The organism is Curvibacter sp. EU05-FHT14A10, assembly GCF_058791075.1.
Genome location: NZ_JBYTDE010000020.1, coordinates 1 through 56,297, shown reverse-complemented (window position 1 = coordinate 56,297; position 56,297 = coordinate 1). Strand labels below are relative to the sequence as shown.

The 56,297-nt window shown below is 64.9% G+C and carries 50 protein-coding genes (1 of these 50 running past the window's edge); 33 read left to right on the top strand and 17 right to left on the bottom strand.

The window, feature by feature from the left end:
* From AC3WUT_RS26280 to AC3WUT_RS26270, 3 genes are all read left to right on the top strand, one after another.
* Positions 1–879: the 3' portion of an LLM class flavin-dependent oxidoreductase gene (locus AC3WUT_RS26280; protein ID WP_492350018.1), read on the top strand. 186 nt of this gene lie to the left of the window's left edge; 879 of the gene's 1,065 nt are visible here — the last part of the coding sequence; its start codon lies off the left edge, out of view; its stop codon occupies positions 877–879.
* A gap of 18 nt (positions 880–897) precedes the next feature.
* Positions 898–1,689 carry a flavin reductase family protein gene (locus AC3WUT_RS26275; protein WP_492350017.1) on the top strand — a complete coding sequence of 264 codons (792 nt, stop codon included), beginning with the start codon at positions 898–900 and terminating at the stop codon, positions 1,687–1,689.
* A gap of 141 nt (positions 1,690–1,830) precedes the next feature.
* The gene (locus AC3WUT_RS26270; protein WP_492350016.1) at positions 1,831–2,175 is read left to right on the top strand and encodes a HigA family addiction module antitoxin; all 345 of its coding nucleotides are present in this window, start codon (positions 1,831–1,833) and stop codon (positions 2,173–2,175) included.
* 39 nt (positions 2,176–2,214) lie between these two features.
* Here AC3WUT_RS26270 and AC3WUT_RS26265 read toward each other — a convergent pair whose 3' ends face one another.
* Positions 2,215–3,516: a M20/M25/M40 family metallo-hydrolase gene (locus tag AC3WUT_RS26265; RefSeq protein WP_492350043.1), complete on the bottom strand. Its 1,302-nt coding sequence runs from the start codon at positions 3,514–3,516 to the stop codon at positions 2,215–2,217.
* Positions 3,517–3,526: 10 nt separating this feature from the next.
* Positions 3,527–4,705, bottom strand: a complete 1,179-nt coding sequence (locus tag AC3WUT_RS26260) for an MBL fold metallo-hydrolase (RefSeq protein ID WP_492350015.1) — start codon at positions 4,703–4,705, stop codon at positions 3,527–3,529.
* 338 nt (positions 4,706–5,043) lie between these two features.
* Here AC3WUT_RS26260 and AC3WUT_RS26255 point away from each other — a divergent pair, with 338 nt between their 5' ends.
* Together AC3WUT_RS26255 and AC3WUT_RS26250 are read left to right on the top strand one after the other, a co-directional pair.
* A complete protein-coding gene (locus AC3WUT_RS26255) occupies positions 5,044–5,541 on the top strand; it encodes a helix-turn-helix transcriptional regulator (RefSeq protein WP_492350014.1) in 498 nt (165 codons plus the stop codon).
* A complete protein-coding gene (locus tag AC3WUT_RS26250) occupies positions 5,538–6,797 on the top strand; it encodes a type II toxin-antitoxin system HipA family toxin (protein WP_492350013.1) in 1,260 nt (419 codons plus the stop codon). The genes AC3WUT_RS26255 and AC3WUT_RS26250 overlap by 4 nt, the downstream gene beginning before the upstream one ends.
* A 101-nt stretch (positions 6,798–6,898) precedes the next feature.
* Here AC3WUT_RS26250 and AC3WUT_RS26245 read toward each other — a convergent pair whose 3' ends face one another.
* Positions 6,899–7,594 carry a cellulose 1,4-beta-cellobiosidase gene (locus tag AC3WUT_RS26245; protein ID WP_492350012.1) on the bottom strand — a complete coding sequence of 232 codons (696 nt, stop codon included), beginning with the start codon at positions 7,592–7,594 and terminating at the stop codon, positions 6,899–6,901.
* Positions 7,595–8,141: 547 nt separating this feature from the next.
* On the opposite strand from AC3WUT_RS26245, the gene AC3WUT_RS26240 reads away from it, so the two are divergent.
* The 8 genes from AC3WUT_RS26240 (at position 8,142) to AC3WUT_RS26205 (ending at position 17,548) form a co-directional block, all read left to right on the top strand.
* Positions 8,142–9,590 carry an NAD-dependent succinate-semialdehyde dehydrogenase gene (locus tag AC3WUT_RS26240; protein WP_492350011.1) on the top strand — a complete coding sequence of 483 codons (1,449 nt, stop codon included), beginning with the start codon at positions 8,142–8,144 and terminating at the stop codon, positions 9,588–9,590.
* Between the two features lie 75 nt (positions 9,591–9,665).
* Positions 9,666–11,012, top strand: coding sequence for an aminotransferase class III-fold pyridoxal phosphate-dependent enzyme (locus AC3WUT_RS26235; RefSeq protein WP_492350042.1), 1,347 nt, complete (start codon positions 9,666–9,668; stop codon positions 11,010–11,012).
* A 54-nt stretch (positions 11,013–11,066) separates the two neighbouring features.
* The gene (locus AC3WUT_RS26230) at positions 11,067–12,329 is read left to right on the top strand and encodes a Tm-1-like ATP-binding domain-containing protein (RefSeq protein ID WP_492350010.1); all 1,263 of its coding nucleotides are present in this window, start codon (positions 11,067–11,069) and stop codon (positions 12,327–12,329) included.
* 85 nt (positions 12,330–12,414) lie between these two features.
* Complete coding sequence (locus AC3WUT_RS26225; RefSeq protein ID WP_492350009.1) at positions 12,415–13,080, top strand: HAD-IA family hydrolase; 666 nt, start codon at positions 12,415–12,417, stop codon at positions 13,078–13,080.
* A 14-nt stretch (positions 13,081–13,094) separates the two neighbouring features.
* Positions 13,095–14,483 (top strand): transaminase, encoded by a 1,389-nt coding sequence (locus tag AC3WUT_RS26220; protein WP_492350008.1) that lies wholly within the window; start codon positions 13,095–13,097, stop codon positions 14,481–14,483.
* Entirely contained in the window at positions 14,480–15,277 is a 798-nt protein-coding gene (locus AC3WUT_RS26215; protein WP_492350007.1) for an SDR family oxidoreductase, read from the top strand. Before AC3WUT_RS26220 ends, AC3WUT_RS26215 begins: the two co-directional genes overlap by 4 nt.
* Positions 15,278–15,318: 41 nt before the next feature.
* Positions 15,319–16,785, top strand: coding sequence for an APC family permease (locus tag AC3WUT_RS26210; RefSeq protein ID WP_492350006.1), 1,467 nt, complete (start codon positions 15,319–15,321; stop codon positions 16,783–16,785).
* A 4-nt stretch (positions 16,786–16,789) separates the two neighbouring features.
* Positions 16,790–17,548 carry an SDR family NAD(P)-dependent oxidoreductase gene (locus AC3WUT_RS26205; RefSeq protein WP_492350005.1) on the top strand — a complete coding sequence of 253 codons (759 nt, stop codon included), beginning with the start codon at positions 16,790–16,792 and terminating at the stop codon, positions 17,546–17,548.
* 108 nt (positions 17,549–17,656) lie between these two features.
* On the opposite strand, the gene AC3WUT_RS26200 is transcribed toward AC3WUT_RS26205, so the two are convergent.
* Positions 17,657–21,010, bottom strand: a complete 3,354-nt coding sequence (locus AC3WUT_RS26200; RefSeq protein ID WP_492350004.1) for a VPA1262 family protein — start codon at positions 21,008–21,010, stop codon at positions 17,657–17,659.
* Positions 21,011–22,079: 1,069 nt separating this feature from the next.
* Positions 22,080–24,023: a sigma-54-dependent Fis family transcriptional regulator gene (locus AC3WUT_RS26195; protein ID WP_492350003.1), complete on the bottom strand. Its 1,944-nt coding sequence runs from the start codon at positions 24,021–24,023 to the stop codon at positions 22,080–22,082.
* 52 nt (positions 24,024–24,075) lie between these two features.
* Between AC3WUT_RS26195 and AC3WUT_RS26190 the strand changes: the two genes are divergently transcribed.
* The 4 genes from AC3WUT_RS26190 (at position 24,076) to AC3WUT_RS26175 (ending at position 29,428) form a co-directional block, all read left to right on the top strand.
* On the top strand, positions 24,076–24,333 hold the full coding sequence (locus AC3WUT_RS26190; protein WP_492350002.1) for a hypothetical protein: 258 nt from the start codon (positions 24,076–24,078) through the stop codon (positions 24,331–24,333).
* 85 nt (positions 24,334–24,418) lie between these two features.
* Positions 24,419–26,563: a hydantoinase/oxoprolinase family protein gene (locus AC3WUT_RS26185; RefSeq protein WP_492350001.1), complete on the top strand. Its 2,145-nt coding sequence runs from the start codon at positions 24,419–24,421 to the stop codon at positions 26,561–26,563.
* Between the two features lie 11 nt (positions 26,564–26,574).
* Positions 26,575–28,899, top strand: coding sequence for a hydantoinase B/oxoprolinase family protein (locus AC3WUT_RS26180; RefSeq protein ID WP_492350000.1), 2,325 nt, complete (start codon positions 26,575–26,577; stop codon positions 28,897–28,899).
* Between the two features lie 22 nt (positions 28,900–28,921).
* Positions 28,922–29,428: an acetone carboxylase subunit gamma gene (locus AC3WUT_RS26175; protein ID WP_492349999.1), complete on the top strand. Its 507-nt coding sequence runs from the start codon at positions 28,922–28,924 to the stop codon at positions 29,426–29,428.
* Between the two features lie 155 nt (positions 29,429–29,583).
* On the opposite strand, the gene AC3WUT_RS26170 is transcribed toward AC3WUT_RS26175, so the two are convergent.
* Complete coding sequence (locus tag AC3WUT_RS26170; protein WP_492349998.1) at positions 29,584–30,048, bottom strand: type VI secretion system amidase immunity protein Tai4; 465 nt, start codon at positions 30,046–30,048, stop codon at positions 29,584–29,586.
* A 365-nt stretch (positions 30,049–30,413) separates the two neighbouring features.
* Here AC3WUT_RS26170 and AC3WUT_RS26165 point away from each other — a divergent pair, with 365 nt between their 5' ends.
* Positions 30,414–31,163: an AAA family ATPase gene (locus tag AC3WUT_RS26165; protein WP_492349997.1), complete on the top strand. Its 750-nt coding sequence runs from the start codon at positions 30,414–30,416 to the stop codon at positions 31,161–31,163.
* 139 nt (positions 31,164–31,302) lie between these two features.
* Positions 31,303–32,235: a LysR family transcriptional regulator gene (locus AC3WUT_RS26160; protein WP_492349996.1), complete on the top strand. Its 933-nt coding sequence runs from the start codon at positions 31,303–31,305 to the stop codon at positions 32,233–32,235.
* A gap of 29 nt (positions 32,236–32,264) precedes the next feature.
* Here the strand turns inward: AC3WUT_RS26160 and pdxR are convergent, their stop codons facing one another.
* Positions 32,265–33,803, bottom strand: coding sequence for a MocR-like pyridoxine biosynthesis transcription factor PdxR (gene pdxR, locus AC3WUT_RS26155; RefSeq protein ID WP_492349995.1), 1,539 nt, complete (start codon positions 33,801–33,803; stop codon positions 32,265–32,267).
* 117 nt (positions 33,804–33,920) lie between these two features.
* On the opposite strand from pdxR, the gene AC3WUT_RS26150 reads away from it, so the two are divergent.
* Entirely contained in the window at positions 33,921–34,562 is a 642-nt protein-coding gene (locus AC3WUT_RS26150) for an FMN-binding negative transcriptional regulator (RefSeq protein WP_492349994.1), read from the top strand.
* 83 nt (positions 34,563–34,645) lie between these two features.
* Here the strand turns inward: AC3WUT_RS26150 and AC3WUT_RS26145 are convergent, their stop codons facing one another.
* The gene (locus AC3WUT_RS26145) at positions 34,646–35,359 is read right to left on the bottom strand and encodes a glutathione S-transferase family protein (protein WP_492349993.1); all 714 of its coding nucleotides are present in this window, start codon (positions 35,357–35,359) and stop codon (positions 34,646–34,648) included.
* Between the two features lie 78 nt (positions 35,360–35,437).
* Between AC3WUT_RS26145 and AC3WUT_RS26140 the strand changes: the two genes are divergently transcribed.
* Complete coding sequence (locus AC3WUT_RS26140) at positions 35,438–36,322, top strand: LysR family transcriptional regulator (protein WP_492349992.1); 885 nt, start codon at positions 35,438–35,440, stop codon at positions 36,320–36,322.
* Between the two features lie 83 nt (positions 36,323–36,405).
* On the opposite strand, the gene AC3WUT_RS26135 is transcribed toward AC3WUT_RS26140, so the two are convergent.
* Genes AC3WUT_RS26135 through AC3WUT_RS26115 form a run of 5 tightly spaced genes read right to left on the bottom strand, consistent with a single transcriptional unit; the run spans position 36,406 to position 41,509 of the window.
* On the bottom strand, positions 36,406–37,323 hold the full coding sequence (locus AC3WUT_RS26135; protein WP_492349991.1) for an SMP-30/gluconolactonase/LRE family protein: 918 nt from the start codon (positions 37,321–37,323) through the stop codon (positions 36,406–36,408).
* A gap of 8 nt (positions 37,324–37,331) precedes the next feature.
* Positions 37,332–38,300: a Bug family tripartite tricarboxylate transporter substrate binding protein gene (locus AC3WUT_RS26130; protein WP_492349990.1), complete on the bottom strand. Its 969-nt coding sequence runs from the start codon at positions 38,298–38,300 to the stop codon at positions 37,332–37,334.
* Positions 38,301–38,335: 35 nt separating this feature from the next.
* Positions 38,336–39,325: a Bug family tripartite tricarboxylate transporter substrate binding protein gene (locus AC3WUT_RS26125; protein WP_492349989.1), complete on the bottom strand. Its 990-nt coding sequence runs from the start codon at positions 39,323–39,325 to the stop codon at positions 38,336–38,338.
* Complete coding sequence (locus AC3WUT_RS26120; RefSeq protein WP_492349988.1) at positions 39,318–40,544, bottom strand: CaiB/BaiF CoA transferase family protein; 1,227 nt, start codon at positions 40,542–40,544, stop codon at positions 39,318–39,320. The genes AC3WUT_RS26125 and AC3WUT_RS26120 overlap by 8 nt, the downstream gene beginning before the upstream one ends.
* The gene (locus tag AC3WUT_RS26115) at positions 40,541–41,509 is read right to left on the bottom strand and encodes a hydroxymethylglutaryl-CoA lyase (protein WP_492349987.1); all 969 of its coding nucleotides are present in this window, start codon (positions 41,507–41,509) and stop codon (positions 40,541–40,543) included. Before AC3WUT_RS26115 ends, AC3WUT_RS26120 begins: the two co-directional genes overlap by 4 nt.
* A gap of 116 nt (positions 41,510–41,625) precedes the next feature.
* Here AC3WUT_RS26115 and AC3WUT_RS26110 point away from each other — a divergent pair, with 116 nt between their 5' ends.
* Complete coding sequence (locus AC3WUT_RS26110) at positions 41,626–42,372, top strand: IclR family transcriptional regulator (RefSeq protein ID WP_492349986.1); 747 nt, start codon at positions 41,626–41,628, stop codon at positions 42,370–42,372.
* A gap of 58 nt (positions 42,373–42,430) precedes the next feature.
* On the opposite strand, the gene AC3WUT_RS26105 is transcribed toward AC3WUT_RS26110, so the two are convergent.
* Positions 42,431–42,565 carry a hypothetical protein gene (locus AC3WUT_RS26105; RefSeq protein ID WP_492349985.1) on the bottom strand — a complete coding sequence of 45 codons (135 nt, stop codon included), beginning with the start codon at positions 42,563–42,565 and terminating at the stop codon, positions 42,431–42,433.
* A 309-nt stretch (positions 42,566–42,874) separates the two neighbouring features.
* Between AC3WUT_RS26105 and AC3WUT_RS26100 the strand changes: the two genes are divergently transcribed.
* The gene (locus AC3WUT_RS26100) at positions 42,875–43,612 is read left to right on the top strand and encodes an SDR family NAD(P)-dependent oxidoreductase (RefSeq protein WP_492349984.1); all 738 of its coding nucleotides are present in this window, start codon (positions 42,875–42,877) and stop codon (positions 43,610–43,612) included.
* Here the strand turns inward: AC3WUT_RS26100 and AC3WUT_RS26095 are convergent.
* Complete coding sequence (locus AC3WUT_RS26095) at positions 43,582–44,553, bottom strand: LysR family transcriptional regulator (protein WP_492349983.1); 972 nt, start codon at positions 44,551–44,553, stop codon at positions 43,582–43,584. The two genes, AC3WUT_RS26100 and AC3WUT_RS26095, sit on opposite strands and share 31 nt — an antisense overlap.
* 114 nt (positions 44,554–44,667) lie before the next feature.
* Between AC3WUT_RS26095 and AC3WUT_RS26090 the strand changes: the two genes are divergently transcribed.
* Genes AC3WUT_RS26090 through AC3WUT_RS26080 form a run of 3 tightly spaced genes read left to right on the top strand, consistent with a single transcriptional unit; the run spans position 44,668 to position 46,611 of the window.
* Positions 44,668–45,276, top strand: a complete 609-nt coding sequence (locus AC3WUT_RS26090; protein ID WP_492349982.1) for an FMN-dependent NADH-azoreductase — start codon at positions 44,668–44,670, stop codon at positions 45,274–45,276.
* A 46-nt stretch (positions 45,277–45,322) separates the two neighbouring features.
* Positions 45,323–46,174, top strand: a complete 852-nt coding sequence (locus AC3WUT_RS26085) for a pirin family protein (protein ID WP_492349981.1) — start codon at positions 45,323–45,325, stop codon at positions 46,172–46,174.
* An 8-nt stretch (positions 46,175–46,182) separates the two neighbouring features.
* A complete protein-coding gene (locus tag AC3WUT_RS26080) occupies positions 46,183–46,611 on the top strand; it encodes a 4Fe-4S dicluster domain-containing protein (RefSeq protein ID WP_492349980.1) in 429 nt (142 codons plus the stop codon).
* A gap of 20 nt (positions 46,612–46,631) precedes the next feature.
* Here AC3WUT_RS26080 and AC3WUT_RS26075 read toward each other — a convergent pair whose 3' ends face one another.
* Positions 46,632–47,516 (bottom strand): LysR substrate-binding domain-containing protein, encoded by an 885-nt coding sequence (locus AC3WUT_RS26075; RefSeq protein WP_492349979.1) that lies wholly within the window; start codon positions 47,514–47,516, stop codon positions 46,632–46,634.
* 158 nt (positions 47,517–47,674) lie between these two features.
* On the opposite strand from AC3WUT_RS26075, the gene AC3WUT_RS26070 reads away from it, so the two are divergent.
* Genes AC3WUT_RS26070 through AC3WUT_RS26050 form a run of 5 tightly spaced genes read left to right on the top strand, consistent with a single transcriptional unit; the run spans position 47,675 to position 53,228 of the window.
* Positions 47,675–48,424 carry an SDR family NAD(P)-dependent oxidoreductase gene (locus AC3WUT_RS26070; protein ID WP_492349978.1) on the top strand — a complete coding sequence of 250 codons (750 nt, stop codon included), beginning with the start codon at positions 47,675–47,677 and terminating at the stop codon, positions 48,422–48,424.
* A 35-nt stretch (positions 48,425–48,459) separates the two neighbouring features.
* A complete protein-coding gene (locus AC3WUT_RS26065) occupies positions 48,460–49,482 on the top strand; it encodes a TRAP transporter substrate-binding protein (protein WP_492349977.1) in 1,023 nt (340 codons plus the stop codon).
* On the top strand, positions 49,479–51,341 hold the full coding sequence (locus AC3WUT_RS26060) for a TRAP transporter large permease (RefSeq protein WP_492349976.1): 1,863 nt from the start codon (positions 49,479–49,481) through the stop codon (positions 51,339–51,341). The genes AC3WUT_RS26065 and AC3WUT_RS26060 overlap by 4 nt, the downstream gene beginning before the upstream one ends.
* A gap of 37 nt (positions 51,342–51,378) precedes the next feature.
* The gene (locus tag AC3WUT_RS26055; RefSeq protein WP_492349975.1) at positions 51,379–52,224 is read left to right on the top strand and encodes a transketolase; all 846 of its coding nucleotides are present in this window, start codon (positions 51,379–51,381) and stop codon (positions 52,222–52,224) included.
* Positions 52,221–53,228, top strand: coding sequence for a transketolase family protein (locus tag AC3WUT_RS26050; RefSeq protein ID WP_492349974.1), 1,008 nt, complete (start codon positions 52,221–52,223; stop codon positions 53,226–53,228). The genes AC3WUT_RS26055 and AC3WUT_RS26050 overlap by 4 nt, the downstream gene beginning before the upstream one ends.
* A 17-nt stretch (positions 53,229–53,245) precedes the next feature.
* Here the strand turns inward: AC3WUT_RS26050 and AC3WUT_RS26045 are convergent, their stop codons facing one another.
* On the bottom strand, positions 53,246–54,247 hold the full coding sequence (locus tag AC3WUT_RS26045; RefSeq protein ID WP_492349973.1) for a helix-turn-helix domain-containing protein: 1,002 nt from the start codon (positions 54,245–54,247) through the stop codon (positions 53,246–53,248).
* Between the two features lie 246 nt (positions 54,248–54,493).
* Between AC3WUT_RS26045 and AC3WUT_RS26040 the strand changes: the two genes are divergently transcribed.
* Together AC3WUT_RS26040 and AC3WUT_RS26035 are read left to right on the top strand one after the other, a co-directional pair.
* Positions 54,494–55,885 (top strand): DUF1329 domain-containing protein, encoded by a 1,392-nt coding sequence (locus tag AC3WUT_RS26040; RefSeq protein WP_492349972.1) that lies wholly within the window; start codon positions 54,494–54,496, stop codon positions 55,883–55,885.
* Positions 55,886–55,968: 83 nt separating this feature from the next.
* The coding region (locus AC3WUT_RS26035) for a DUF1302 family protein (RefSeq protein WP_492349971.1) at positions 55,969–56,297 on the top strand (329 nt) is incomplete at its 3' end.

Here is a 56,297-nt window from a genome sequence, read left to right as displayed (position 1 = left end):
GTGGCCGCCAAGACGCAGCGCATCCGCCTGGGAACCGCGGTGTGCATTCTGCCGCTTTACCACCCGGCACGCTTTCTGGCCGAAGTGGGCTTTGTGGACACCGTCTCGAACGGGCGCCTGGAGCTGGGCGTGGGTTCGGGCTACCAGGAGTTCGAGTTCGAGCGCTTCGGCGTGAAGATCGAAGAGTCGGGTGCCATCTTCAATGAGTTTCTCGACATCATCCCCAAGGGCCTGAGCGAGCGCATCTTCGAATACCACGGCAAGCACCTGGACGTGCCACCCAGCTCGATCGCCGTGCGCTGCGTACAGAACCCGATGCCCCCGATCTGGGTGACCTCGGGCAACCCGGTCACGCTGGGCCGGGGCGTGCGCGAGAACCACAACCTGTTTGTCACCGCCTTGCTCGGTGGCAACGACGCCATCGTCAGCCTGCGCCAACGCATGGAAAAGGTGGCCGAAGACAACGGCAAGGACCTGGACCGCGACGTCCGGTTCGGCTTTCTGCGCTGCGCCTTCGCCTCGGACAGCCGTGCTGAGGTCGACAGCTACCTGGACTGCGCACGCTTTCAGCGCCGCATCTCGGAAAGCCTCAAATACCGCCGTGCCCACACCGACGACGGCTACATGGTGAAAGAGGAACCCTCGCCCACCGACCTGAGCTTTGACCAGATGCGCCAGAACCTGGCCGTGGGCTCGGTCAACCAGGTGATCGACAAGATGCTCGAAGAAATCAGCATCCTGCGCCCCAAGCACATCGCGCTGCAGACCCAGCTGGGCGACTTCGACCAGAAGACCATGCTGCGCCAGATCGAGCTGTGGGGCGAGCGCATCATCCCCGCCATCCGCAAGGAAGTGGGCGAACTCAGCATTGCCGCCTGAACCGGGAGGGCCTGCACCATGCGCATCCACCTCTCCAACACGGGCACCGTGTCCCTGCGCGAGCCGCAGGACTTCAAGCGCCTGGACGTGCTGGTCGACCCGCAGTCGCCCGACGCCCTGGAACGCGCCATCCAGCGCATCGGACACCGCGAAAGCGAGCAGCACGTGCGTGTGGCGCCCTCGGTGCTGCGCTTCATGTCGGGCCTGGCCGGCGATGCCGAGTGGGAAGCCGGCTTCGCCCGCATGCTCGACTACGCCCGCCGCGCCGGCTGGGTGGATGAGCACGGCGAGGTGCGTGCCCACCTGAGCCACGCCCAGGGCGACGAAGTGGTGTCGGTGGCCGATTTCAAGGCCGCCATGCGGGCTTTGCCCGCCGGCATCAGCGCCGTCACCACCGGCCAGGGTGATGGGGTGGCGGGCATGATCGTCTCCAGCCTGACCTCGGTCTCGGCCGAGCCGCCCCTGATCGGCTTCTTTGCCCACCAGGCCTCGTCCTTCACCGAACCCCTGATGAACAGCCAGCGCTTCGTGGCCAATGTGCTGGGCGAGGAGCACCACCAGGTGATGTCCAGCTTTCTGCAGGCCCCCCAGGGCCGGGCCCGCTTTGCCACCGGCTGCTGGACCGAGACCGAGGCGCAGCCCCCCGTGCTCAGCGATGCCCTGGCCAGCCTGGAGTGCGAGGTGGTCTGGACCCAGCCTCTGGGCACCCACCATCTGGTGGTGGGCAAGGTGCGCCGCGCCACCTGCTCGCCGGCCAGCCCGGTGGTGCACTTCAATGCGGGCACACATCGGCTGGTGGTGCTCGCCTGAGGCAATGGGCCGTAGCGCCCTGGCTGATCTGCGGCGCAACCGGGCGGTTCAGTATCTGAAAAGGGGCCCGCAGCTTCGCCGAAGATGATTTGGACCTTTGAATATGGAGATCGTGGACCACCATTGAAACGGAGAATCACCATGGTCAAAAATGGCATGCGCCCCATCCACCCGGGCGAGATCTTGAGGGAGGAATACCTCAAGCCGCTGGGCATCAGTGCACATGCCTTGGCCAAGGCTTTGAAGGTGCCGCCCTCCAGGATCGGGGACATCGTGCTGGAGCGCCGCGGGGTCAGCCCAGACAGTGCGCTGCGTCTGGCGCGCTATTTCGGTGGTGATGCTCCATCCTGGCTCAACCTGCAACAGGCCTACGACCTCAAGGTGGCCGAGGCAGCCCTTGCAACGGTGCTTGAGCAGGAAATTCAGCCCTATTCAGCGGCGGCCGCGGCCGCCATGGCGCCTCAGGGTGATGAGGATCTTGCCTGAGCCACTTGATGTGGGCTTGTCTTGCGTCGCTCGGGCCGCTCAGGGCCGCGTCAACCGATAAATCAGCAACGCCGCCCGAATGGCCCCGCGTTCGATTGACGCGATCTCCAGGTCTTCGTCATCGGTGTGGGCGCCACGGCCCTGGGCGCCCAGGCCGTCCAGCCCCACGGTGTAGGGGGCTACGAACTGCACGTCGCCGGCCCCGCGCAGGGCCGGGTCCAGCAGCTCGATGCGGCCCAGGCCGGCGTCCTGGCTGGCTTGCGAGTACTGCGCTGCCAACTGGTGGCCCGCCTCGGTGGGGGGCATGGGCGGGTAGCTTTCGGTGAAGCGGATGGTGGCCGAGGTGCCCGGCAGGTTGCCGCTGTTCACGATGGCCTGCATCTTCTGGCGGGCGCGTTCGCCCTGCTCGGGCGACAGGTAGCGCAGGTCGCCCAGTACCTCGGCATCACGGGCAATGATGTTGGACTTGCCGAAGGCGCTGGCGGTGGCCGTGTCTTCGGCATAGGCGATTTGGGTGCCGCCAAACACCAGGCCGGGGTTGAAGGTCAGGCTGGGTTCGATCACCTGCTCGCGGAAGGTGTTCAGGATGCGTGCCGTCTCGTACACCGCGCCATAGCCCGAGGCATCGGAGAACACCCCCATCGAATGGCCCGGCTTGCCTTTCACCTTCAGCACCCAACTGCCCGAGGAGCGGCGGGCGATGCTGGCCGTGTCCACCCCCTGGTGTTTGCTGCTGCCTTCAAAAGACAAGGCGTAGTCGGCGCGCCGGCCCAGCGCCACCATGTCGGCGCGTGCGGTCTCGAGCGGCCTGCCGGCTCGCTCTTCGTCGCCGGTGAACATGAGGTCGATGTTGGCCTGCTCCAGCACCCCCACGCTCTTGAGGGCGCGCAGGGCTTCGATCATGATCACGTCGCCGCCCTTCATGTCGTTCACGCCCTGGCCCCGCACGCGGTCGCCCTGGCGCTCCCACAGCGGCACCGAGCTGCCTTTTTCAAACACCGTGTCCAGGTGGCCCAGCAACAGCACGCGCTTGCCGCTGCCGCCCTCTTGTGTGGCCGTCAGGTGGCCGGCACGTTTCATGGCGGGCGGCATGTCGATCCAGCGTGTCTTCAGGCCCAGGCCCTCCAACTCGGCCCGGAACAGGTCGCCCACGGCACGCACGCCCTCGGGGTTGAGCGTGCCGCTGTTGATGCGCACTGACTTTTCAAGCAAGGCCAGCGCTGCGGGCGTGCGCAGTTGCACGGCCTTGACGATGGCCTGCTCGGTGTCCGAAAGCTGGGCCTGGGCTGTGCCGGCCAGTGCCAGCAAGGCGGCGCAGGCGGTCAGGCGGCGGGAGAACATCAGGGCCACGTCAATTCTCCTGGGGGCGGGCTTGCGAACCGGCAAAGCCAGCCGTGGCAGCCACGCGAGGGAACGCCACCGGACCCTGATCAAGGTCTTGGCCGAGGGCCAGCAGGCTGCCGTCAAGCAGGTGCTCATCAGGCTCGGAGTGTGAGCTGGCTGCGGCCGTGGTGGGGCCGGCACCGCTGTCGGCGCTCAGCTCAAACCGGGTCTTTTGCGCCTTGGCACAGGTGTTGAGCACGCGCATGGCCCGGTCGACCACCGGCTGCCCACTCACAAAGGGGTTGGGGCCCGCGGGTGCCGCCGCCCGGGCCTTGAGCTTGGCCACCGTGCCGTCGTAGCCGGGGTGATTGCTCAAGGGCACGTCGATGCCCCATTGGGCCGAAAGCTGCCGCATGCGCTCGGTCTGGTCGATGTAGCTGCTGAGGCGGGCCATGTCGCGACCGAAGTTGAACGCCGTGCCACCCCAGATCATGGCCGTGTGCTTCTGGCCCTTGTCGCGCACCTCGAACACCGGGCTGATGGTGCCCAGCGTGTGGCCGGGGGTGATCACAAAGCGCACGGTGGTGTCGCCCAGCTGGAGGGTGTCGCCATCACGCACCGCGATATCGCGCTGGGGGTCGCGCTTGGGCGGGCGGTCCCACAGGCGCGAGTCGAACTCCAGTGTGGTTTCCATCATCTTCCAGTCGATCTCGCTGGCCACCACGCGGGCGTGGTAGCGCTCGGCCAGCATCTGCGCCCCGCCGTAGTGGTCGCCATGACCATGGGTGACCAGCACGTAGCGGATCTGGGCCGGGTCCAGCCCCAGGCGACGCATGCCGCCTTCGATCAGCTCGGTGGCCTCTTGGGCGTTGTTCAGCGCGTCGATCAGGATCAGGCCCTCGCTCGTCTGCAACACCCAGGCACTGACCCAGGCCGAGCCCACGTAGTACAGGTTGTCGAAAGCCTGCCCGGGCGCCGGCGGCGTTTGCTGGATGAGCTTGGCCAGCATCGCGTCCATGGCCGGGCTGGGGGCCGCGCGCACGGCCGGCTGCGGGTTGCAGACCGGCAGCAGAAACTTCAGGTCGTCACCGGCCAGGCCTTGGGCCTCCTGCACAAGCTGGTCGACCGTGGCCTGCTGGGGCCTGGCGGTGGAACAGGCGGTGAGTGCCGCCAGCGTGATGCTCGCGATCAAGGCAGTGCGGGCCATGGTGTCTCCTTGGGTGCTGGTTTTGTGCTGCGCCAGGGGCGGTGAGGGTGCTCAGCATTGTTCACATTAATCCAGTCCGCGCGCGTCGTGTGTTGGACACCAGCGGTGAATTTGCAGCACAGGGGCCCGCCTTGCACCTGCCAGAAGCGCCGTGTCACTCGATCGATCCTTCCTGCGGGGTGGCCCTGGTCATGCTGGTTTAAATTCATAGATGTCTTGAATTTTCAAGAAATTCAATATCTATGATGTATTTAAGTTTTTTTGAAAATTGTGGGGAATGAACAGCGTCAAATTCTTCATAAAGTTGTCATTAGGCTCAATTTAGATAACATCTATGAATGCCGAGGCAAAACACGCCCCCTTCTGACTTCCCCCAGGCGGTGCTGCAGCAAATCGAGCTGCTGGCCCGCAACATCGTGATCGCCCGCAAGCGGCGCGGTGAGACCCAGGCGCAGTGGGCACACAAGCTGGGGGTGTCCTTGCCCACCATGGCCCGCATCGAGCGGGGCGACCCCTCGGTGGCCATGGCCTCGTATGTGATGTGCCTGTGGTTGGTCAACCAAGCCGTGGGTTTGGCCGATCTGATCGCCCCACAAAACGACCATGCTGCCCTGGAGCGCGAGCTCAGCCGCGTGAGTGCCCCGCGCAAGGCGGCCCGTCCGCGCAGCGTTTCTCAGGGCGACCCGATTCAGGCCTGGCGGGTGGCGGAGCCTGTTGCGGTACCTGCACCTGCACCTGCACGTGACCGAGCCCCCGGCACCCGCACCGCCCGCAATGCCAACGCGGCAGGCTTGGCCGCCTTGATGGCCGGTTCGCCCAAGGAGCCTCCGGCATGACGGCCCCGGGCGTCACACCCGCCAGCTACGTGCCGCAAGAGCCGCTGTATGTCTGGGCTCTGGTGAACCCCGCGCAGCCCGCGCTGGTGGGCCCGTTGGGCTTGTCGGCCCTGCTGCCCGACTGCGCCACCTTCAGCTACCAACCCGATTGGTGGCATTTCGCCTTGAGTGAAGACCTGCCGCTGATCCAGGGCCAGATCTTCAGCGCAGGCGAGCGCGGCCGTGCCCCCGGGGCCATCGACGATGCCCGGCCAGACCGCTGGGGCGAGCGCATCATCCGCTTTGTGGACCGCCCGGCGCGCTTGTCCGTTCTTGAGATGCTGCTGTTTGCCGGCGATGACCGCTTTGGTGCCCTGGGCGTGTCGGTCTCTGCACAGCACTACATTCCCCGCCACCTGGGCCCCTACCCCCAACTGCGTGACCTGGCGCAGTTGAGTGCCGCGGTTGAAGACGTGCAGGCGCAGGCCCCGTTGACGCCCGACGTCCAGCGCCTGGTGCAACCCGGCGTCACCTTGGGGGGCGCCCAGCCCAAGGCCTTGCTGCAGACCGATGCAGGGCCTTGCGTCATCAAGTTCAGTGAGCTGGGCGATGCGCTCGACACCCCTTTGATCGAACACGCCAGCATGACCTTGGCGGCACAGGCCGGCATCCGCGTGGCCCGCACTGGCGTCTTGCCGCTGCCACCGCGCCATGGCCGGGCCCGCCATGCGCTGACCATCGAGCGCTTTGATCGCAGCGGCCCGTACCGACTGCACTGCCTGTCGGCCCGCACGCTGCTGCGGGCAGCCGGCCTGCATGAAAGCTATGGCGCCCTGGCCACCGTGTTGCTGCGCCTGGGCCACCCCGAGCGCCAGGCCGACCAGCGCGAAGAGTTGTTCAAGCGCATGGTCTTCAACATCCTGATGGACAACACCGACGACCATGAGCGCAACCACAGCGTGTGCCTGGCACTGGATGGCTACTACGACCTGAGCCCTGCCTACGACGTGTTACCCACCCTGCAGAACCTCGGCTACCAAGCCTTGGGTGTGGGCCGCCAGGGTGCCGAGTCCAGCCTGGACAACGCCCTGACCGAGCTGAGCGAGTTCGGCCTCAAGCGGCCGCGCGCGCTCGAACTGGTGTGCCAGGTCGCCCGGGTGGTTGACGCCTGGGCCGTGCACTTTGCGGCGCACGGCGTGGGCGCCGCCGACATGGAAGCCCTGGCAGCCAGCATCGACCGGCCCGCTCTCAAGCGGCAGCGGCTGGCTTTTTGCTGAATGGGTGCCAACGGCCTGAATCAACCCGACAGGGCCGTGGGTCGGTCGACCCAGAGCGGGGGCCACAGCAGCCCCCACCCACGGTCGAAGGTGGCTTGTTCTCAGGCCTGGGTCGAGAGAAGCGAGCCGACGGCGGAAGAGGCCGAGGTCGAGCCGTATCCCAGGTTCTCCTGCAGCTTGTTCAAGAAGGCCTGCAAGCTTGCCTGACTGGTCGTGCCGCTGGAGCCGGTGGTGCTCGAAGTGCTGCTTGACGAAGTACTGCCACCACTGGATTGCAGGTCAGAAGCCAGCTTGGTAAACGCATCCTGCAAGGTCGATGGGGCATTGCCGTTGGCCACCTGGCTGATCAAACTGGACAGCCCCGACGCGAAGTTGCTTTGCCCATCGCCCTGGGTGCCACTGGTGGCGTTGCTGGTGGCGCTTGAAGACGTGCTGCTGCCGTTGCTGCTATCGGCTTTGACGGCCTGAAACAGGGCGTGCATGAATTGGCGCATGTCCTGGCGCACGTTGGAGGTGGCGCTGGTCGAGCCGTCCGAATCACCGTCGCTGTCGGTGCCTGTTGATGAGCCTGTTGTGCTGGCGCTGCTGCCATTTTGCGGCAGCGACAGGCCCAGGCTTTGCAAGGCCTGCGCCATGGCTTGCTGCATGTGGCCGCCGCCGCGGTGGGCCCGGTGCGGTCGGCCTCCGTCGCCGTCGCCATCGGGGTCGGCGCTGCTGTTGACCGCGGTGCTCGTGCTGGTGCTCTGGATGGACGACAGCGGCGAGATGTAGCTGGAGGAAGTGGATGAGATGCTCATGACAATCCTGGGGGTTGGATGGAAGGTAGTGCATTGAACATCGCTCAGCCACGGGTGAAGCTGAGTGTGTAGGCCCTGAAAGCCCTGCTATTTACCCAAGATTTACCGGGTCTTTGTAAAGATGTTGGGTAAGTTCACAAAACTCGCCGGCCGGCCTTCTGGGCCGGCACAAAGCACCGGCACAAAGCAGGCCTCACAACCCCGATGCCAGTCGATTGGCTGAGCTTGCTCTTTTGCCGCCTGAGCAAGCCCGCCAGGCCCCCCGGCCCAGTGCCGGGTGGGGTTGTTGAGCGCGCCTTGAATGTTCTGCGCCTCGGCCCAGTGTTCGGCCTTGGGCAGGGCCTGCCGGCCCCGGCTGCAGCGCGCCAGCCTGCCCGTTGGTGGTGCTGGCTCAGTCTGCTCCAGCCCCCTGGTACTAACCCTAGGTTTCTCTTGCGCGAAACCGATAACGCCTCTTGGGGCCTGCGCCGCACACTGGCTTCAACGGATCGAACGGCCTGTCTGCCCTGGCAGGCCAGACCCCCTGTGTGAACTTGTCAGGACTCTCATGACCCCCTCTTATCCCCAACTCGCCCTGCATGTGGCCGGGCAATGGCTGCACCGGGCCTCGGGCGGTGAACGCCCCGTGCTCAACCCTGCCACCGGCGAGGTGCTGGGCCTGCTGCCCCTGGCCGGCCCGGCCGAGCTGAACGCGGCCGCCGAGGCCGCCGAGCGCGGCTTCAAGCAGTGGCGCAACACGCTGGCGCAAGAGCGCTACGCCATCGTGCGCCGCACCGCCGAGTTGCTGCGTGAACGCACCCGCAGCATTGCCGAGGTGCTGACGCTGGAGCAGGGCAAGCCCCTGAGTGAGTCGCTGCGCGAAGTGGGCCTGTGTGCCGACATCCTCGATTTCCAGGCCGAAGAGGCCAAGCGCCTGTATGGCCGCATCGTGCCGCCCCGCGTGCCCGGCATCCTGAGCCAGTCGGTGATCCGCCAGCCCATCGGCCCGGTGGCCGCCTTCACGCCCTGGAACTTTCCGGCCAACCTGCCTTCGCGCAAGCTGGGCAGCGCGCTGGCCGCCGGCTGCAGCGTGGTCATCAAGCCGGCCGAGGAAACCCCCGCCACCTGCATGCTGATCGTGCAGGCCTTTCTCGATGCCGGCGTGCCACCCGAGGCCATCAACATGGTCTGCGGCGACCCGGCCCAGGTGTCTGAACTGCTGATCGCCCACCCCGCCATCCAGAAGGCCTCGCTCACCGGCTCGGTGGCGGTGGGCAAGTTGTTGGGCCGTCAGTGTGCCGAGCGGGTCAAGCGCTTCACCGGCGAGCTGGGTGGCCATGCCCCGGTCATCGTCTGCCCCGATGCCGATCTGCCGTTTGCGCTGAAAAACTCGCTGGCCGCCAAGTTCCGCAATGCCGGCCAGGTGTGCGCCTCGCCCATCCGCTTTTACGTGCACCGCAGCCTGTATGCCGACTGGGCCGAGCGCTTCAGTGCTGCCGCCAACGCCCTGCGCCTGGGCCCCGGGCTGGACCCGGCCACCCAGATGGGCCCGTTGAGCCACGCCCGCCGCCTGGACGACATGGAGCGCTTTGTCAGCGACGCGCTCGACCAGGGCAGCGAGCTGCTGTGCGGCGGCCACCGCGTGCCGGGGCCGGGTTTCTTTTTCGAGCCCACCGTGCTGGCCAACGCCCCCGACACCGCCCTGGTGCAGCAGCAAGAGCCCTTTGGCCCCATCGCGGTGCTGCAGCCCTATGACGAGTTGGACGAGGCCATTGCCCGCGCCAATGCGCTGCCCTACGGCCTGGGGGCCTATGCCTTCACCCGCGACCTGCACACCGCGCATCGCCTGGGCCAGGAGATCGAGGCCGGCATGGTGGGCATCAACCACTTCGGCGTGTCGCAACCCGAGATGCCCTTTGGCGGCTGGAAGGAAAGCGGCATCGGCCAAGAGATGGGCCCCGAGGGCCTGCTGCACTACACCGAGATCAAGACCATCACCGTGGGCGTGCCGGCCTGAGCCGGCCACCCTGGCCCACCCCGGCCAATCTTCCATCGCATTCAAGGAAACCAGATGTCCGACACCATTGCCCAACTGAAGCAAGACAACGCCAAGTTCCTGTTCCACCCCATGGCCCACCCGCGCGCCATGCAGCAGACCCAGCCCGACATCATCGCGCGCGGCGAGGGCTGCTGGATCTGGGACGTGGACGGCCACAAGATGATCGACGGCGTGGCCGGCCTGTGGAGCTCGAACCTGGGCCACAGCAACCGCCAGGTGCGCGATGCCATCGTGGCCCAGCTCGATGAGCTGCCCTTCTACAACACCTTCCGCGGCACCACCCACCCGCGCGCCATCGAGCTGTCGGCCCGCCTGGTGCGCCTGATGGAGCCCGACAACGTGGGCGCCGTGATGTTCGGCAACAGCGGCTCGGATGCGGTCGAGGGCGCGCTCAAGATCGCCCGCCAGTACTGGAAGGTCAAAGGCCAGCCTGAGCGCACCAAGTTCATCAGCTTGAAGCAGGGCTACCACGGCGTGCACTTTGGCGGCATGAGCGTCAACGGCCTGGGCAACATCCGTCGCGCCTACGAGCCGCTGATGCCCGGCTGCTTTCATGTCGACTCGCCCTGGCTGTACCACAACGCCTTCACGCAAGACCCCGAAGAGCTGGGCCGCATCTGCGCCGCCCAGCTGGAGCGCGAGATCATCTTCCAGGGCGCCGACACCATTGCCGCCTTCATCGCCGAGCCAGTGCAGGGCTCGGCCGGCGTGATCGTGCCGCCGGCCAACTACTGGCCCCTGGTGCGCGAGGTGTGCGACCGCCACAACATCCTGCTGATCGCCGACGAGGTGGTCACCGGCTTCGGCCGCAGCGGGGCCTGGTTCGGCACCCGGCTGTGGGGCGTGCAGGCCGATATCTGGTGCCTGGCCAAGGGCATCTCGTCGGGTTATGTGCCGCTGGGCGCCACGGCCCTGGGCAAAAAGGTGTCCGACGCCTTCATGGCCGACAGCGGCGGCCTCGGCACCGTGGCCCACGGCTACACCTACAGCGGCCATCCGGTGGCCGCCGCCGCCGCCCTGGCCACGCTCGATGTGCTGGAGGCCGAAGACGTGCCCGGCAACGCGGCCCGTGTGGGCGCGCATTTCCAGCAGCGCATGGCCACGTTTGTGGATCGCTACAGCTTTGTGGGCGACGTGCGCGGCGTGGGCCTGATGGTGGGCATCGAGATGGTGTCCGACAAGGCGGCCCGCACGCCGCTCACCCGCAGCAGCGACATCCCGCAGCGCGTGGCCCGTGAGGCCTACCAGCGCGGCGCCATGGTGCGCATCTCCGGCCCCAACATGATCCTGTCGCCCCCGCTGATCATCACCCGCGAAGAGATCGACTTTCTGGTCGACACCCTGGAGGCCGCTTTCGATGCCGTCCAGAAAACCCTCTGACCCCCGCTTGACGACCTGCCACCCCGCCACTCAGCCACCCCGGAAGACCGCACCATGAAGGCCCCCCCCTGCATCCTGCTCATCGGCACCGTCGACACCAAGAGTGACGAGATGGCCTACCTGCGCGACTGCATCACCCAGGCCGGCGGCCGCACCCTGGTGCTGGACGTGGGCGTGCTGGGCCGCGGCGGCTTTGTGCCCGACATCAGCAACCACCAGGTGGCCGAGGCCGCCGGCGTCACGTTGGACCAGGTCATCGCCAGCGGCGACGAGAACACCTCGATGGTGCTGATGGCGCGTGGCGCCACTGTCATCGGCCAGCGTCTGCTGGCCGAGGGGCGCATCAGCGGCGTGCTGGCCCTGGGCGGCACCATGGGCACCGACCTGGCGCTGGATGTGATGAACGCCTTGCCGCTGGGTTTTCCGAAGGTGCTGCTGTCCACCATCGCCTACTCGCACCTGCTGCCGGCCGAGCGCATCCCGCCCGACCTCATCATGGTGCTGTGGGCCGGTGGCCTGTACGGCCTCAACAGCCTGTGCAAGTCGGCCCTGTCGCAGGCGGCGGGCGCGGTCATGGGGGCCTGCCACAGCGTGGTGGCGCCCGACCGCCAGCGCCCCATGGTGGGCATGACCTCGCTGGGCTCCAGCGCCCTGGTCTACATGAAGCGCCTCAAGCCCGAGCTGGAGCGGCGCGGCTTCGAGCTGGCCGTGTTCCACACCACGGGCATGGGCGGGCGCGCCTTCGAGGCGCTGGCCGCCAGCGGCCGCTTTGTGGCGGTGATGGATTTCTCGTTGCAAGAGCTGGTCAACCACATGGCCGGTTCGTGCGTCACCGCCGGGGCCGACCGCCTGCGCGGTGCCGGCCGGGCAGGTGTGCCGCAGATCGTGGCCCCCGGCGCCACCGACATGGTCGACTATGCCGCCTGGGCCCCCCGGCCCGAGGGCTATGCCGGCCGTGCCGAACATGCCCACAACCGCCTGTTGTCCTCGATCAGCATCAGCCCCGAGATGCGCCGGCGCGTGGCCCGCGAGATCACCACCCGCCTGGCTGAGGCCCAAGGCCCCACCGTGCTGCTGCTGCCCACCCAGGGCATCGAAGGCTGGGACCGCCCCGGCGAACCCCTGCACGACCCCGAAGGCCTGGCCGCCCTGGTCGACGAGCTGCAGGCCAGCGTGGCCCCAGGCACCCGCCTGCAGGCCTTGCCCGCGCACATCAACGACGCGGCTTTTGCCGATGCCGCCCTGCAGGTGTTCGACACCTGGCTGGCCCAGGGCCTGATCCCCAACCCCCTGGCAGCGCCTGTGGTGACGGCCTGAGGCCCAGCCTCTTGTCGGCCTCTACCAGTCACTTCCAGCCCCATTCAGACCCTGCTTTTTGCCACCTCTTTGGCCCCAGCTCTTCATGACTTCTCAAGCCCTGGTCCTTGATTTTGGCGGTGTCATCAGCCGCACCCTGTTCGAAACCCATGCCCTGTCGGAACAGGCGCTGGGCCTGCCCCCCGGCACCCTGCGCTGGCGCGGCCCCTTCGACCCCGCCAGCGATCCGCTGTGGCAAGACATGCAGGCCGACCGCATCACCGAGCGCGACTACTGGATGCAGCGCACCCGCGAGGTGGGCGCCTTGCTGGGCGAGCACTGGGACCGCATGGAAACCTTTGTGCAGCGCGCCCGCGGGGCCGATGTGCAGGCCGTGATCCGCCCCGAGGCCGTGGCCGCCATCCAGGCCGCCCAGGCCGCAGGCTGCCGGCTGGCCGTGCTGTCCAACGAGCTCGACTTGTTCTATGGCGTCGATTTTCGGCATCGCCTGCCGCTGATGGACTGTTTTGAGGTGGTGGTGGACGCCACCTACACCCAGATCCTCAAGCCCGACCCGCGTGCCTACGCCCTGGTCACCGAGGCCCTGGGCCTGCCGCCCGAGCGCTGCGTGTTCGTCGACGACCAGGCCCGCAACATCGCCGGTGCCCAGCGGGCCGGCTGGCAGACCGTGCACTTCGACGTCATGCAGCCCCGCGCCTCGTTTGCGGCCGCCCTCAACCTGCTCGGCCTGGCCGCCCCCTCACTCTCCTGAAGCCCCTCCCTCTTATGACCGACACCCTCAATGGCGTCAGCATGGCCCGCGTGGCCGACCTGATGCAGCAAGAACAGGCCCTTTATGCCCGCACCCGGGCCGCCAGCCGGGCGCTTTACCAGCAGGGCCAGCAAAGCTGGCTGTATGGGGCCCCCTCGCACTGGATGCGCCGCTGGATCGGCGGCTGGCCCATTTACGTGGCTGACCGCCCGCACGACTACGGCGTGCGCTTCAGCGATGTCGATGGCAACCCTTATGTCGATTTCTGCCTGGGCGATACCGGCGGCATGTGCGGCCACGGCCACCCCGCCATCGTCGAGGCCATGACGCGCCAGGCCCGCATCGGCACCTCGCTGATGCTGCCCGGCGGCGATGCCGATTGGGTGGGCCAGGAGCTGGCGCGCCGCTTCGGCCTGCCGTACTGGAACCTGACCACCTCGGCCAGCGACGCCAACCGCGCCTGCATCCGCCTGGCCCGCATGGTGACCGAGCGGCCCCGGGTGCTGGTGTTTTCGGGCGCCTACCACGGCAGCGTTGAAGAGGCCCATGTGGAGCTGCGCGAGGGCGAGGTGCACATGCGCAACAACATCCACCACAACTTCTTTCCGCACGATGCGCTGAGCTGCGTGATCGAGTTCAACGACATCCCGGCCCTGGAGGCCGCGCTGCGCCAGGGCGATGTGGCCTGCGTGCTGGCCGAGCCGGCCATGACCAACTACGGCATGATCGCGCCCGACCCCGGCTACCACGAGGCCCTGCGCCGCCTCACCCGCGAGACCGGCACCCTGCTGCTGATCGACGAAACCCACACCTTGAGCAGCGGCCCCGGCGGCTACACCGCCCTGCACGGGCTGGAGCCCGACATGTTCGTGGTCGGCAAGGCGATTGCCGGCGGCATCCCGGCCGCGGCCTTCGGCCTGAGCCAGGCCACGGCCGAGCGGGTGTGGCAGGTGCTGCCCAAGCTGCCGCCCACGGCGCGCCAAAGCGCCCACGCCGGCTTTGGCGGCACGCTGGCCGGCAATGCCCTCACCGTGGCGGTGATGCGGGCGGTGTTGTCCGAGGTGCTCACCCCCGAGGCCTTCGAGCGCATGCTGGGCCTGGCCCAGCGCCTGCAGCAGGGCGTGAACGCCACCATCGCGGCCCACGGCCTGCCCTGGCATGCCACCTGCGTGGGCGCCCGGGTCGAGACCCTGTTCGCCCCCGATGCCCCGCGCAACGCCAGCGACGTGAAGCGCCACCGCAACCCCGATCTGGAGGCCTTGCTGCACCTGTACCTGATGAACCGCGGCGTGCTGATCACCCCTTTCCACAACATGATGCTGTGCTGCCCCGGCACCCGCAGCGACGACGTGGACCGCCACAACGCCGTGTTTGCCGAGTTTGTGCAAGAGGTGTGCGCATGAGCTTGCCCGAGTTTGGTCTTGAAGGCCGCGTGGCCCTGGTCACGGGCGGCGGGCGCGGCATTGGCGCGGCCATCGCCCAGGTCATGGCCCGCGCCGGGGCCCGCGTGCTGATCGCCAACCGCAGCGCCGAGGCTGGAGCGGCAGTGGCCGCTGGCATCGTGGCCCAGGGCGGCCAGGCCCAGGCCATGGGCTGCGACATCGGCCAGGCCGCCGAGGCCCGCCGCGCCGTGGCCGAGGCCGTGGCCCGCTTTGGCGCACTCGACATCGTGGTGCACAACGCGGCCATCAACCCCTGGGCCTCACTGGAGCAGCTCAGCGAGGCCGACCTGGCCCACACCCTGGCCGTCAACCTGCAGGCCTGCTTCTGGCTCACCCAGGCGGCGCTGCCGCACCTGCGCAGGCAGGGCGGGGGACGCATCCTGGTCACCTCATCGGTCACCGGGCCGCGTGTGGCCATGCCGGGTGCGGCCCACTATGCCGCCAGCAAGGCCGGGGTCAACGGCTTCATCCGTGCTGCGGCCCTGGAGCTGGCGCCCGAGCGCATCACCGTCAATGGCGTCGAGCCCGGCTACATTGCCAAGCAGGGCGGCAGCCTGCTCTCCAACCCCGAGCGCGCGCGGCGCATCGCGGCCCACATCCCGGCTGGCGAGCTGGGCCGGCCCGAAGACATTGCCTACGCCATGTGCTACCTCGCCAGCCCGGCGGCCCGCTACATCACCGGCCAGACCCTGGTGGTGGATGGCGGCTCGACCCTGCCCGAGAGCCCGTTTTTCAGTGAAACCGCCCCCGCCTGAGCCCCAAACACAGCAATGCAGCCCTGCAGCAAGGCCCTGACATGAACTCTCTTCATCAACGACTGCAAGCCCACCTTGACCACGGCGTGGTGGGCTTCCCCACCGCGCTGGCCACGGCGGTGGGCCTGGTCATGGCCAGCCCGGTCATCCTCACGGCCACGGCCGGCTTCTCGATCGGCGGTGTGAGCTTTCTGCTGGCCATGGGCATCGCCTTTGTGCTCATGCAGCTGCAGGCCACCACCTTTGCCGAGGCCGCCGCCATGCTGCCCACAGCCGGCTCGGTGTACGACTACATCGCCTGTGGCCTGGGCCGCTTCTGGGCCATCACCGGCACGCTGGCGGCCTACATGCTGGTGCATGTGTTTGCCGGCACGGCCGAGACCATCCTCAGCGGCGTGATGGCCACCGTCAACTTTCCGGCCCTGCACGGCCTGCTGGTCGACCACCACGCCACTTGGGCCGTGGGCGTGGTGATGGTGCTGCTGTTCGGCGGGCTCAACTACTTTGGCATCACCGCCTTTGCCAAGGTCGAGATCGTGCTCACCGTCTGCATGTGGGTCACCCTGGTGTGCTTCGGCTTGTGCGGCCTGATCCAGGCGCCCGTGGTGCAACTCGATGGCTTTTTTGGCCAGTCGCAGGTGGGCACCGATGCGTACTCGGTCATGTCGCTGGTGGGCATGGCCATGTTCATGTTCCTCGGCGGCGAATTTGTCACCCCGCTGGCGCCCGAACTCAAGCGCGCGCACCGCCTGATCCCGCGCGCCATGATGCTGGGCCTGGTGCTGGTGTGGCTGTGCATGGTCATCTGGGGCGCCGCCATGGCGCGCCAGGTGCAAAACGTGGCGCTGGACGCCCAGGGCAGCGTGCACCTGCTCGAAACCCCCGATGCCATCCCCGTGTTCGCCCAGACCCTGATGGGCCCGGCCGGCCGCTTCTGGTTGGGCATCGCCTTTCTGCTGGCCGGGGCTGCCACCATCAACACCCTGATGGCAGGCTTGCCGCGCATCCTGTGTGGCATGGCCCGCGAGGGCGCCTTGCCCGCCATCTTCGGGCGCCTGCACCCGCGCCATGGCAGCCCGGTGTTTGGCATCGTGGTGTCGGTGGCCATCCCCATCGCCCACACCTTGCTGATCCAGGGCGACTTGGACCGCATCATGCCCCTGGTGCTGGCCGCCGTGTGCTCTTGGGGCTTTGCCTACCTGCTGGTCAATGCCTCGGTCATCGTGCTGCGCCTGCGCCGCCCCGACCTGATGCGCGCCTACCGCTCGCCCTGGTTTCCGCTGCCGCAGGTGCTGGCCTCGGCCGGCATCGCCGTCGCCATCTGGTTCATCACCCCGCCCAACATGAACCCGCACGACATCTACGTACCCTTTGGCGTGATGCTGGGCCTGACCGCGTTGTATGCCGCCGTCTGGACGCGCTACGTCAAAAAGCTGCCCCTGTTCAGCCCTGTGCCGGTCGAAGAGGTGCTGGAGCGCGAACTGCAACGTTGTACCGAAGAGGCCTGAAACCATGCCGATCCTGAAATCACGAATCGCCCTGGTAGTGGGCGCTGCCACCGGCATAGGCGCCGCCGTGGCCCGCCGCCTGGCCCGCGAGGGCGCCACCGTGGTCGCCTGCGGCTGGCCCTGCCCCGAAGGCCCGCACAGCCTGCCCTGCGACGTGACCCAAGACGAGCAGGTGCAGGCCACCGTGGCCGAGGTGCTGCGCCGCCATGGCCGCATCGACATCCTGGTCAACGCCGCCGGCGTCATCGCCAAAGACAGCGCCGCCACCATCGTCGACGCCGTGTGGGACCGCCAGCACGACATCAACCTCAAGGGCACCCTGCGCGTGATGCGCGCCGTGCTGCCCGCCATGCAGGCGCAAGGCGCAGGCAGCATCGTCAACATCGCCTCGGTGGCCGCCTTCAATGCCGGGGCCGACTCGGCCAGCTACGCCGCCAGCAAGGCCGCCGTGGTGGCCCTCACCCGCTCGGCCGCCCAAAGCTACGCCCCCCAGGGCATCCGCGTGAACGCCCTGTGCCCCGGCTGGGTCGACACCCCCATGGCCGCCGCCGAAATGGCCGAGATGGCCGCCGAACTCGGCATCACCGAAGCCGAAGCCCGCGAGCGCACCGTCGCCCGCATCGGCCTGGGCCGCATGGCCAGCGCAGATGAGATGGCCGGGGCCTGCCTGTTTTTGTGCGGGCCCGATGCGTCGTTTGTGACGGGGATTGCACTGGTGGTGGATGGGGGGAGTCGGGTGGCGGCGGGGGTGAGGGCGGTTTGAGGGGGGCTGGTTTGGGCTGGGTGCGGACTTACGTCGGATGGGAGCGAATGAATACTATCGGCTACAAGCAGTAATTCGTTCTGGTGGCACAAGGCAGTTAGCCGTTGATCATTTGCCCGATACCAGAACGTCGTCGGTACCCATCAGTTTTTGGGATAAGAGCTCTTCAACCTGATCGACAAACTCAGCCAGTGCACCCTGCTTGCCTATGCCCTCCGAACGCCAATCGACCATTGGCCTAACCATGGCTACCTCACTGGCGTCCCGCGACAATTGGTCCAGCGCGCGGTCAGTGATACCTCGCTCAAGCAAGTAGTACTGCACCCATTTAGTAAATGCCAGTATCCACATCGCGACTGCTAGGGCGCCGTCCCAACGTGACCAGTCGGAGGTACTAGCTAGGGGCTGTTGTACGATCCGCCTCTGTCGATTCAGAATTGGTTGTAACAACTTTACGCTGGCCTGTTGTCGTTCGGAACTGCTGAACGCGAAAAGGAACGCGATGATATTGGTCGTCTGGCCCTCACGCGCCCGATCAAATGTCTGCGGCATGTCTTTCAGCTGGGGTTCTAGCATGTCTATCAGCTCCTGCATCCATATCTCACATGCTTCATCAGTGCTGGCGCGGCTGCTTTGCAACAAAGGAAACACCACATCCTGAAACAGCCACGGCTCGGTCCAAGCCAGTTGCCGCATGTGCCCGCGCATGGAGTCGACCAGAAGCCTCAACTCTTTCACAGGGATCGTTGGCGGCAGTGTTTCGTGTAGTGCCGCGACTAGGTCTTTGTAGATTTCGGCTCTTTTTGAATTTTGTGCTGAGTGATGAATCATCCACCCCAGGGCACGCACCCGCTCCGGGGCACTGAAGTCGGTTATCAACTTCAGGACTGTAGCAACCCCACCTGGATTTAGGAGTTGTATTTCAATCGCACTCAGTCCTAACCATTGCAGCAGACCATTGCCGCTGCGAACGAGCCTATCCTGCTGCCCATTGCTGATGTCGAACTGTACGGACATCGAAATCTCGCTGACGATTTGGCTCAACAAGGACAGCCGCACCACGTCCGTGCCTTGAGGCTCCACAGGAACGTGCGCCACCTGGGATTCGGTGATCGTTAGGAGAGCATCTGGGGCATACCACCACAGGAACTTGATAGCAAAGTACTCCGACCAAGTTAGGACTGGGTATTTTGTTGGATGGAAGAAATGATGTGGGTGATAGGGGCTGTGCAGCAGGGTTTCGACCGATTTACGAAAGAAACTGGTGTCCGTCACAACCAATTCCTTGTCCGACTCGTCATGCTCGCGATTGAATGACGTCTCGATGAACCGCGCCAGAAACTCCAGAAAGGCAGGCTCGGACTCGAGCTCGTGAGAGCGACTATCCCCGGCATTTGAATGGGCGAGTACTTCGCCGAGGACTTCCCAGGCATCGTTGAAATCTGCGAATTCGCCCGCTTGCCGGGCGAGACAATTGTTCAAGCCCGCTGTCCCAGGTAGCGCGAGCGAGTCATCTTTGAGCAGTGAAAGCGCAGCCATCCGCACTTTCAAAGGATTGCCGCTCAAGCGTTGTAGCGATGGCTCGCCGGTCCATACACTCAGCAAGTCGCCTGCCAGGGCCATATCAAGGAGGCGTAAGGGCTCGTAGCGGCGCTGCGCCTTCGGTGACTCCATAGAGTCGAAGAGAATCCGTATGGAGTGATTCTCGGTGTCGCCTTTGTTCTGCGCAGACATTGCCTCAGTCACCAGCCCAGCTTTGTATTTCTCGACCTCGAGCAGGACATCCGCCGGGATAGGAGTGACCATCAACGGATAGTTTTCGGCCGCTTTCTGAAACGAGTTGGACAGGTTGAAACCTGCCACCGGTAGGTTGTCCGATCCCATGATCAGGATGTAGCGATCATGCAGCCGACCTTCCTTCAAGCCGCAGATGCGCAACTTGATACGTTCCAAAAAGTGGCTGCTCTGCTCGCAGTTTGCCAGCAGATTGTTAATTCGGCCTATGGTGGGCTTGTCGGATTTGCCCGGCGTGGCTTCGCCTTCAGCGGACGGTTTGGGTAGGGACGTAAAGACAATGTAGTCGGCCTTCGGTGCCGCACAGAGCAACACTAGACCTAAGCCGGTGGTATCGAAATAGGGATCGAAAATAGCCACTTGGTGAAGCTGATGCTTCGCCAGCAACGCCCTGAACCACTCCACGAATTGCAACCGTCCCTCGCCATCGCCTTGGCTCCAACGCAGAAAGAATCGCCCCTCTGACTTCGGTGGATGGAGCCGAGCAAAAAGGGATACGAGATCGCGATTGGCCGGCACCCACGGGTCCGCCTTACGACTGCCGATGCGGTTGACGAAACCCAGATCGCCGCGATTGATTGTCAGGGCTGCCTTCACGCGCGCCGATGCAGACGGCCGCCTAGCGGCATTTTCCAGCCAATCGAATTTGACGGGACTGGCCCCATGGCTCACCAAATGCCCCTGCAGAAGTATCTCCCGAACGTATCCGATCCTCCACCGGCAACACAGTGTGCCTGCGCAGGATTGGTCGCCATGGAACCCGAAGATCTCTAGCTCGGTGCTGTCGGTTATCTCACGTAGTTGTTTGCCCAGTTCGAATTTACACTCGAATACATTTTCTGCATCTGGCTTTGCTGTGGTGATGCCTGAGTAGACGATTTGGCCATCGTTCGTAATGCACAGGCGGAACTGGAAGCTACTGAAAATCGGCACCTGCATCGGATTGAAGCGAGTGATCAGGGCACACGGAGCATCGTCCCAGCGCGTGATCAGCAGGGGTCGTTCCTGGTCGTCTAGCGCAGGAAAAACCAGCAACTCGAGGTCGCCGAAGCGGGTGGTGTCGACGCCACCGAAGTCCAGACCTGTATCAGCGTTGAGGTCCTTGACCACCGATTTAATCAAGTCAACATCGTAGTCCTGCCCAAGGCGAAACAGCGCCCCTTTATCGGGCTGGCAGATTGCTGCGCTGAAGGCTCCAGCACCGCCATGTGGGCTGGAAGGAGAATGCGGGTCATACGCATCGCGGTTGAGCAGGTAAGCGACCGGGCGATAGACCAAGTCATCAGCGGCGAGTAAGGTTGCGCCAAACCGTGCTTTCAGCTTACTCAAAAGCTCGAGCTTCAGGTCGTCACTGATTGCCGAGATGGTTCGTCCGTCGCTTAACTGCCTCAGGAGTTCCGAGCAGTGCCCGCTTTTGACGTACAGGTTGAGCCGGATAACCTGTACCTGGACTTGCCCGCTGGTATGGAAATTGTCTTCGTCGGGTGCTGACCATCGGTCGTTTGAGTAGGAATAGGGGAGTAGACGCCCGTAGAGGATGCGATTTTCAATCGCTTGTTCGGACTTGATCTGAAGGATCCACAACTGCAACGCGCAGTGGCGGGTATCCCCAGAAAACAGCCGTGTCAACCGGCCGTCGTTGAGCAGATCATCTAGTACAGAAGCCATCTCTTTTCCTTGCGCGCGCCACGTTGGCAAAGTGATAAGCACTTTGCCGATCGCAACATAGCGCACCTTCTAGCATTCAATCAGCCGTCCTGTAACATTCACAGGGCCACAATTGAGCTGCTTTTTGACAAGCCTGCTGCAGGTCACCGGGCCTAGACCAGCCATCCAGCGAACAACTACAAAGCCGCCTTTCGGTTCGATCTCCTGCGGATCATCTCTCGGTGTGCCTGAATCTGTGCAATTTCACAAACATGCACTTTGGCGCATTGAGTGCAGGATGTAGTCGTTCGAAGCGAATTCGGTCACGGGCCGGTTGCAGCAAGCGTACGACACAGTTGACTGAGGTAGGTACATGGTGCGGGATCGCTCAAGCAAGAAGACCCCAGACGAGCGCTACTACTACGGGCTCAAGAAGATGCTCCGTCGCTTCAAGGTCGACGTCCCAAAGCGCGTCTGGTTTGATCTCTGGCACCAACACGTAGATTGGGAGGGGTTTGGTGATCTCAGTTGGCGCCACAAGCGTAGGCATCTCTCCATACGTCCTTCGGACGTTGACAAAGGCAAGACTTGAACTACTGAGTTCCGGGACGCCGTACCAACTCTTTGCCACCGTTCACACCTGTGAGTCGGCTAACAACGCGGTCTACGTGCACACGCCAAATCCGAATGGCACTCAGTTTCCATGTGAGCTTTCTGGTCAGCCTTTGGAGACAATGCCTGCGTTACTCGCCGGCCGAGTGGACCCAACGCAATACCAAATTTTTGCGAGTCACCATGCTGAGGGCACGACATACGTCATCCAACTTCGCACTTGACCTCTCTGCTTAACTGACCAGTTGTGGCAAGCCGCAATCTGTGACGTACCTCGAATGTTCAGCAGCTATTTTCTCAATCTGCCACTGGCTGCTTGTGGCCGATACTGGCCCTACACAAGCATACCGCCAGGGGCTACACCCGTTGCGGCAGGAGGAGCAAGCAGCTTTCCCAGCCGGTGCTTCAAAGGCAAGCCCGTACCGTGTTGGCTACGAACCTTAGGTGATTCAGCGCTGGCGAGGTGCGAGAAATTGAATCACGCGCGAGGAGAAGGAGAGTTCGCACGAATCACCGCAAGCTTCACGTAGAGCGTGCTCCTGGCGATGCCCAGCATGCGCGCCGCTGCGGCCATGTTGCCGCGCGATTTTTCTACGGCGTCCAGTATCGCGTGCTGCGCCAGGTCTTCCAGCCGGCCGGATGAGGAGGCCGAAAGGGCTGGCGTCAACCCGTGTGATGAGCCATCGGCTGCCTGGGCGATCGTGGGAGGCAAGGTGGTCAGCTCGATCGTGTCGCCATCGGTCAGCACAAAGGCGGCTTCGAAGACGTTCTGCAATTCTCGGATGTTGCCGGGCCAACGGTAGGCGCGCAGAGCCTGCAGCGCTGCAGGGGTCAGGTATTTGGGGGGGCAAGCGTACTTGTCGGCCAGCTTGTGGTTCAGGTAGTCGACCATCGCGTCGAGATCGCCGGGGCGATTGCGCAAGGCGGGCAGTGTCAAGCTCAGGACGCATAGCCGGTGGTAGAGGTCTTCACGAAAGCGCCCACCGGCCACTTCCTGCCGTAGGTCACGGTGGGTGGCGGTGATCAGGCGTACCGACACCTGCCGCTCACGGGTGTCGCCCAGCCGGACGACGACGCCATCTTGCAACACGCGCAACAGAGGCGGCTGCATGTCGAGCGGCAATTCACCGATTTCGTCCAGGAACAGGGTGCCACCGTCGGCTTGTTCGAATCGGCCGGGCATGCCACTGCGCCGTGCCCCCGTGAAGGCCCCTTCGGCATAGCCGAACAGCTCACTGGCCACCAACTCTCGCGTGAGGGCACCGCAATTCACCGCCACAAAGGGCCCTTTCGGGTTAAGGCCGGAGCGGTGCAGCGCCCGCGCGAAAAGCTCTTTGCCTGCGCCGGTTTCTCCTTGCAGCAGGACCGGCAGGTCCAGTCTGGCCATGCGACGGGCGCGCTCCTTGGCGGCTTGCAGAACGTCGCTGTGGCCGATGATGTTGGCAAATGCGTCCATGCTTCGGGCCTGTGCAGGGGCCGCTGGAGCCCCCGCGGGGGCTGGGGACGGGGCCGGGGGCGCCGGGATCACCAGCAGGGTGCCTAGTTCGCCCTCCTGGTCGAGGATGGGATGGAGCCACTGCGGGCTCAACCAGTTGGGGCGCAGGCGATCGCGTTCGGTTGCCGGCTGATTCAGGTCGAGTGCGTCCAGTTGCACCCCGACGGCCAGGGGGTGGCGAACGCCATGTGTGCTCCACACCTCTGGCAGGGGGCCATTCGCCCGGATGATGCGCCCGCGATGGTCGCACAGCACCAGGCCGTCGTTCGAGTAGCGCCCGAAGTGTTCAAGTGAGCGGCTCAACAAGCGCCCTTGCAGCAGCCCGTCTCGGCGGGCGATTTCGCCTTCGATCTGGCGCGCAGCGGTCATGACCAGGCCCAGGGTGTGACCATGAAACGACTCCTTGACGCCAGACACATCCAGCACGCCCAGCATGGCGCGACTGACGGGGTCGCGGATCGGCGCTGCCGCGCAGGTCCAGCGCTTGACATCCAGGCAGAAGTGTTCGTTGGCATGGATCTGCACCGGCCCGCCCGTCGTGATCGCCGTGCCGATGGCGTTGGTGCCGATCACTTCTTCGGACCATTGTCCCCCTACGGCCAGATTGATGGCCTCGCCCACGCTGCGGACCCGGGTTTCGCCCGCCAGCATCAGGATGATGCCCTGCGGGTCGCTGAGCATGATCAGCGTGCCGCATTCTTTCAGGATGTCGCGCAGCCCCTCCAGCACCGGTCGGGCCGCATCACACAGGTCGCGGTTTTGCCAGGTCAACTGGCTGATGCGCTCGCCAGTGGCGCAGGGGGCGCATTGGCTGCCGGGGTTGACTGCCTCACTCAGGCAGCGTTGCCACGAATCCAGCACCACGCTGCGCACACCCGTATCGCTCAGCATCTGGCCCTGCACAAGACGCTCCCAGGCGGTGCTCACGATGAGGTCGTCACCGATTCGGGGTATCAGGGAACCGCATTGAGAGAAGGGCATGGCACAGACCGTATGGAAAAGGACGTCAGGCACAAAGGGGGGCGAGGCGGTCAAGTTATTCGCCCGCTTCGATGAAGTCAACTGGACGATCACTGATCCCGCTTTCTGGTTGAACGCTGAATGTTGGGCCAAGCGTCCGGATTCCGGACACCTGACGTCATGCGTCAAAAACCGGACAGCGGCCGGACGGGGCATCAGTGCTTTCCCGGAGCGTCTGATTTCTACTATGTTATTGATTTTAAAGGGGTTTATTTAATTTTCCAGAAAAGAGTGGAGGTGGCACATCCGTTGCAATGCAGTCGCTGTGGGGCATCCCACTTCGACTCAAGATAGGAGACAACATGCAAGTGCAATCCACCGTCCAGGTGATGGGCATCGACGCCGGCGGCACGATGACCGACACCTTTTTCGTGCGCGACGACGGCCGCTTCGTGGTCGGCAAAGCGCAGAGCAACCCCGGCGACGAATCTCTGGCCATCTACAACTCGTCGGTCGACGCCCTGGCCCACTGGGGCCGCAGCGTGGACGAGGTCTACCCCGAGCTGGCGACTTGTGTCTATTCGGGCACGGCCATGCTCAACCGTGTCCTGATGCGCAAGGGGCTGGACGTCGGTCTGATCTGCAACAAGGGCTTCGAGCAGATTCACTCGATGGGTCGCGCGCTGCAAAGCTACCTGGGCTATGCGCTCGAAGACCGCATCCACCTCAATACCCACCGCTACGACGATCCGCTGGTGCCGGTGTCGCGCACGCGCGGCGTGACTGAGCGCACTGATGTGCAGGGCCAGGTGGTGATCCCCTTGCGCGAAGACGAGGTTCGCCAGGCCACACGCGAGTTGGTTGCAGCCGGCGCCCAGGCCATCGTGATCTGTCTGCTGCAGTCGCACAAGAACGCCAAGAGTGAACAGCGCGCCCGCGACGTCGCCAAGGCCGAACTGGCCAGCCTTCAGGCGGACATCCCCGTTTTTGCATCGGTGGACTACTACCCCTCGCGCAAGGAAAGCCATCGGATGAACACCACCATCCTCGAGGCCTATGGCGCCGAGCCTTCACGGCAGACGCTCAAGAAGGTGTCGGACCGCTTCAAGCACCACGGTGCCAAGTTCGACCTGCGGGTGATGGCCACCCATGGCGGCACCATCAGCTGGAAGGCCAAGGAGCTGGCCCGCACCATCGTGTCGGGTCCCATCGGCGGCGTGATCGGCTCCCGGCTGCTGGGCGAGGCGCTGGGCGACGAGAACATCGCCTGCTCGGACATCGGCGGCACCAGTTTTGACGTGGCGCTGATCACCAAGGGCAATTTCGCCATCAAATCCGACCCCGACATGGCCCGCCTGGTGCTGTCGCTGCCCTTGGTGGCGATGGACTCGGTGGGTGCGGGGGCCGGAAGCTTCGTGCGGCTGGACCCTTACAGCAAATCGATCAAGCTGGGGCCAGACTCGGCCGGCTATCGGGTCGGAACCTGCTGGCCGGAAAGCGGGCTGGACACGGTATCGGTGTCTGATTGCCATGTGGTGCTGGGCTACCTCAACCCTGACAACTTCCTGGGCGGTGCGATCAAGCTGGATGTGCAGCGTGCGCGTGAGCACATCAAAGCGCAGATCGCCGACCCGCTGGGACTGTCGGTGGAAGATGCCGCAGCGGGTGTGATCGAACTTCTCGACTTGACGCTGTCCGAGTACCTGCGCGCCAACATCAGCGCCAAGGGCTACAACCCGGCCGATTTCACCTGTTTCTCGTACGGGGGCGCCGGCCCCGTCCACACCTATGGCTACACCGAGGGTGTGGGGTTCAAGGACGTGGTGGTGCCCGCCTGGGCGGCCGGATTCTCGGCCTTCGGCTGCGCCTGTGCCGATTTCGAGTACCGCTACGACAAGTCGGTGGATCTGGGTGTGGCTCAGCACGCCCCCGTCGCCAGCAAGGAGGCCGCTTGCCAAGCCTTGCAGCAAGCCTGGTCTGAACTGGCCGTGAAGGTGATCGACGAGTTCGTGCTGAACGGCTACCGCGCCGAGGATGTGCTGCTGATCCCCGGCTACAAGATGCAGTACATGGGCCAGTTGAACGATCTCGAAATCGTGTCGCCGGTGAGCCGGGCCGCGACGGCGGCCGACTGGGATCAGATCGTCGATGCCTTTGAAGCGACCTACGGCCGGGTGTACGCCAACTCGGCGCGCTCGCCCGAGCTGGGATTTTCGATCACCGGGGCCATTCTGCGCGGCATGGTGGCGACCCAGAAGCCGGTGCTGCCCGAAGACCCGGATGCAGGCCCCACGCCCCCCCAGGAGGCCTACCTGGGCACCCGTCCGTTCTATCGCCACAAGAAGTGGGTGGACGCCGCGCTCTGGAAGATGGAAGGCCTCAAGGCTGGCAACCACATCACCGGCCCGGCCATCATCGAATCGGACGCCACCACTTTTGTCGTGCCCGATGGCTTTGAGACCTCCGTCGACAAGCACCGCCTGTTCCACCTCAAGCAAGTACTGTAAGGAGACACACCATGAACATGATGAGCAACAAAGAAGTGGGCTTTGCCGATCTGCTGAAAAACGGCCAGACCCTGAAAGAGTTCCGTGACGGCATCATCGAGCGGACCCAGGCCACGGGCTGCTACAACGGCCTCACCCGGCTTGAGTTCCGCGACAGTGATCCGATCCGCTACGAAAAGCTGTTCTCCAAGCTGCGCGGCGGCCTCGTCCACGCACGCGAAACCGCCAAGAAGATCGCGGCCAGCCCGATCGTCGAGCAAGAGGGTGAGCTGTGCTTCACGCTCTACAACGCGGCGGGCGATTGCGTGCTGACCTCCACCGGCATCATCATCCACGTTGGCACCATGGGCGCGGCGATCAAGTACATGATCGAGAACAACTGGGAGACCAACCCGACGATCAACCCGGGGGACATGTTCACCACCAACGACTGCGCCATCGGCAACGTCCACCCCTGCGACATCGCCACCATCGTGCCCATCTTCTGGGAGGGGAGGCTGATCGGCTGGGTTGGGGGCGTGACCCATGTGATCGACACCGGCTCGGTCACCCCAGGTTCGATGTCCACCGGCCAGACCCAGCGCTTTGGCGACGGCTACATGATCACCTGCCGCAAGACTGGCATTCGCGATGAGCCGCTGCGCGACTGGTTGCACGAATCGCAGCGCTCGGTGCGCACGCCCAAGTACTGGATCCTTGACGAGAAGACCCGGATCGCCGGCTGCCACATGATCCGTGAACTGGTCGAGGAGGTGATCCGGGCCGATGGGCTGGAGGCCTACGAGAAGTTCGCCTTCGAGGTGATCGAGGAAGGGCGGCGCGGCCTGATGAGCCGGATCAAGGCCATGACCCTGCCCGGCAAGTACCGTAAGGTGTCCTTCGTCGACGTGCCCTACAAGCACGAGGATGTGCAGGTGTCCAACGCCTTTGCCAAGCTCGATTCCATCATGCATTCCCCATGCGAGATGACGATCAAGGCCGACGGCAAGTGGCGGCTCGACTTCGAAGGCGCAAGCCGCTGGGGCTGGCACACCTTCAATGCCCATCAGGTGGCTTTCACCTCCGGCATCTGGGTGATGATGTGCCAGACCCTGGTGCCCACGCAGCGCATCAACGATGGCGCCTACTACGCCACCGAGTTCCGCCTGCCCAAGGGCACCTGGTGCAACCCCGACGATCGCCGCACCGGCCACGCCTATGCCTGGCATTTTCTGGTCTCGGGCTGGGCGGCCTTGTGGCGCGGCCTGGGCCAGTCCTACTTCAGCCGGGGCTACCTGGAAGAGGTCAATGCTGGCAACGCCAACACCTCTAACTGGCTGCAGGGCGGCGGCATCAACCAGGACGGCGAGATTCACGCGGTCAACAGCTTCGAGGCCAGCTCTTGCGGCACGGGCGCCTGTGCGGTGAAGGACGGCCTGAACCACGCAGCAGCCATCTGGAACCCGGAAGGGGACATGGGTGACATCGAGATCTGGGAAATGGCCGAACCGCTGCTGTACCTGGGTCGGAACGTGAAAGCCAACTCCGGTGGGTACGGCAAGTACCGCGGTGGCTGCGGGTTCGAGACGCTGCGCATGGTGTGGAACGCGCAGGACTGGACCATGTTCTTCATGGGCAACGGCTACATGAACAGCGACTGGGGCATGATGGGCGGCTACCCGGCGGCCACCGGCTACCGTTTTGAAGCCCATGGCACGGGGCTGGAAAAGCGCATCGCGCAAGGCGATTCGCTGCCCCTGGGCGCCGACCTGGACCCCGGCCGGCCAGACTACGAGAACCACATCAACGCCACCGCCCGGATCAAGCGCGACAAGCAGTGCATCACCACCGAAGACTGCTATGCCAACCATGACCTTTACCTCAACTACCTTCGCGGTGGCCCGGGATTTGGCGACCCGATCGACCGCGAGCCCAAGGCGATCGAGGCCGATCTGAACCAGAAGTTTTTGCTGCCGGAATACGCACAGAAAGTCTACGGCGCGGTGTTCACCCAGGATGCCCAAGGCGTTTACGTGGTCGACGAGGGCCAGACCCAGGCTCGACGCGCCGCCATGCGCAAGGAGCGCCTCGCGCGGTCCGTGCCGACCCGAGAATGGATGAAGGAAGAGCGCGAGCGCATTCTCAACAAGCATGCCTCGACCCAGGTGCAACACATGTTCGCCACCAGCTTTGCCCTGTCTGAGAAGTTCACCCGCTCGTTCAAAGACTTCTGGAGCCTGCCGGCCGACTGGCAACTGCTCGAAGAAGAGCTGGGCGTGCCCACCTACGGCTCCAAGCACCGCATGGATCTGTCGCTGCTGCCTGACGTGACCACCGTCGTCCAGGTCGAAGAGTAAGCACCGCCTAAAGGAGTTTTAAATGTCCACTTACACCAATGAACAAGTCGCCCACCTGGTCGAGGGCACCCTGGACTGGGAAACCACCTTCCGCATGCTCTCCATGCCCAAGGACAACAGTCGCTTTGTGCAATACCTGGCCGCCCTTCAGGGCAAGGTCAAGTTCAAGGAGCGCATCGTTCTGCCGCTGGGGCCCCACCTCTACATCGTGCAGTCGATCCAGACCAAACAGTGGGTCAATCAGTGCGATTGCGGTCATGTCTTCTGCGATTACCGCGAAAACTGGAAGCTGCATGCCAACCTCTATGTGCGCGACACGGAAGAGGCCATGACCGAGGTCTACCCCAAGCTGATGGCGCCGGACACCCAGTGGCAGGTGTACCGCGAGTACTACTGCCCCACGTGCGGCACCCTGCATGATGTGGAGGCTCCGACGCCGTGGTACCCGGTGATTCACGACTTCGAGCCCGACATCGAAACCTTCTACCAGGAGTGGATGAACCTGCCGCTGCCTGAACGCGCTGCCTGAGCGCGCCGACTGAGGTGTAGTCCCCGGCATCCCCCCTGGTATCCCAATAGGGGGGACGACGGCCAGTACCGGAACCGGGGGCCGTCGCTCAGCTTGCTGGATGGCGATCCGTACCCATGCGTTGGCCAGCGCCCCGATGCTGAACGTGCTCATGCTCACTTCGGCTTCGCAGACGGCGGATTGTCTTGGCGGTATGTGCGCCTGGGGTTGATGACCACGCGCTTGACCAGCGAGTCCAGTTCCTTGCTGTGGTACAGATCCAGGCATTTCAGGAAATCGAACCGGACACCCTTGATTTCTGATTCGGCCAGCGGATTTTGGTAATCGCGTGCCAAATACTTGTTCACCAGCGGGATGACCTCAACGTGATAAGGATGCTTGTCCCAATCGTAGTGAGTCCAGTCTCGAAGGGCGCTGACGCTGCTTCCTGCATCCGTTGTGGTTTGTCGTTCCTTGCTGTACGCGGTGGCGATGCACTCAGCAAGGACCATGTCCATGTAGTTCTGGGCATAGGTTCGAGTGCCTGCCTGCGGTGAATTGAGCACTTCCTCCTTGGCATGACTGCTCGACGCAAAAAGCCCCAGGATCAGCAACAGCTTGCAAGCCAGCCCATTTTTCATGGCAGGCTCCAGAAAAGAGGGTCGAGCCATTGGTCATCCTTCTTTTCGGGTTTCAGAAAAATCGTCGTGCTGCAGTTTCCGACGGTCGTTTCGGCCACGTTCGCCTTGTTGACCAGCTCGGCCGGCCCTTCGTCGTTTCGTGTGGAACAAGACAAGTCTTGGCGCTGGCCCACACCTCGCTCTGCGACATCGGCGAGAGACGGCAAACGCTACACCGCAACCCATCACCTGTGAGGGCGTTTGACTTGCAACCTGCCCAAAATCAAGCTGGCCAGTGCTCTCAAAATGGCACCGGTTCAGGCAGACCTCACACGGTTCGGCTTATCCTGAAGCTCTTGTGGAATGCACGCACTGCGTTGAGCCTCATGATTTCATCTCAGTTTGTCAGCCGAATCACCCTGCGCCGAGACAAGGTCGATTCGTTCGATCGCTACCCTTTTTGTCTTCCGGCCGTGCGCTCACTTGAAAGCATTGACCTGCATCCGAAGGTCACCTACTTTGTTGGCGAAAACGGATCAGGCAAATCCACTTTGCTCGAAGCCATTGCTGTGTCGCTCGGTTTCAATGCCGAGGGTGGGTCCAAGAACTTTCGCTTCGATACCCGTCGCTCCCACTCTGAACTGCATGAGTACCTTCGGGTGGCCAAGGGGTTTCGGCGGCCACGTGACGGCTTTTTCTTGCGGGCAGAAAGCTTCTTCAATGTGGCAACCGAGATCGAGAATCTGGATGGCGAGCCGGCTCCTGGCCCCTTCGTTATCAGCTCCTATGGCGGCCGATCCTTGCATGAGCAATCTCACGGTGAGTCTTTTATGGCACTGCTGACGGAGCGATTTGGCGGGCAGGGCATCTACATCCTCGACGAGCCTGAAGCGGCCTTGTCGCCACAAAGGCAATTGGCGGTCCTGCGGCGGATTCATGATCTGGTGCTCGACAACTCGCAGTTCATCATTGCCACCCACTCGCCCATTTTGATGGCCTACCCTGAGTCGGTCATCTACCTCTGCGGCAAAGAGGGCGTGCAGCCGGTGGCGTACCAAGACACCGAGCATTTCCGGGTGACGAGGGACTTTCTGGCCGACCCGAATCGCATGCTGCTAGAGATGATGGCGCGGTGATCAGTCAGGCACCGATGGCTGCCATCGGCGATTGGACGGTCCGTGTCGGCCTTGACACCCCTGTACAAGCAGCCACCCACCATTGCGACTAAAGTCGCCCGCTGAACCTTGCGTGCTCTGCGGCCTGTCTTACTCAGTCATGAACCAACTCGATTCAATGCGTGCCCTGCTCAGTGTGGTGGACCAGGGCGGGTTTGCGCCTGCTGCGCAGGCCCTCAACACCTCGCGGGCCAAGGTCACGCGGCTGATCCAGGATTTGGAGGCGGCGCTCAACATCCGGCTGTTGCAACGCACCACCCGCACGCTGTCGCTGACCGAGGCGGGCGAGGTGTATGTGGCGCGCATCCGGCCCTTGATCGAGGGGCTGGATGCCGCCAACGATGAGGCCAGTACCAGCGGGCGCACACCGGGCGGGCTGTTGAAGGTGCAATCGTCGCTTGATTTTGCGGCGGCCCAGTTGATCCCCCGGGTGCCGCGGCTACAGCGCGTGTACCCTCGGCTGGAGATCGAGGTCAACACCAGCGACCGACACCTGGAGGCGCCCGATCTCAAGTCGGATGTGACTGTGCTGTTCAGCCGTCAGGGCCTGGCCGATGGCGACTACACCGCCGTCAAGCTGGGCACCACCCATGCCTTGCTCTGTGCATCGCCCCGGTATCTGGAGGCCTACCCGGCCCCGGCGCATCCCTCAGAGCTGGCGCAGCACGCCTGTCTGTTCCCCAAGGGCAAGGGCCTGCCCGAGGTGTTGCGGTTTCACCCGACGGGCCCCGGGGCGCAGCCCGGTGTGGATGTGCGCCCCGGGCCGGCCCGTTTTCACTCGCACAGCCCCGAGGCCCTGTACATGGCCGCATTGCAGGGCATGGGCATCATCGGCATGCTCTCTGCCCATGCCCAACCGTACCTGCAGAGCGGGGCGCTGGTGCGCGTGTTGCCCGGCTGGGTGGGTCAATCGTGGCAGGTGTGGTTGGCCTTCACCGGCCGCAAGCATGTGCCGCGCAAGGTTCAGGCCTTTCTGGCCTTTCTCAAATCCGAATTTGGCGATCCTGAAGCAGATCCCTGGCAAGGGGCATGAACTGGGAGCCTGGGGCTTGCCTGTCTGAATCATTCGCCAGTGGGTTGTGAAGAAGGGTGCGGGCCTTGGCCGGGCCGCGTGCCCGCCTGCACCTGGCGCAAGGCTGTGCCCAGGCGCTTCACGCCTTCCATGATCGCCGCCTCGTCGAGCAGGGCGTAGCCCATGATCAGGCCCGCGCAGCGCTGCTGGCCAGGCAATGTGCTGTGGGGGTGGTACAGCGGGCTGATGGGGTAGACGCGCACGCCCAGATCGCGGGCGGCTTGGACCAGGGCTGTTTCGGCGCGGGGTGGCAGCGAGCGGCACCACACCACCACATGCAGGCCGCTGGCGGCGCCCTGGATTTCGATGTGGTCACCCAGGTGCTGCGCCAGTGCCTGGGTCAGCGCGCGCTGGCGGGCCGCCTGGTGGCGGCGGATGCGCCTCACGTGGCGCGCATAGCTGCCGTCTTCCAGCAGCAGGGCCAAGGCTCGCTGTACCCCCGATGCGGTCTGGCGGTCGGCCAGGCGCTTGGCGGTGGCAAAGGGGGCCACCAGACTGGGGGGCAGCACCATGTAGCCCAGGCGCAGTTGGGGCGACAAGGTTTTGGAGAAGGTGCCCACGTGGATCACGCGGGCGTGGCGGTCCAGCGATTGCAGCGTTTCTTCGGGGCCCACCGTGTAGCGGTATTCGCTGTCGTAATCGTCCTCGATCACCCAGGCGCCGGTTTCGTTGGCCCAGGCCAGCAATTGCCTTCGGCGGGCCAGGGGCAGAAAAGACCCCAGCGGAAACTGGTGGGTGGGCGTGACATAGGCCATCTGCACCGCGCCCAGCGCTGCAAGCTGCCCGGTCTTCAGGCCCTGCCCATCCACCTCCACACCCACCAGTCGGGCCCCACAGGCCATGAAGGCCTGCTGGGCGGCCTGGTAGCCGGGGTTCTCGACCACTACGCTGTCGCCTGGGTCCAGCAGCAGGCGGGCGCACAGGTCCAGCGCCTGCTGCGATCCGTTGACGATCATGATCTGGTCCAGCGTGCACACCAGGCCACGGGTCTGGCTCAGGTGGGCGTGCAACGCCTGGCGCAGCGGAAGGTGGCCTCGCGGGTCGTCGTACGCGAGCCGGCTGGCCCGCTGGCGCTCCACCTGGCGCATGGCCTTGCCCCAGGCCAGGGTCGGAAAGTCGGCGCCCGACAGTGGCCCGTAGATGAAGTCGATCTCGCCGGGGGCGGTGGGGCGCGCATCGTTCGGACCCAAAGCAGCCATGCGTTGCCCGATGGCTGAAAGCCGACCGGCGTGGTGCCCGGCGGGGTCCAGCCTGGGCCGCGTGTCAGGCTGGTCTGCGGTAGGGGCAGTGGCGGCAGGGCCTGCGGCCACGCGGCTGCTGGCGCCGGTGCGTGTCTCGATGAACCCGTCGGCGGCCAGTTGCTCGTAGACCAGGGTGACCGTGGCCCGTGACAGCCCCCGTTCTGCCGCCAGTGCTCGGGTGGAGGGCAAGGCCAGGCCAGGGGCATAGGTGCCATCTGCGATGCGGGCCCGGATCTCGTCATACAGCGCGCGGCTGCGGCTGGGGCGGCCCTTGGGCATCAGGGGCATGGCGAAACTGGACTGGTCATTTTGTTGCAAACTGGATATTTATTTCAGGCCAATGATGCCGCAAAGTGGCGGGGCTCGCCGGGCTTTTCCGGCGTCTGTTCCGACCAAGGTTGTCACATGTACCTGCCCAAGCAATTCGCCGAGCCTCGCATCGAGGAACTTCACCGCATCGTCCGCCACAACGCCCTGGGCATGTTGGTGACCCACACCGCCAACGGGCTGGAGGCCCATCACCTGCCCTTGTTGCTGGAGCCCGATCAGGGCCCGCAGGGCACGTTGATCGCCCACGTGGCGCGGGCCAACTCGCTTTGGCAGGAGGTGGCCGATGGCGACCCGGTGCTGGTGGTGTTTCGCGGGGCGCAGGGCTACATCTCGCCCAACTGGTACCCCGGCAAGCACGAGACCCATCGTCGTGTGCCCACCTGGAACTACGAGGTGGTGCATGCCCACGGCACGCTGCATGTCCGCGACGACGAGCGCTTTGTCCGTGGCGTGGTGGCCAAGCTGACGCGCGAGCACGAGGCCGACCAGCCCAGCCCCTGGAAGATGGGGGACGCGCCGCCTGACTACCTGGCCGAACAGTTGCGCCACATCGTGGGGATCGAGGTCCGCATCACCCGCCTGGAGGGCAAGCGCAAGCTGAACCAGCACCATCAGGCCCCAGACCGCGAAGGCGCCATCCGCGGCCTGCAGGCGCAGGGCAACCACGCCCTGGCCAAGGCCATGGCCGAGGCGGTGGCACCGCCGGCCTCAAGCTGATCGCACAGGTCTTATTTTTCGTGCTTGGTGGCGGCTTTGCTGCTGGCGATCACTCCCCCGATTCCAAAGCCGGCGGTTGTCCCTCAACCCGCCCTATGGCTTGGCACCATCCTCTGCGAGAGCGATGATCCCCGGGCCAGCAAAAATTGGCGCAAGCGTTCGGGATAGTCGGCGCGCACGGCGCCTAGCACAGACGGCCTGGCAGCCAGCGCCTGGCGCCAGCGTTGAAGCCTCGGCAAGCCGGCCCAGAAGCCGAAGTCGGCTATCCCGTCAAAGACGTCGAAATACCGGAACACCGGCCCGAACACGGCATCCACCAGGCTGAAGTGGGTGCCTGCAAAAAAAGGTCCATCGCCCAAGGCCGACTCGATCTGCGCGAAACGGGTGTGGATCTCTGCGGCCCGCGCGTTCAAGGCCGTTTCTTCGGCCGCACTGTAGAAGGCGCCGATCAGGTTGAGCAAAGCAGATCCGAACTCGATCCACGAGCGGTGCCGGGCGCGCTGCAGCGCATCGGCCGGATGCAAGCGCGCAGGCGTGGTCTCGTCGAGGTACTCGCAGATCACAGCCGACTCGAAGATGGCCTTGTCCCCGACGAGCAACACCGGTGTCTTGCCCAGTGGCGAGATCTTCAGGAACCAGTCTGGCTTGGCGGCCAGGTCTATGTTGAGTCGTTCAAAGGCTAGGCCTTTTTCGGCCAGCACGATGGCGGCGCGCTGCACATAGGGGCACAGCGCGTGGCTGACCAGTGTCAAAGGGGTGCCGCTGGAAGGGGCGGTCGACGTGACACATGAATCCATGACTGACTCCGGAGGCGTTGATGAGGTCTTCAGTGTGTTGTTGCAAATGAGAAATGAAAATAGACTCTGTCGCACACCATGATTGCAACAACGCAATACAAAATTTCACCCTCCGATCTGGAGGTCCTGCTGGCGCTGGCCCGCGCCGGGACGCTGGCTACCGCGGGCGAAAGGCTGGGGGTCGATGCTTCGACGGTGTTCCGTTCGTTGCAGCGCATCGAACGCGGGCTGGGGCGTTCGCTGTTCGAGCGCAGTCGAACGGGCTACCTGGCCAACGAGTTCGCGACCGAGCTCATGGTCCATGCCGAGCAGATCGAATCGGCACTGGCGGCAGCTCGCTCATCCGTTGACTCGGCACCTTCAAGCATTGCAGGCTCGGTACGCATCACGACCACCGACACCCTGCTGCACGGCGTGGTCGCCCCCGCCTTGCAAGGCCTGCGCCGGGCGCACCCGCAGCTGAACTTCGAGCTGCACACCGGCAACGAACTGGCCAGCCTGACGCGACGCGACGCCGACATCGCCGTGCGCGCTACCCGACACCCACCGCAGCACCTGGTCGGCAAAAAGGTCGGGACCATCCGCGTCGCTTTGTATGCCCCACGCCGAGGCTCAGTGCACAGCCTCGCTGAGGTCGAGGCTGGCCAGGCCGATTGGATCGCCCCGGACGACGCTTTGCCCGAGCATCCTTCGGTGCTCTGGCGCAAGCGCCATTTTCCCAAGGTGGCCCCACGCTATCGGGTCGACAGCATCCTGTCGGTGCTGGAGTTGATCGCGCTCGGCCTGGGGGTGGGCATCGTGCCGCTGTTCCTCGCGCAAGACCGCAAGGATGTCGTGCGCCTGACAGAGCCGCTGGACGAAGGCGAGACCGAACTCTGGCTGCTGACCCATCCCGAAGCCCGCCACCTGCGGCGGGTGGGCTTGGTCTACTCGCACCTGGCCCAGGCCATGAGCTTGCCTTGAAGGGCTTACTGGCCGGCAGCCGCCGCCAGGTCCACCACCCGCTGGTGGCACGATGGCGCCAGATCAGCGGGCTGCGCTGATTTTCAGTCCCTGGCCTGGGCTCTATCGGTCGCGTCTAGGCGGGCATGCAGAATGCTCCCGGTGGATGACTCGGTCATGACCACCTCCTGGGTGCCCGGTCTGACGGCCACATTGGTCACGGTGGCCCCTGCTGCGCTGCGCAGGAAATCGGTCACTTCACCGCGGCCGTTGAGCACGAACACCCCGCCCAGGCTGGCGTGGGCGACCAGCAGCCGATCGCGCTCCAGCAAGGCCAGGCCATCGGGCCCGCTGGTGCCGAAGAAGGTCTGGAATGCGCCCATTTTCGAGAGGCTTCCGTCGGGCAACAGCGGTGCCCTCCAGATCTGATTGCCCCTTGTGACGGCCACGAACAGAACACTCGCGTCATCATTGACGGCCAGACCGTTGGGGCTGGGGGCGTTGGCCAGCAACAGGTCCAACTGGCCGTTGGATCGCAGGCGGTACACCCGGCCCGTCGGGTCGTGCAGGCCGGTCTGGCCCTGGTCGGTGAAGTACAGGTGGCCGTCGCGATCAAACACCAGGTCATTCACGCCCTTGAAGGACTCGCTGTTGCGGTGACCCAGCACGGTGCACAACTGGCCCGTGCCCGGATCCAGGCGAAGAATGCCTCTCCTGTAGTCGGCGATCCACAGGCCGCCATCGGGGTGGATGGCCATCCCGTTGGGCCACCCGTCGTATTCGAGCACCAGATGCCAGCTCAGATCAGGTGCGATCCGGAAGATGCGGCCATAGGGGATGTCGGTCACGTAGAGGTTGCCCTGCGCATCGAACACAGGGCCTTCCAGAAAGCTGTCCATGACATGGCCGGGCTTGTTGGCATCCACCCAGTCAGTGCGCCGGGCCCGCCTGAAGACATCGGGCAGGCGGGTCAGCACCTCGGTGGGGATGACGGTGGGCGGGGTGAAGCTCAGGTTCCACATGGCCGGGCTCACTCTGGTTTGACACCGGCGGACTGGGCGATGGCCGACCAGGCCGCGATCTCTTTCTTGACCAACGCAGCGAAATCGGCGCTGGGCAGGCCGCCAGGCTGGGCCCCTTGCTGAGCGAAGCGCTCTTGCAGGGCCGGGTCGGTCATCGCTTTGGCGACTTCTTGCTGCAGCTTTTGCACGACGCTGGCTGGCGTGCCCTTGGGCGCCGCCAGGCCAAACCAGTTGACCACGGTGAAGCCTGGCAGCCCGGCCTCTTTGAAGGTGGGCACGGCCGGCAGGCCAGCCAGGCGCTTGTCACCGGTGGTTGCCAGGGCGCGCACCTTGCCGCCTTTCACGACGGGAATCGCCGTGGGGCTGGCCGTGATCAGGACGTCGACCTGCTGGCCCATGAGGGCCAGCATGGCGTCGCCTGCACCTTTGTAGGGAATGTGGGTCATGAAGACCTGGGCTTCCCGTTTGAACACCTCGCCCGCCAGGTGGGTGGAGCTGCCCGCGCCACCCGATCCGAAATTGAGTTGAGCTGGATGCGATTTGGCATAGGCGATCAGATCGGCCACGGTCTTGAACGGAGACTGCGCAGGCACCACCAGCACGACCGGGGTGATGGCCAGTGTGGTCACCGGGATCAGATCCGAAGCATGTTCCCAAGGCAGCTTCTTGAAGATTGCGGGCAGCATCGCGTAGGTGGTGTCGTTGGTCAGCAGGGTGTTGCCGTCGGGGGCTGCCTTGGCCACGAAGTTGCTGCCGATGGTGCCGGAGGCGCCCGTTTTGTTTTCGACGAAAAACGACTGACCGGTCTGTTCGGTCAGCTTCTGGGCCACCTGACGGGCTGCGAAGTCGGTGGTGCCGCCGGCCGCATAGGGCACCACGATGCGCACCGGTTTGTCGGGCCAGGCGGGCTGTGCCCACAGGGGCATGCCAAGGCTGGCTGCCAGCGTGAAAGGCAGCAGCGTTTGCTGGATGTGCATGTCTTGTCTCTCGAATGATGTAGGTTGGGATTTGCTCAGTCGAACTTGATGGCGCTGGCCTTGATCAGCTCTTGCCATCGGGCCTGTTCGGTCTGCAGAAAGCGGGCAGTTGCTTCCAGTGAACCGCCCAACGGCAGGCTGCCCTCGGCGGCCAGGCGTTCACGCGTGGCGGGCTGTGCCAAGGCCCGCTCGGTGGCGGCGTTCAGCGCCTGCACCAGGTCCTTTGGGGTCTTGGCCGGGGCCACCAGCATCTTCCAGTCGGTGGCCTGGAAGCCCGCATAGCCTGACTCGGCCACCGTGGGTGTGCCGGGCAGGATGGACAGGCGGTTGAGCGAGGTCACCGCCAAGGCCCGCAGCCGCCCGGCCTTGATCATGCCGATGACGGCCTGAGGGGTGGCGAACATGCAGTCGGTCTGCCCGCCCAGCAGATCGGTGATGGCGGGAGCCGCCCCCTTGTAGGGGATGTCCAGCACATTGTTGAGTCCGGCCTGGCGGGCCAGCATCACACCGGCCAGGTGGCCCACGGTGCCGGTGCCGGCGAGCGCCTGCTTGAGTGGCGTCTTGGCGTTGCGGCCCGCCCTGATGAGATCGGCCAGGGTGCCCCACGGCGCTTCTTGGCGCACGACCAGGATGGTCGGCACTTCGGCCACTGCGGCGATGGCGATGAAGTCCTTCTTTTCATTGAACGGGATGCGCTCCATGGCCACCGGATTGATGGCCAGATTGGACGTCTGCGCCAGTCCCAGGGTGTAGCCATCTGCAGGCGATTTGGCCACGATGTCGAGGCCTATGTTGCCCGCACCGCCGGGCTTGTTGTCCACGATGATCGGCCACTTCGTGTCCTGGGTGATGCGTTCGGCGATCAGCCGGGCCACGGCATCCGTGCCGCCGCCCGCCGCGTACGGAACGACCAGGCGCACAGGCTTGGTCGGCCAGGCGGGTTGGGCCTGCACGCGGCCCGTCAACACCGGCAGTGTGGCGGCCAGCGCCAGCTTGATGAGGTCTCGGCGTTGCAACTCAGACATGGGCCTCTCCCTGGACCAGGCCTTGGGCCTGCATGGTTCCAATCTCACGTGCGGTGTAGCCCAGCTCCTCGAGCAGGGCCACGCTGTGTTCGCCCAGGCGGGGCGGGTTCATGCGGATGCCCGGTCGGCTGTCGCCCAGCATCAGGGGCAGCAGCACGGTCTTGCAAGCGCGACCATCGGGCAGCGTGATGGGCGCTAGCGTGCCCGTTCTGTTCAGATGGGGGTCGTCCAGCAGGTCTTGGGGCTTGGCGATCGGGGCAAAGGGCAGCCCGCGTTCTTCGAAGATCCGGGCGATGTCCTGGGCCGTGCGGTTCTCGAGGTGGGCGCGCAGCACGGGCAGCAGCCAGTCGCGGGCTAGCACGCGGTCGTTGTTGCTGCGCAGGCGCGGATCGGTCTTCAGTGGGCCCAGATCGAACGCCTCGCAGAAAGCGGCCCAGGCACTGTCGCTGACCACCGCCAGGAAGATCTGCTCACCGTTCTTGACCGTGAACACGTCATAGATGGCCCAGGCCGAGATGCGGTTGGGCATGGGCGCGGGGGGCTTGCCCGTGACGGCAAACTGCATCATGTGCTGGGCCACCAGAAACACATTGTTCTCGAACAGCGCTGATTGGACGAGCTGGCCGCGGCCGGTCTTTTCGCGCTGGGCGAGCGCGGCCATGGCCCCCATGGCCCCGAACATCCCCCCCATGATGTCGTTCACGCTGGTGCCCGCCCGCAAGGGATCGCCCTCACGCCCGGTCATGTAAGCCAGGCCTCCCATCATCTGCACCACCTCATCCAGCGCGGTGCGCTTCTCATAGGGGCCGGGCAAAAAGCCTTTGTGGCTGACGTAGATGAGACGCGGATCCAGCCGGGACAAGGTTTCGTAACCCAGGCCGAGCCGGTCCATCGTGCCGGGGCGGAAGTTCTCGCTCACGACGTCGGCAGTCGCGATCAGCTTGAGCGCGACCTCCATGCCTTGCGGCGATTTGAGATCCAGCGCGATGCTTTTCTTGTTGCGGTTGAACATCGGGAAGAAGCCTGCGCCGGAGCCCAGCAGGTTTCGGCTGCTGTCACCGGCGATGGGTTCGACCTTGATCACCTCGGCGCCGAGGTCGGCCAGCACCATGCCGCAGGAGGGGCCCATGACCATGTGGGTGAACTCGACCACCCGCACGCCGGCGTAGGGCAGGGGCTGGGCTGCGGTCTGATCGGACGATGGGTCTGTGGCGCTCATGCCGGCTCCTTGGCTTGGGTGGGGCAGGCAACGGCCCAGCCTTTGGGCAGCCCCGCTTCGGGGGTCATGCCGTACAAGGGTTCGCCGGGCAGACCGGCACTCAAGGGCTGGCGGGCCTCGAACAGGCGTGGCAGGTCGATGCCGGTGGCGATGCCCATGGCCTCGAACATGAACACCAGGTCTTCTGTCACCACATTGCCACTGGCCCCCGGTGCGTAAGGGCAGCCGCCCAGGCCGCCAAGCGAAGCGTCAAAGGTCCGCACCCCGGCGTCGTAGGCCGCCAGGCAGTTCGCCAGGCCCAGCCCCCGGGTGTTGTGCATGTGGGCCGCCCCGGCGCGCTCGCCCAGGGCGGCACGCAGGCGGGTGAACAGCCGCTTGACCTGGGCGGGGTTGGCCATGCCGGTGGTGTCCGACAAGCCCGATTCATCGGCACCGGCCTGCACGCACTGCTCGGCCAGCCAGATCACATCGTCTTCTGGCACCAGGCCCTGGAGCGTGCAGCCGAAGGCCGTCGAGATCCCGGCTTCCAGCTTGACGTGGGGCGCCAGCTCATCGCGCATCCGGGCGATCGCACGCACCTCTTCCACCATCTGCTCTCGCGTCTTGCGCACATTGGCCAGCGAGTGCGCCTCGCTGGCCGAGACCGGCATCGTCAGCTTGTGCACGCCGGCGCGCAGGGCCGCTTCTGCACCCCTCTGGTTGGGCACCAGGGCCATCACGCAGACACCGGCATGGGTCAGTGCATGCCGCACCACCTCGGCCGCGTCGGCCATCTGCGGCAGCAGGCGTGCCGGCACGAACGAGGCGACCTCGATCTCTTGCACGCCGGCGGTCACCAGGGCGTCGATCCAGGCCTTCTTGTGCTCGGTCGGCATGGTCGCCTTCACGGATTGCAGGCCGTCGCGGGGCCCGACTTCGCTGATCAGCACCGAGGTGGCCGATCGATGTGGATGGGAACTGGGCATTCTCTTGACGTCTCCTGAAAATTCTGTAAGATAGAACACAAATCTGTTTAATAGAATTTAGAGCAAGAACGCCCATGGCGTCAAGGCGCGCGTTCGTCCCCGGAAAAGGTCAGCCCATGCCCAGAAAAGCCCAAACTCAATCCCTGGCCGATGAGTCCAGCGCGCCCGGCGGGGCTGCTGCGGTTGACCGTGCCATCACGCTGCTGGCCGCGTTCCGTCACGGAGATGCCGCCTTGTCGCTGGCGGAACTGGCAGAGCGCACCCGGCTCTACAAGAGCACCGTGCTGAGGTTGCTCGCCTCGCTCGAGCACGGGCGCCTGATCGAGCGCCTGCCCGACGGGCGCTATGCGCTGGGCCTGGAGGTGGCGCGCTTGTACACCATCTATGCAGACACCTTTTCCCTGGATCGCTTGGTGATCCCGGTGCTCGAAGACCTGGTCCTCAAGACCGGCGAAAGCGCGGCCTATCACGTTCGGCAAGGGCACCCGCCCAACCAGACGCGTCTGTGCCTGTATCGGGTCGATTCACCGCATCCGATCCGGGACCACATCCGGGCCGGCGACGTGCTGCCCTTGAATTCGGGAACTGGTGGGCGCGTGCTTTCGGCGTTCGGCCTCGGTCATGAGCAGCAAGTGCTCAGTCAGGAAGAACGGGTGCTCTATGCGCGCATCCGCGAGCAGGGGTATTTCGCCTCGGTGGGCGATCGTCTGAAGGAGGTGGCCGGCATCTCCGCCCCCGTGACCAACGCCCAAGGCGCAGTGGTGGCCGCCGTCACCCTGACGATGCCTAATCACCGGTATGACGAGCGCTACGTCAAAGACGTCCTGGCTGCTGCCAGGCAACTGAGCCAGGGCATGGGTTGAGGAGGGGCCATACAGCCCTGGCTCGGGCTTGGGTCGCGGTGGGAACGTGCCTCGGGGATCAGGCCAGCCCGCGTGGCTCATCAAGCGTGCGCCGCATGCTGGCGCGACTGGTGCAGGCCTCGGCCAGAAAGGGGTCGCTCCCGCCGTAGATGCCGCGCTCGTCCAGCGTGGCCGCTGAGAAGGCCTCCTTCATTCAGCCCTTGGGGCGCAACAGTTGCTCGGCCATGTCTTCGGCAAGCTGCTGTCGAGGGACGATCATGCTTATCCATTTTTATTGAAATCAGATCATTTTCAGTGAACGCCGTTGGGGCCAGCCTCGCCGCCGGAGCCTTCCTACCATCGCTTTATCCGATGGAATCCATCCAGAAATATCGGCTTTCCATGAGGGGGCGTGGGTGTTCGAATCGGGCCCCTGTCGCCATCCGACCCAGTGCGTTTTGTTCTGTCCACCGCCGGGCGTCTGTGATGGCGATCTCCATCAACTTCAGGAATCGATCCCATCATGACGACGAAATGCATTGCCATTCTTGGCGCCGGCCCCGGACTGGGGCTGGCTCTGGCCCGACGGTACGGAAAAGACGGCTACGCCGTGGCCCTGGTCGGCCGGCGTGTCGAGGTCCTGCAGGCTCAAAGCCGGCAACTGGGCGCAGAAGGGGTGACAGCACAGGGCTTTCAGGCCGATCTGCGCGAGCCGGCCCAGGTGAGTGCGGTGGTGGCAGACATTCTGTCCCGTTTTGGCCGGATTGATGTGCTGTATTACGGACCCAATGCGCCTGAGGCCTTTGTCCCGGCCTCCTTGCTCAGCGTGGACGATGTCAAAGACAAGGTCGAGCTGTTTCTGTACGGCCTGGTGGCCGCTGTGGGTGCGGTGCTGCCGACCATGCGGGCACTGCCGCAGGGTGCCATCCTGGTGGGGCTGGGGGGCTCGGCGGCGGTGGGGCTGCCGTTCATGAGTGGCCCTGGGCCGGCGCTGGCGGGGGCTCGCAACTACCTGTACTCGCTGCATGGCGAGTTGGCCTCGCAGGGCATCTATGTGGGCATGCTGACGTTGTCTGCCGTGATCCAGCACAGCGGCTGGCACGAGGGCATCCAGTCGGGCCGCATTGCCATGCAGCTGCCGCCGGGGTTCCAGATTCCGGAGGTGTCGCCCGACGTGCTGGCCGCCATGTTGCAGCACGCCATGCTGGAGCGCTCCGGCCCCGAGCTGACCTACCCGCCGGCGCCCGCCGCGGCGGCCTGAGGGCCTGAGCCCTGCGCGTGTGTCAACTGCACGCCCTGCTCGCTCTGCTCGGCCGCCGCTCGCTTGAGCTCGTCAAGCAGCCAGCGCCCCGCCGGGCCCGGTGGCAGGTCGGTACGGTGGATGGCGGTCAGGGACATGCTCACGTTGGCCCGGCTTTCCTCGAACTCCAGCGACACCAGCCGGCCTTGCTCGATGTCAGCCTGCACCACATGCAAGGGCATGCCACCCCAACCCAGGCCGGCCTTCAGAAAGGCGTGCTTGGCGCCCAGATCGGACAGGCGCCAGGTCTTGGGCGAGAGCACGCCCATGTCCATGCTCTGGGTCAGTTGAGAGCGGTCGCTCAGCACCAGCTGCACGTGCTGGCGCAGTTCGCGGCTCGACAGCGCCCGGCCGGTCTGGGCCAGCGGATGTTCGGGTGCGGCCACCATCAGGTAGGGCACGCTCATCAGGTGCTCGCTGCTCAGTTCGGGGTGGTCGGTCAGCAAGGGGGCCCGCACGCCGAACGAGCAACTGCCCTCCAGCACCGGCTCCATCACGGCGCCCATGCCCTCCACCGAAATGCGCAGTGGCGTGCGCGGAAACTGCTTGTGGAAGCCGGCCACGGCGGTGGTCAGGACGCTGGTGGGCAGAAACACGTGGGCGACCACCTTCAGCTCGGGCTCAAGCCCGGCGCCCATGCCCTTGGCCCGGGCCTTGAAGCGGTCCATGTTGTCGGCCACCTGTCTCGCGTCGGTCAGCAACTCGCGGCCGATGGTGGTGAGTTGGGGGCGCCGTGTGGACCGGTCGAACAACTGCACGCCCAGCTGGTTCTCCAGGTTGGCCAAGGTCTGGCTCACGACGGACTGGGCCCGGCCCAGTTGCCGCCCCGCTGCAGAAAAGCTGCCGCAGTCGGCGGCTGCGATGAAGGTACGCAATTGATCCAGGGTGACGGCATCCAGCATCTATCTGTCCAATCGATGGTATTGATCTAAAAATATAGGCTTTTCAGATTTTACGGCGATCGCTAACTTCCAGGCCTGGGCTCAACGGTGAGCCTCCTACAACTGGAAAACGCCATGAAACTGTTGCACATCGACTCCAGCATCCTGCACGGGGATTCCGTCAGCCGCGATCTTTCGGCCCGGGTGGTGGCCACCTGGGTCGGGCGTCACCCCGGCCTTCAGGTCCGACACCTCGACCTGGCACTGACCCCCTTGGGTCACCTCACGCAGGCCCATCTGGCGGTCCAGCAGGGCGCGCCGGCGCCTGCCGAACAGGCGGCCGACATCGCCGCGGGCCAACAGGCCTTGGCTGATTTTCTGGCGGCCGACGTGGTGGTGGTGGGCGCGCCCATGTACAACTTCGGCGTGCCCACCCAGCTCAAGGCCTGGCTCGATCGCCTGGCCGTGGCAGGCAAGACCTTCAGTTACGGCGAGCAAGGCCCGAAGGGCTTGTGCGGTGGCAAGAAGGTGATCGTGGCTTCGTCGCGTGGCGGCATGTTCAGCGAGGGCACCCCGCTGGCCGCCATGGACCACCAGGAGGCCCATCTGCGCGCCTTCTTCGGCTTTTTGGGCATCCAGGAGGTGGCGGTGGTGCGTGCCGAAGGCCTGGCCATGGGCCCGGCCGTGCGTGAGCAGGCCCTGGCTTCGGCACATGCCCGCATCGCCGAGTTGGCCGCCGCCTGAGGCTGGCTTCCGATGGTCCACGCCCCGTCTCCAGACCGGTTCCACCATGCCATTCCAGATCACCGCACCAATCCATGGGCAGCTCCGCGCCCATGCCCATTTCTCGGCCAACAGCTTTGACCTGCACGGCCGGGGCGACGGCGAGTCGCCTTTCCTCCTACTGGACGACTTTCGCGTTTGGGGGCGACCGTTTCCGCCCCACCCGCACGCTGGTTTCTCGGCGGTCACCTGTGTGTTTGAAGATTCAGGCAGCGGCTTGCACGTGCGCGACTCGTTGGGCAACGACGTGCAGGTCGGGCCGGGTGGGGTGGTCTGGACGCAGGCGGGGCAGGGTGTCCTGCATCAGGAGATGGCTTCCAACCCAGGCCTTGAACTGCATGGCGCCCAGATCTTCATCAACCTGAGCGGGCCGCACAAGTTGCTGCCGCCGCAGACCCTGTGGCTGGACGCGCCCGCGGTACCGCAGTGGTGCGGTGCCGGTGGCGACCGTGTGCGGGTGTTGGCCGGGCGTTTTGGTGTGATCTCCTCGACCCTCGCCCCGGCCGAAGACATCACCCTGCTGGATGTGCTCTTGCGCGACGGCCTTGATCTGCCTTGCAGCCCTGGCCGCTGCGCGCTGCTTTACGTGGTGTCGGGCCAGGTCCGGGTTTCTGGGCCAGGGGGCGACATGGGGGTTGTGCTCTCCGGGGGGCAGGCGGCGGAGTTCCGGGGCGAGGGCAGTGTCCGGCTCGATGCGCTCACCCCGGCCCATGTCCTTTGCATGGTGGGCGACAGCCTGCGTGAAACCCTGGTGATCAACGGTCCTTTCATCATGAACAGCCGCCAGCAGATCAGCGACGCCATGGCCCGATTCGAGTCCGGCCTCTTCGGTGCCCTGGCGCCCTTCCCAGAAGAATGAGTGAATCCATGAACTCCGTCTCTCACCCCAAACCTTCTATCGATCCATCCCGAGTCACGACCGGCAGTCGCCGGCGTCAGCAGCGCCATGCCCGCCTGCTGGAGGCCCAGGCGGCCCGGCCTCCGAAATGCAAGGCAGAGCCTGGTTTGTTCAAGCCCGTCGTCGATGCGCGCCGATGTGAAGGGCAGGGCGACTGCGCGGTCGTCTGCCCGGTCGCTGTCTTCAAGATCGACCGCATGCCCGACGAGGCCTTTGCGGCCATGCCCGTGCTGGTCCGGTTCAAGCTTTGGGCCCACGGCCGCCAGACGGCTTTCACGCCGCATGCCGAGGCCTGCCGGGCCTGTGGATCTTGTGTCAGTGCCTGCCCCGAGCAGGCGATCACCCTGGTGCGCGCCAGCGGCCACCAGAGCGGCAACCAGAGTGGCGTTGGAGCCTGAGCGGTCCTGCCGATGCGCCTTCAGCGCACCGAGGCCTCGTGGTGCAGCCAGGCGAGAAAAGCCTCCACCGCGGGGCGCTTGGCGTGGCGCTCGGGGTAGACCGCAAAGTGGGCCTTCACCGGAACGGCCTGATCGAGCCCGAACACCGCCTTGAGTTTGCCCTCGGCCAGATGGCCCGCGGCGATCACCGCGCTTTCGAGCGCCACACCCAGGCCCTGGGTGGCCGCGTCCAGTGACATCTGGGCGCGGTCGAAGCGCACTGGAAAGCGGTCAGGTGCCCGCAGGCCGCCGAAGCGGTTCAGCCAGTCTGACCACTGCACCACGCTCACATTGCTCTGGATCAGGGGCAGCTCCAGCAACTGCGCGATCTCGCGCAGCTTGTGCTGGCGGATGAACGCCGGGCTGGCCAGCGGCACGATGGGCTCCTCGAACAGCGGCTCGACCACCAGGTCGCCCCATTGCGGCACGCCGTAGCGAAGGTCGATGTCGGCCTGGCCCAGCGCGAAATCGCTGGGCGTGTGAGCGGCCGACAGGTTGAGCGAGATGTCAGGGTAGGCCTTGGCAAAGCGATGCAGCCGGGGCATCAGCCACAGGCTGGCAATGCTGGGGGCCGAGTGCACATAGAGGCTGTTGCGTATGCCCTGGCGCAGGTCGTCGGTGGCCGACGAGATGGCATTGAGGGCTGCCCTGATGTGCATCAGGTAGTGCTCGCCGGCCGGGCTTAGCCGCACGGTGTGGGCACTTCGCTCGAACAGCCGGATGCCCAGGTGCGCCTCCAGGCGCGAGATCTGGTGGCTGATCGCCGAGGCCGTGAGGTGCAGCTCCGAGGCGGCCAGCGCAAAGCTGCGGCGCCGGGCCACGGCTTCAAAGGCTTGCAGGTTGGCGATCGGGGGCAGTGCGGCCATCGGGAGAACCCTGACTTTGGATGAACGATTGTCATCTTACGCTGATATTAAATCGCTTGTCTTCAACTTGGACCACTTTGAGAATCGGCCTCGACGGGGTGGAGCCGGCCGAAGTGGCCGTCCCCCTGGCCTGCATCAACTCACTGGAGACACCGAACATGTTGCTCAAAGACCAAGTGGCCCTCATTACCGGCGGCGCCGGCCTCAACGGACTGGGCTTTGCCACCGCCCGCCTCATGGCGGCCCAGGGCGCCCGCGTCGTGATCTGCGATCTCGAACGTGCCGACCCTGCAGGTGCCGCCGCCCAATTGGGTGCGGGGCACCTGGGCCTGGTGGCCGATGTGACCGACAAGGCCTCGTGTGAAGCCGCTGTGCAAGCCGCCCTGCAGGCCTTTGGCCGCATCGACACCCTGGTCAACAACGCCGGCATCACCCAGCCGGTCAAGACCCTCGAAATCACCGGCAGCGATTACGACCGCATCCTCGATGTCAGCCTGCGCGGCACGCTGTACATGTCGCAGGCCGTGCTGCCGACCATGCAGCAACAGGGCGGCGGCTCGATCATCTGCATCTCCTCGGTGTCGGCCCAGCGCGGCGGCGGCATCCTGGGCGGGCCGCACTACTCGGCCGCCAAGGCCGGGGTGTTGGGCCTGGCCAAGGCCATGGCCCGCGAGTTCGGGCCCCAGAACATCCGTGTCAATTGCATCACCCCCGGCCTGATCGGCACCGACATCATCAAGGGCAAGCTGACCGACGAGAAAAAGGCCGAGATTGCCGAGACCATCCCACTGGCCCGCCTGGGCCGGGCCGACGACATCGCCGGGGCCTGCGTCTACCTGGCCAGCCCGCTGTCGAGCTACTGCACCGGCATCACCCTGGACGTCAATGGCGGCATGCTGATCCATTGACCGTCAGCTGTTTCAAGATCAACAAGGAGACAACCATGAACGATTCCAAGACGACGATCTCGCGTCGCAGCCTGCTGAGTGCATCGGCAGCGCTGCCCCTGTTCTCGATTGCCATGCGACCGGCCTCTGCCGCCGAGTTCAATTTCAAGTTCGCCACCGGCCAGGATCCCTCTCACCCGGTGAACAAGCGGGCGCAAGAGGCCATCGATCGCATCCGCAACGCCACCAATGGCCGTCTGGACATCAAGTTGTTCCCGGCCAACCAGCTTGGTTCGGACACCGACTTGCTGTCCCAGGTGCGCTCGGGCGGGGTGGAGTTCTTCAACCAGGCCAGCGTGGTGCTGTCGACCCTGGTGCCCGCCGCCGGCATCGTGAACACCGGCTTTGCGTTCCACGATTACACCGAGGTGTGGAAAGCGATGGACGGCCCGTTGGGCAAGTACGTGCGGGCTCAGATTGAAAAAGTGGGACTGTTGACCCTGTCCAAGCCCTGGGACAACGGATTCCGCAACATCACGACCTCGACCAAGCCCGTGAAGACACCGGACGACCTCAAGGGTTTGAAGATGCGCGTGCCGGCGGCCCCGATGCTGTCCAGCCTTTTCACCGCCCTGGGGGCCAGCCCGACGCCGATCAACTTCAATGAGCTGTATTCGGCGCTGCAGACCAAATTGGTGGAGGGCCAGGAGAACCCCCTGGCCATCATCAGCACAGCACGCCTGTACGAGGTGCAGAAGTTCTGCAGCCTGAGCAACCATGTCTGGGACGCCTACTGGATTCTGGGCAACCGCAAGGCCATGGATCGCCTGCCCAAGGACATCCAGGAGATCGTCTACCGCGAACTGGACAAAGCCGCCACCGATGAGCGTGCCGACATTGCCGCCCTGAACTCTTCCTTGCGCACGGATCTGGCGTCCAAAGGCATCCAGATGACCGAGCCGGACAAGAAGGTGTTCAAGGACGCGCTGGCCAAAAATGGCTTCTACAAGGACCTGCGCGCCAAGTTCGGCGAGGACGCCTGGAAGCTGCTTTCCGACAGCGTGGGTGGTTTGGGATGAGCGCCATGCTGAGCGAACCCTTGAACGATCAGCCCGCCCCAAACGGGCTGGCGGTCCGTGCCGAGGCGTGGCTGGGTCATCTGGTTGAAGTGCCGGCCGCTGTGCTGGTGGTGGGCGAGGTGGCGGTTCTGCTGGCAGGCGTCGTGATGCGCTTTCTGCTGAACAGCCCACTCCCCTGGGCCGATGAGTTGGCTTCGATCCTGTTCCTGTGGCTGGCGAACCTCGGGGCGGCCGTGGCCCTGCGCCGCGGCATGCACATGCGGACCACCGCGCTGGTATCGCGCTGGAGTGCCAAGGCCCAGTCATGGGCGGAGGTGTTGGCGACGGTGGTGCCTATCCTCTGGCTCGGCATGCTGATCTGGCCGATGACCGAATACGCGCTGGATGAGTGGGTCGTACAGACCCCGGCGCTTTCTTGGCCCAACACGCTGCGGGCGGCTGCGGTTCCGGTGGGCAGCACCATGATGCTGTTGCTCTGCCTGTTCAAGGTGGCGCGCCATGGCTGGTTTGAGATCGTCAAGGTCGCTTTCTCGATCGCGATCCTGGCAGGCGTCCTGTATGCCGGGGCTGACTGGCTGCAGGCCATCGGCAATTGGAACCTGCTGATCTTCTTTGCGGGCTTGCTGGGGGCCGGGGTCTTGCTGGGCGTGCCCATCGCATTCTGCTTCGGCATGGCGACGGTGTCCTTTCTGCTGACGACCACCTCCACCCCCCTGTCTGTGGTCAGTGGACGCATCGACGAAGGCATGAGTTCGCTCATCCTCCTGGCGGTGCCGCTCTTCATCCTGCTCGGCCACCTGGTGGAGATGACGGGCATGGCGAAGGCCATGGTCGACTTCCTGGCCTCTTTGTTGGGGCACGTCCGTGGTGGGCTGAACTACGTGCTGCTGGGGGCCATGCTGTTGGTGTCTGGCATCTCGGGGGCCAAGACGGCCGACATGGCCGCCGTTGCGCCGGTTCTGTTGCCCGAGATGAAAAAGCGGGGCAACCCCGAAGGCGAACTGATCGCCCTGCTGGCGGCATCGGGCGCCATGGCCGAGACGATTCCGCCATCGTTGGTCTTGATCACCATTGGTTCGGTCGCCGGGATCTCGATCAGTGCCTTGTTCACCGGGGGCATCCTGCCGGGGGTGGTTCTGGCGCTGATCCTGGCCCTGTTGTCGCGATTCCGCAGTGCTGAAATCAGCCACGGGTTGCAAAGGGCGCCGCTGGCCGTGGTGGGCAAGACACTGCTGATCGCGGCACCGGCCCTGGCGCTGCCTGTGCTGATTCGCACAGCGGTGGTCGAAGGCGTGGCCACGGCCACCGAGGTGTCGACCATCGGGATCGCCTATGCGGTGGCGGCGGGCTTGCTCGTCTATCGCCGCTTCGACTGGCGGCGTCTGTATCCGATGCTGGTGGACACGGCGGCCTTGTCTGGCGCCATCCTTTTCATCATCGGAACCGCCACCGGCATGTCGTGGGCACTGACCCAATCGGGCTTCTCGCACAGCCTGGCCCACTTGATGACGAGCGTGCCCGGTGGCAAGTATGGCTTTCTGATGGTGTCCATCGCCGCGTTTGTCGTGCTCGGGAGTGTGCTGGAAGGCATTCCTGCCATGGTCTTGTTTGCCCCTTTGCTGTTCCCGGTGGCCAAGGCCATGGGCGTGCATGAAGTGCATTACGCCATGGTGATCATCTTGGCCATGGGCATCGGTCTGTTCGCACCGCCCTTTGGCCTCGGCTATTACGCGGCCTGCACCATCGGCCGGGTGCATCCGGATGCGGCCGTGCGGCGAATCTGGCCCTACCTGGGCGCCCTGTTGGCGGGCCTGATCCTGGTGGCGCTCGTGCCCTGGTTCTCCATTGGGCTGCTGTGAGTTGAGCCAACCCCCTATTTTGTTACCGAGGATTGTTATGACGGATACCGTATCCAAGTTGAAGGCCTGCGCCTACCGCATCCGCCGCTACGCGCTGCGCATGGGCGAGGTGCAGGGGCAGGGCTACATCGGCCAGGCCCTGGGCTGGGCCGATGTGCTGGCGGTGGCCTACGGCCATGCCATGAGCTACCAAGCCACCGACCCGGTGTGGGAGGGGCGAGACCGCTTCCTGCTGTCTCATGGGCACTATGCCATCGCGCACTACGCCGCCCTGATCGAAGCCGGGATCATTCCGGAGTCCGAGCTGGAGACCTACGGCAGTGATGACAGCCGCCTGCCCATGTCGGGCATGGCCACTTACACCCCCGGCATGGAGATTTCGGGCGGATCCCTGGGGCAGGGGCTGATCATTGGTGTGGGCATGGCGTTGGCGCTGCGCCAAAAGCAGAACAAGGCCTTTGTCTACAACTCGATGTCCGACGGAGAACTGGACGAAGGTTCGACCTGGGAGGCCGCCATGTCTGCTGCCCACCACGGTCTGGGCAACCTGATCTGCCTGATCGACATCAACAACCAGCAGGCCGACGGCCCGTCGAGCAAAGTGCTGGGCTTTGAGCCCCTGGCCGACAAATGGGCTGCCTTCGGATGGCATGTCCAGCGGGTGAACGGCAACGATCTGCCCGCGGTGCTGGCGGCCTTCGACACCGCCCGCACCCTTCAGGAGGCCAAACCCCGGGTGATCCTGTTTGACACCCTGATGGGCAAGGGCGTGCCCTTCCTGGAGACGCGCGACAAGAACCATTTCATCCGGGTCGATCCCCCCGAGTGGCAGCAGGCCCTCGCGGTGCTCGACCAGAGCCAGACCTCAGGAGCCCAAGCATGAACACCGCCACCGACAAGAAACCCCGTCTGACCACCTCGGCCATGATTGCCTCCATCGCGGCCGAGGGCCAGCGTGTCAAGGCTGCGCCCTTCGGCAAGGCCCTGGTCGAGCTGGCCGCCAACCGGCCCGAGATCGTGGGCATGACGGCCGACCTGGCCAAGTACACCGATCTGCACCTGTTTGCCCAGGCCTACCCCGACCGCTTCTACCAGATGGGCATGGCCGAGCAATTGCTCATGGGCTCGGCCGGGGGCATGGCCAAGGAGGGCCTGATCCCGTTTGCCACCACCTATGCGGTGTTCGGTACCCGCCGCGCCTACGACTTCATTCACCAGGTCATTGCGGAAGAGAACCTCAACGTCAAGATGTGCTGTGCCCTACCGGGCCTGACCACGGGCTACGGCCCCAGCCACCAGGCCACCGAAGACCTGGCCATGATGCGCGGTATACCCGGCCTGACCATCGTCGACCCTTGCGACGCCCTGGACATCGAACAGGCCGTGCCGCAGATCGCCGACCACCCGGGCCCGGTGTACATGCGCCTATTGCGCGGCAATGTGCCGCTGGTGCTCGACGAGATTGAGGGCTACCGCTTCGAGCTGGGCAAGGCCAAGAGCCTGGTCGATGGCGACGACGTGCTGATCATCTCCAGCGGCTTCATGACCATGCGGGCACTGGAGGTGGTCAAGGCCTTGAAGGCCGATGGCGTCGGCGCCGCCGTGCTGCACTGCCCCACCATCAAACCCCTGGACGAGGCCACGATCCTGGCCGAAGTGGGCCGCAAGCAGCGCCTGGTGGTGGTGGCCGAGAACCATTCGGTCATCGGCGGGCTGGGAGAGGCCGTGGCCTCGTGCCTGTTGCAGAACGGGGCCCAGCCTGCACGCTTCCGGCTGGCAGGCCTGCCCGATGCCTACCTGGATGCGGGCGCGCTGCCCACCCTGCACGAGCGCTATGGCATCAGCACCGAGGCCCTGACCCGGCGCATCCAGGCCTGGATGCGCTGAGCCAGCCAGCCGGCCCTTCAGACCTGCGCGTTGCGCAGCGTCTGCGAGGGCAACTCGCCAAACTGGGCCGAGTAGTCGCGCGAGAACTCGCTCAGGTGCCAGAAGCCCCAGCGGGCTGCGATGTCCTGCACCTTGATGCGGGCCTCGTGGGCGCGGTTTTTCAGGTCGCGGCGCACGCCGTTCAGGCGCACCAGGCGCAGGTAGCGTTTGGGGCTGATGCCCAGCACGTCGTTGAAGCAGTAGTCCAGCTTGCGCGGGCTGGTGCCGATGCGGCTGCACACGTCCAGCGTGGACAGTGGCTGGTCTGAATGGGCCAGCATGCATTCGCAGGCGCGGTCCACCACTTTTTTGCGCGCCTCCACACGGCGCAGCTCGCTAGTGTCCACCTGCGAGGGGATGGCCTCAATCCATTCGATCAGGATGGCGTCGCGCAACTGGAGCAGGGCCACCGGGTCGTTGAGCAGCTCGGGCGAGCTGCTCAGCAGGTCCAGGATGCGGCGGTGCATCTTGTTGAGGTGGCGGGCCGAGGCGGTGCTGGCCTGCACCACGATCTGTTCTTCGATCCAGGCCGAAAGGGGCTTCTGGTACATGCTTTGCCACAGGGCGGCCAGCAGTTCTTGCTCCACCACCACACCGATCAGTTCGCAATGGGCGGGGGTCAGCAGGTCCAGCTCTTCGCCCCGGCCGATCATGATCGATTCGGTGCTCAGGCGCTGGCCGTTGAAGATGGCCTCGCTGTCCTGCTCCAGTGCCATGGCCAGGCCGTAGTGCCCGCGGCCGATCTGGCCGCGCTGGCGCACCTTGCAGTTGGCCCCTTCGCGGATGATGCGCAGCCCGGGCAACTGCACCAGCTCAATCTGCCCGTCAAAGCGGCCGGCCGAGAGCTGGTCGTAGTTCAGGCTCCATTGCGGTTGGGCACTGGCATGCACGTCGACGTCGCTGGAGCGCACGCAGGCGTGCCAAGAAGGCGGCGGCATGGCACTGGATTGGGGCATCTGTTGGCCGGTCAAGGGGCTCATGGCTCGGTGCGGGGCGTCTGTGCGCCCGTGTGGGGTGGGGACCGAGTGTCCTAAGCATCAGCCGTGCCGGCCATCGGTAGAAACCAGAGCGCACCAGCCTGGTGACGCCGCACCAAATGTTTGCTTGGTAATTACCCTAGATGAGACTTGCGCAAAACCGATAACGGTGATCTTGCACGCCGCCACACACTCCAGCCCATCCACCACCTGTGGTGCTTATCCGACCGCTAATCAGGAGTCGTCAATATGGGGAATGCAACAAACACCGGGCGCCATTTGCTGCTGGCCTTGGCGGCCCTGGCCGCCATGGGCAGCAGCCTGGCGCAATCACGCGATGCTGCCCGCCTGGGCAAAGACCTGACGCCCGCTGGCGGCGAGCAGGCCGCCAACAAGGACGGCAGCATTCCGGCCTACACCGGTGCCGAGCCGCCCGAGGCCGGCTGGGCCTGGGGCAAGCTGCGCGGCGAGTTCTGGAAGCACAAGGGCGAGAAAGCGCTGTACTCCATCGACGCCTCCAACGTCGACAAGTACGCCGACAAGCTCTCGCCGGGCCAGGTCGAGCTGATCAAGCAGACCAAGGGCTACCGCATGGATGTGTACCCCAGCCATCGCAGCTGCGGCGTGCCTGACTTTGTGGCCGACAACACCCGCAAGAACGTCGAGGCCGGCAAGCTCAAGGACAATGGCTGGACGCTGCAGGAGGCCATGCTGCCGGGCTACCCCTTCCCCATGCCACGCAATGGCGCCGAGGCCATGTGGAACGCCAAGATGCGTTACCGCGGCCTGGCACTGGACTACAAGAAGGTGATCACCGCCGCCTCGCCGCGCAAGGGCGGTGACGAGTGGATCAAGGCCGGCTCCGAGCAGGTGGTGTTTGTGCCCTGGGGCGCCAAGGGGTCTGCTCCCTTCAGCAAGATGCCACAGGTCGAGTACTACACCTACTTTGGCTACAACAGCCCCGCCGCCCTGGCCGGCCAGGCCCTGGCCATCACCAACTACAGCGAAGCCGCCACCGAAACCTTCTACTACTTTCCGGGCCAGCGCCGCGTGCGCCGCATGCCCACCTATGCCTACGATGCCCCGCAGATCGGCTTCGAGAACCAGTACACCCTCGACGAGCCCTATGTGTTCAACGGCCTGATGGACCGCTTTGAATGGAAGCTGGTGGGCAAGAAAGAGATGCTGGTGCCCTACAACGTGTTCGGGGCCTATGACTTCAAGGCCAAGTTCGAAGACGTGGCCCAGCGTGATTTCATCGAGCCCGGCCACCGCCGCTACGAGATGCACCGCGTGTGGGTGGTCGAGGCCACGGTCAAACCAGGTACCCGGCATCTGGCCCCCAAGCGCACCTTCTACCTCGACGAAGACAGCTGGGCGCCGTTGGTGGCCGACGACTACGACGCCCAGGGCAAGCTCTGGAAAGTGCGCGAAGGCTTTGTGATTCCGGTGTACGAGACCGGCTCGTGCGATGTGTCGGCCTTTGTGCAGCACAACGTGCTGGAGGGGCGCTATGTGTTTGACGAACACGCCGTGGGCACCGGCACCGACGTGCATTGGCTGACCGAGGCCGGCAACAACGCCAAGCTCAAGGCCGGCTTCTACACCTCAGACAACCTGCGCGCCATCAGCGAACGCTGAGCCCGCCCCTGATGTCCTGGGCCGGGTGCATGGCACCGGCCCAGGGCCTTCACCCGCCCCCCTTCTGAAGACAAGGTGACACCATGTCCGGACATCGCTTTTCCCTCATTTTTTCTGCCGTTCTGCTGGCCCATGGCGCGGCCCAGGCCTTCACCTTCGAGACCGAAGACGGCCTGCGCGGCAGCTTCGACTCGACCGTGTCGGTGGGCACGGGCATCCGTGCCAAAGACCCCAGCCCCGGCCTGATCGCGGCGGGCAACACCGGCTCGCCGGGCGGCGGCCTGAGCGCCGTGTCGGGCCTGGGCGACCAGGGCGACCTCAACTACAAGAAGGGCCAGCCCTTCACCACCTACCTCAAGGGCTCGCACGAGCTGGTGCTCAAGCCCAGTGAAGACCTGACCTTCATGGGCCG

Coding starts and splice junctions, on each gene's coding strand:
- AC3WUT_RS26240 (WP_492350011.1), top strand. CDS start 8,142: ATGACCCCCTCTTATCCCCAACTCGCCCTGCATGTGGCCGGGCAATGG.
- AC3WUT_RS26245 (WP_492350012.1), bottom strand. CDS start 7,594: ATGAGCATCTCATCCACTTCCTCCAGCTACATCTCGCCGCTGTCGTCC.
- AC3WUT_RS26215 (WP_492350007.1), top strand. CDS start 14,480: ATGAGCTTGCCCGAGTTTGGTCTTGAAGGCCGCGTGGCCCTGGTCACG.
- AC3WUT_RS26080 (WP_492349980.1), top strand. CDS start 46,183: ATGAACTCCGTCTCTCACCCCAAACCTTCTATCGATCCATCCCGAGTC.
- AC3WUT_RS26220 (WP_492350008.1), top strand. CDS start 13,095: ATGACCGACACCCTCAATGGCGTCAGCATGGCCCGCGTGGCCGACCTG.
- AC3WUT_RS26160 (WP_492349996.1), top strand. CDS start 31,303: ATGAACCAACTCGATTCAATGCGTGCCCTGCTCAGTGTGGTGGACCAG.
- AC3WUT_RS26140 (WP_492349992.1), top strand. CDS start 35,438: ATGATTGCAACAACGCAATACAAAATTTCACCCTCCGATCTGGAGGTC.
- AC3WUT_RS26090 (WP_492349982.1), top strand. CDS start 44,668: ATGAAACTGTTGCACATCGACTCCAGCATCCTGCACGGGGATTCCGTC.
- pdxR (WP_492349995.1), bottom strand. CDS start 33,803: ATGCCCCTGATGCCCAAGGGCCGCCCCAGCCGCAGCCGCGCGCTGTAT.
- AC3WUT_RS26120 (WP_492349988.1), bottom strand. CDS start 40,544: ATGAGCGCCACAGACCCATCGTCCGATCAGACCGCAGCCCAGCCCCTG.
- AC3WUT_RS26075 (WP_492349979.1), bottom strand. CDS start 47,516: ATGGCCGCACTGCCCCCGATCGCCAACCTGCAAGCCTTTGAAGCCGTG.
- AC3WUT_RS26070 (WP_492349978.1), top strand. CDS start 47,675: ATGTTGCTCAAAGACCAAGTGGCCCTCATTACCGGCGGCGCCGGCCTC.
- AC3WUT_RS26065 (WP_492349977.1), top strand. CDS start 48,460: ATGAACGATTCCAAGACGACGATCTCGCGTCGCAGCCTGCTGAGTGCA.
- AC3WUT_RS26055 (WP_492349975.1), top strand. CDS start 51,379: ATGACGGATACCGTATCCAAGTTGAAGGCCTGCGCCTACCGCATCCGC.
- AC3WUT_RS26190 (WP_492350002.1), top strand. CDS start 24,076: ATGGCACAGACCGTATGGAAAAGGACGTCAGGCACAAAGGGGGGCGAG.
- AC3WUT_RS26230 (WP_492350010.1), top strand. CDS start 11,067: ATGAAGGCCCCCCCCTGCATCCTGCTCATCGGCACCGTCGACACCAAG.
- AC3WUT_RS26135 (WP_492349991.1), bottom strand. CDS start 37,323: ATGTGGAACCTGAGCTTCACCCCGCCCACCGTCATCCCCACCGAGGTG.
- AC3WUT_RS26105 (WP_492349985.1), bottom strand. CDS start 42,565: ATGAAGGAGGCCTTCTCAGCGGCCACGCTGGACGAGCGCGGCATCTAC.
- AC3WUT_RS26110 (WP_492349986.1), top strand. CDS start 41,626: ATGCCCAGAAAAGCCCAAACTCAATCCCTGGCCGATGAGTCCAGCGCG.
- AC3WUT_RS26165 (WP_492349997.1), top strand. CDS start 30,414: ATGATTTCATCTCAGTTTGTCAGCCGAATCACCCTGCGCCGAGACAAG.
- AC3WUT_RS26170 (WP_492349998.1), bottom strand. CDS start 30,048: ATGAAAAATGGGCTGGCTTGCAAGCTGTTGCTGATCCTGGGGCTTTTT.
- AC3WUT_RS26095 (WP_492349983.1), bottom strand. CDS start 44,553: ATGCTGGATGCCGTCACCCTGGATCAATTGCGTACCTTCATCGCAGCC.
- AC3WUT_RS26115 (WP_492349987.1), bottom strand. CDS start 41,509: ATGCCCAGTTCCCATCCACATCGATCGGCCACCTCGGTGCTGATCAGC.
- AC3WUT_RS26260 (WP_492350015.1), bottom strand. CDS start 4,705: ATGGCCCGCACTGCCTTGATCGCGAGCATCACGCTGGCGGCACTCACC.
- AC3WUT_RS26225 (WP_492350009.1), top strand. CDS start 12,415: ATGACTTCTCAAGCCCTGGTCCTTGATTTTGGCGGTGTCATCAGCCGC.
- AC3WUT_RS26130 (WP_492349990.1), bottom strand. CDS start 38,300: ATGCACATCCAGCAAACGCTGCTGCCTTTCACGCTGGCAGCCAGCCTT.
- AC3WUT_RS26085 (WP_492349981.1), top strand. CDS start 45,323: ATGCCATTCCAGATCACCGCACCAATCCATGGGCAGCTCCGCGCCCAT.
- AC3WUT_RS26250 (WP_492350013.1), top strand. CDS start 5,538: ATGACGGCCCCGGGCGTCACACCCGCCAGCTACGTGCCGCAAGAGCCG.
- AC3WUT_RS26050 (WP_492349974.1), top strand. CDS start 52,221: ATGAACACCGCCACCGACAAGAAACCCCGTCTGACCACCTCGGCCATG.
- AC3WUT_RS26040 (WP_492349972.1), top strand. CDS start 54,494: ATGGGGAATGCAACAAACACCGGGCGCCATTTGCTGCTGGCCTTGGCG.
- AC3WUT_RS26150 (WP_492349994.1), top strand. CDS start 33,921: ATGTACCTGCCCAAGCAATTCGCCGAGCCTCGCATCGAGGAACTTCAC.
- AC3WUT_RS26265 (WP_492350043.1), bottom strand. CDS start 3,516: ATGTTCTCCCGCCGCCTGACCGCCTGCGCCGCCTTGCTGGCACTGGCC.
- AC3WUT_RS26125 (WP_492349989.1), bottom strand. CDS start 39,325: ATGTCTGAGTTGCAACGCCGAGACCTCATCAAGCTGGCGCTGGCCGCC.
- AC3WUT_RS26255 (WP_492350014.1), top strand. CDS start 5,044: ATGCCGAGGCAAAACACGCCCCCTTCTGACTTCCCCCAGGCGGTGCTG.
- AC3WUT_RS26100 (WP_492349984.1), top strand. CDS start 42,875: ATGACGACGAAATGCATTGCCATTCTTGGCGCCGGCCCCGGACTGGGG.
- AC3WUT_RS26275 (WP_492350017.1), top strand. CDS start 898: ATGCGCATCCACCTCTCCAACACGGGCACCGTGTCCCTGCGCGAGCCG.
- AC3WUT_RS26180 (WP_492350000.1), top strand. CDS start 26,575: ATGAACATGATGAGCAACAAAGAAGTGGGCTTTGCCGATCTGCTGAAA.
- AC3WUT_RS26210 (WP_492350006.1), top strand. CDS start 15,319: ATGAACTCTCTTCATCAACGACTGCAAGCCCACCTTGACCACGGCGTG.
- AC3WUT_RS26175 (WP_492349999.1), top strand. CDS start 28,922: ATGTCCACTTACACCAATGAACAAGTCGCCCACCTGGTCGAGGGCACC.
- AC3WUT_RS26205 (WP_492350005.1), top strand. CDS start 16,790: ATGCCGATCCTGAAATCACGAATCGCCCTGGTAGTGGGCGCTGCCACC.
- AC3WUT_RS26185 (WP_492350001.1), top strand. CDS start 24,419: ATGCAAGTGCAATCCACCGTCCAGGTGATGGGCATCGACGCCGGCGGC.
- AC3WUT_RS26270 (WP_492350016.1), top strand. CDS start 1,831: ATGGTCAAAAATGGCATGCGCCCCATCCACCCGGGCGAGATCTTGAGG.
- AC3WUT_RS26200 (WP_492350004.1), bottom strand. CDS start 21,010: ATGGCTTCTGTACTAGATGATCTGCTCAACGACGGCCGGTTGACACGG.
- AC3WUT_RS26060 (WP_492349976.1), top strand. CDS start 49,479: ATGAGCGCCATGCTGAGCGAACCCTTGAACGATCAGCCCGCCCCAAAC.
- AC3WUT_RS26045 (WP_492349973.1), bottom strand. CDS start 54,247: ATGAGCCCCTTGACCGGCCAACAGATGCCCCAATCCAGTGCCATGCCG.
- AC3WUT_RS26145 (WP_492349993.1), bottom strand. CDS start 35,359: ATGGATTCATGTGTCACGTCGACCGCCCCTTCCAGCGGCACCCCTTTG.